53 protein-coding genes (1 of these 53 only partly in view) are annotated in these 56181 nt (G+C 71.6%); 23 read left to right on the top strand and 30 right to left on the bottom strand.

The window, feature by feature from the left end; translation table 11 throughout:
- From AC1DX8_RS11230 to AC1DX8_RS11220, 3 genes are all read right to left on the bottom strand, one after another.
- Nucleotides 1-2813: the 5' portion of a DNA polymerase III subunit alpha gene (locus AC1DX8_RS11230; protein WP_477630009.1), read on the bottom strand. Its footprint begins 1123 nt before the window's first position; only the first 2813 of its 3936 coding nucleotides appear in the window; its start codon is at nucleotides 2811-2813; its stop codon lies beyond the left edge, outside the window.
- Complete coding sequence (locus tag AC1DX8_RS11225) at nucleotides 2810-3283, bottom strand: SAV_6107 family HEPN domain-containing protein (RefSeq protein ID WP_477630008.1); 474 nt, start codon at nucleotides 3281-3283, stop codon at nucleotides 2810-2812. Before AC1DX8_RS11225 ends, AC1DX8_RS11230 begins: the two co-directional genes overlap by 4 nt.
- A 74-nt stretch (nucleotides 3284-3357) precedes the next feature.
- A complete protein-coding gene (locus AC1DX8_RS11220; RefSeq protein WP_477630007.1) occupies nucleotides 3358-3702 on the bottom strand; it encodes a DUF6504 family protein in 345 nt (114 codons plus the stop codon).
- Nucleotides 3703-4092: 390 nt separating this feature from the next.
- On the opposite strand from AC1DX8_RS11220, the gene AC1DX8_RS11215 reads away from it, so the two are divergent.
- Nucleotides 4093-4797: a YbaK/EbsC family protein gene (locus AC1DX8_RS11215; RefSeq protein ID WP_477630006.1), complete on the top strand. Its 705-nt coding sequence runs from the start codon at nucleotides 4093-4095 to the stop codon at nucleotides 4795-4797.
- A gap of 291 nt (nucleotides 4798-5088) precedes the next feature.
- A complete protein-coding gene (locus AC1DX8_RS11210; RefSeq protein WP_477630005.1) occupies nucleotides 5089-5895 on the top strand; it encodes an HAD-IIA family hydrolase in 807 nt (268 codons plus the stop codon).
- A gap of 75 nt (nucleotides 5896-5970) precedes the next feature.
- On the opposite strand, the gene AC1DX8_RS11205 is transcribed toward AC1DX8_RS11210, so the two are convergent.
- Entirely contained in the window at nucleotides 5971-6288 is a 318-nt protein-coding gene (locus AC1DX8_RS11205; RefSeq protein ID WP_477630004.1) for an ArsR/SmtB family transcription factor, read from the bottom strand.
- Between the two features lie 101 nt (nucleotides 6289-6389).
- On the opposite strand from AC1DX8_RS11205, the gene AC1DX8_RS11200 reads away from it, so the two are divergent.
- The gene (locus AC1DX8_RS11200) at nucleotides 6390-7721 is read left to right on the top strand and encodes an MFS transporter (RefSeq protein ID WP_477630003.1); all 1332 of its coding nucleotides are present in this window, start codon (nucleotides 6390-6392) and stop codon (nucleotides 7719-7721) included.
- A 343-nt stretch (nucleotides 7722-8064) separates the two neighbouring features.
- On the opposite strand, the gene metF is transcribed toward AC1DX8_RS11200, so the two are convergent.
- Nucleotides 8065-9000: a methylenetetrahydrofolate reductase [NAD(P)H] gene (gene metF, locus AC1DX8_RS11195; RefSeq protein WP_477630002.1), complete on the bottom strand. Its 936-nt coding sequence runs from the start codon at nucleotides 8998-9000 to the stop codon at nucleotides 8065-8067.
- A gap of 95 nt (nucleotides 9001-9095) precedes the next feature.
- On the opposite strand from metF, the gene AC1DX8_RS11190 reads away from it, so the two are divergent.
- Nucleotides 9096-10181: a polyprenyl synthetase family protein gene (locus tag AC1DX8_RS11190; protein WP_477630001.1), complete on the top strand. Its 1086-nt coding sequence runs from the start codon at nucleotides 9096-9098 to the stop codon at nucleotides 10179-10181.
- Nucleotides 10182-10211: 30 nt separating this feature from the next.
- Here the strand turns inward: AC1DX8_RS11190 and AC1DX8_RS11185 are convergent, their stop codons facing one another.
- Nucleotides 10212-10685, bottom strand: a complete 474-nt coding sequence (locus AC1DX8_RS11185; protein ID WP_477630000.1) for an Rv2175c family DNA-binding protein — start codon at nucleotides 10683-10685, stop codon at nucleotides 10212-10214.
- A 194-nt stretch (nucleotides 10686-10879) separates the two neighbouring features.
- Here AC1DX8_RS11185 and AC1DX8_RS11180 point away from each other — a divergent pair, with 194 nt between their 5' ends.
- The 3 genes from AC1DX8_RS11180 to AC1DX8_RS11170 all read left to right on the top strand — a co-directional run bounded on the left by AC1DX8_RS11180 (nucleotide 10880) and on the right by AC1DX8_RS11170 (nucleotide 15171).
- Entirely contained in the window at nucleotides 10880-12199 is a 1320-nt protein-coding gene (locus AC1DX8_RS11180; RefSeq protein ID WP_477629999.1) for a LysM peptidoglycan-binding domain-containing protein, read from the top strand.
- A gap of 90 nt (nucleotides 12200-12289) precedes the next feature.
- Nucleotides 12290-14257, top strand: a complete 1968-nt coding sequence (gene pknB, locus AC1DX8_RS11175; RefSeq protein WP_477629998.1) for a Stk1 family PASTA domain-containing Ser/Thr kinase — start codon at nucleotides 12290-12292, stop codon at nucleotides 14255-14257.
- Nucleotides 14254-15171, top strand: coding sequence for a DMT family transporter (locus AC1DX8_RS11170; protein ID WP_477630070.1), 918 nt, complete (start codon nucleotides 14254-14256; stop codon nucleotides 15169-15171). Before pknB ends, AC1DX8_RS11170 begins: the two co-directional genes overlap by 4 nt.
- Here AC1DX8_RS11170 and AC1DX8_RS11165 read toward each other — a convergent pair.
- The 5 genes from AC1DX8_RS11165 to AC1DX8_RS11145 form a co-directional block, all read right to left on the bottom strand.
- Entirely contained in the window at nucleotides 15159-16244 is a 1086-nt protein-coding gene (locus tag AC1DX8_RS11165) for a threonine aldolase family protein (RefSeq protein WP_477629997.1), read from the bottom strand. The two genes, AC1DX8_RS11170 and AC1DX8_RS11165, sit on opposite strands and share 13 nt — an antisense overlap.
- A gap of 4 nt (nucleotides 16245-16248) precedes the next feature.
- Complete coding sequence (locus AC1DX8_RS11160) at nucleotides 16249-17601, bottom strand: class II 3-deoxy-7-phosphoheptulonate synthase (protein ID WP_477629996.1); 1353 nt, start codon at nucleotides 17599-17601, stop codon at nucleotides 16249-16251.
- Nucleotides 17602-17714: 113 nt separating this feature from the next.
- Entirely contained in the window at nucleotides 17715-18416 is a 702-nt protein-coding gene (locus AC1DX8_RS11155) for a response regulator (RefSeq protein WP_477629995.1), read from the bottom strand.
- Entirely contained in the window at nucleotides 18413-19600 is a 1188-nt protein-coding gene (gene macS, locus AC1DX8_RS11150; RefSeq protein WP_477629994.1) for a MacS family sensor histidine kinase, read from the bottom strand. The genes AC1DX8_RS11155 and macS overlap by 4 nt, the downstream gene beginning before the upstream one ends.
- Nucleotides 19601-19613: 13 nt before the next feature.
- Nucleotides 19614-20549 carry a 1-acyl-sn-glycerol-3-phosphate acyltransferase gene (locus AC1DX8_RS11145; protein WP_477629993.1) on the bottom strand — a complete coding sequence of 312 codons (936 nt, stop codon included), beginning with the start codon at nucleotides 20547-20549 and terminating at the stop codon, nucleotides 19614-19616.
- Between the two features lie 315 nt (nucleotides 20550-20864).
- Between AC1DX8_RS11145 and AC1DX8_RS11140 the strand changes: the two genes are divergently transcribed.
- Together AC1DX8_RS11140 and AC1DX8_RS11135 are read left to right on the top strand one after the other, a co-directional pair.
- On the top strand, nucleotides 20865-21425 hold the full coding sequence (locus tag AC1DX8_RS11140) for a hypothetical protein (protein WP_477629992.1): 561 nt from the start codon (nucleotides 20865-20867) through the stop codon (nucleotides 21423-21425).
- Nucleotides 21426-21553: 128 nt separating this feature from the next.
- On the top strand, nucleotides 21554-22489 hold the full coding sequence (locus tag AC1DX8_RS11135; RefSeq protein ID WP_477629991.1) for a hypothetical protein: 936 nt from the start codon (nucleotides 21554-21556) through the stop codon (nucleotides 22487-22489).
- A 49-nt stretch (nucleotides 22490-22538) separates the two neighbouring features.
- Here AC1DX8_RS11135 and AC1DX8_RS11130 read toward each other — a convergent pair whose 3' ends face one another.
- Genes AC1DX8_RS11130 through AC1DX8_RS11105 form a run of 6 tightly spaced genes read right to left on the bottom strand, consistent with a single transcriptional unit; the run spans nucleotide 22539 to nucleotide 26849 of the window.
- Nucleotides 22539-23303: an endonuclease/exonuclease/phosphatase family protein gene (locus AC1DX8_RS11130; RefSeq protein ID WP_477630069.1), complete on the bottom strand. Its 765-nt coding sequence runs from the start codon at nucleotides 23301-23303 to the stop codon at nucleotides 22539-22541.
- Nucleotides 23304-23308: 5 nt separating this feature from the next.
- Complete coding sequence (locus AC1DX8_RS11125; protein ID WP_477629990.1) at nucleotides 23309-24301, bottom strand: ROK family glucokinase; 993 nt, start codon at nucleotides 24299-24301, stop codon at nucleotides 23309-23311.
- Nucleotides 24298-24759: a hypothetical protein gene (locus AC1DX8_RS11120; protein ID WP_477629989.1), complete on the bottom strand. Its 462-nt coding sequence runs from the start codon at nucleotides 24757-24759 to the stop codon at nucleotides 24298-24300. The genes AC1DX8_RS11125 and AC1DX8_RS11120 overlap by 4 nt, the downstream gene beginning before the upstream one ends.
- Nucleotides 24752-25963 carry an ArsA family ATPase gene (locus AC1DX8_RS11115; RefSeq protein WP_477629988.1) on the bottom strand — a complete coding sequence of 404 codons (1212 nt, stop codon included), beginning with the start codon at nucleotides 25961-25963 and terminating at the stop codon, nucleotides 24752-24754. Before AC1DX8_RS11115 ends, AC1DX8_RS11120 begins: the two co-directional genes overlap by 8 nt.
- Before the next feature lie 60 nt (nucleotides 25964-26023).
- Nucleotides 26024-26470 (bottom strand): SRPBCC family protein, encoded by a 447-nt coding sequence (locus tag AC1DX8_RS11110; protein ID WP_477629987.1) that lies wholly within the window; start codon nucleotides 26468-26470, stop codon nucleotides 26024-26026.
- A gap of 10 nt (nucleotides 26471-26480) precedes the next feature.
- Nucleotides 26481-26849, bottom strand: coding sequence for a hypothetical protein (locus AC1DX8_RS11105; RefSeq protein ID WP_477629986.1), 369 nt, complete (start codon nucleotides 26847-26849; stop codon nucleotides 26481-26483).
- 128 nt (nucleotides 26850-26977) lie between these two features.
- Between AC1DX8_RS11105 and AC1DX8_RS11100 the strand changes: the two genes are divergently transcribed.
- Both AC1DX8_RS11100 and AC1DX8_RS11095 read left to right on the top strand, forming a co-directional pair.
- The gene (locus AC1DX8_RS11100; RefSeq protein WP_477629985.1) at nucleotides 26978-28777 is read left to right on the top strand and encodes an AMP-dependent synthetase/ligase; all 1800 of its coding nucleotides are present in this window, start codon (nucleotides 26978-26980) and stop codon (nucleotides 28775-28777) included.
- Nucleotides 28778-28826: 49 nt separating this feature from the next.
- A complete protein-coding gene (locus tag AC1DX8_RS11095; RefSeq protein ID WP_477629984.1) occupies nucleotides 28827-30206 on the top strand; it encodes a glycosyltransferase family 87 protein in 1380 nt (459 codons plus the stop codon).
- 36 nt (nucleotides 30207-30242) lie between these two features.
- On the opposite strand, the gene AC1DX8_RS11090 is transcribed toward AC1DX8_RS11095, so the two are convergent.
- Both AC1DX8_RS11090 and AC1DX8_RS11085 read right to left on the bottom strand, forming a co-directional pair.
- A complete protein-coding gene (locus AC1DX8_RS11090; protein WP_477629983.1) occupies nucleotides 30243-31601 on the bottom strand; it encodes a hypothetical protein in 1359 nt (452 codons plus the stop codon).
- Between the two features lie 20 nt (nucleotides 31602-31621).
- Nucleotides 31622-31843 carry a hypothetical protein gene (locus tag AC1DX8_RS11085; RefSeq protein WP_477629982.1) on the bottom strand — a complete coding sequence of 74 codons (222 nt, stop codon included), beginning with the start codon at nucleotides 31841-31843 and terminating at the stop codon, nucleotides 31622-31624.
- Between the two features lie 373 nt (nucleotides 31844-32216).
- On the opposite strand from AC1DX8_RS11085, the gene AC1DX8_RS11080 reads away from it, so the two are divergent.
- Entirely contained in the window at nucleotides 32217-33950 is a 1734-nt protein-coding gene (locus AC1DX8_RS11080; RefSeq protein ID WP_477629981.1) for a DEDD exonuclease domain-containing protein, read from the top strand.
- 29 nt (nucleotides 33951-33979) lie between these two features.
- Here AC1DX8_RS11080 and AC1DX8_RS11075 read toward each other — a convergent pair whose 3' ends face one another.
- Nucleotides 33980-34507 (bottom strand): hypothetical protein, encoded by a 528-nt coding sequence (locus tag AC1DX8_RS11075; RefSeq protein ID WP_477629980.1) that lies wholly within the window; start codon nucleotides 34505-34507, stop codon nucleotides 33980-33982.
- A 100-nt stretch (nucleotides 34508-34607) separates the two neighbouring features.
- On the opposite strand from AC1DX8_RS11075, the gene AC1DX8_RS11070 reads away from it, so the two are divergent.
- From AC1DX8_RS11070 to AC1DX8_RS11060, 3 genes are all read left to right on the top strand, one after another.
- Complete coding sequence (locus tag AC1DX8_RS11070) at nucleotides 34608-34892, top strand: Lrp/AsnC family transcriptional regulator (RefSeq protein WP_056920752.1); 285 nt, start codon at nucleotides 34608-34610, stop codon at nucleotides 34890-34892.
- Nucleotides 34893-35024: 132 nt separating this feature from the next.
- On the top strand, nucleotides 35025-37574 hold the full coding sequence (locus AC1DX8_RS11065; protein WP_477629979.1) for an SCO7613 C-terminal domain-containing membrane protein: 2550 nt from the start codon (nucleotides 35025-35027) through the stop codon (nucleotides 37572-37574).
- A gap of 119 nt (nucleotides 37575-37693) precedes the next feature.
- Nucleotides 37694-39088: a pyridoxal phosphate-dependent decarboxylase family protein gene (locus tag AC1DX8_RS11060; protein WP_477629978.1), complete on the top strand. Its 1395-nt coding sequence runs from the start codon at nucleotides 37694-37696 to the stop codon at nucleotides 39086-39088.
- A gap of 67 nt (nucleotides 39089-39155) precedes the next feature.
- On the opposite strand, the gene trpD is transcribed toward AC1DX8_RS11060, so the two are convergent.
- Together trpD and AC1DX8_RS11050 are read right to left on the bottom strand one after the other, a co-directional pair.
- Nucleotides 39156-40253, bottom strand: a complete 1098-nt coding sequence (gene trpD / locus AC1DX8_RS11055; RefSeq protein ID WP_477629977.1) for an anthranilate phosphoribosyltransferase — start codon at nucleotides 40251-40253, stop codon at nucleotides 39156-39158.
- 4 nt (nucleotides 40254-40257) lie between these two features.
- Complete coding sequence (locus AC1DX8_RS11050) at nucleotides 40258-40722, bottom strand: response regulator (protein ID WP_477629976.1); 465 nt, start codon at nucleotides 40720-40722, stop codon at nucleotides 40258-40260.
- Nucleotides 40723-40836: 114 nt separating this feature from the next.
- Between AC1DX8_RS11050 and ctaE the strand changes: the two genes are divergently transcribed.
- The 5 genes from ctaE (at nucleotide 40837) to AC1DX8_RS11025 (ending at nucleotide 45821) form a co-directional block, all read left to right on the top strand.
- Nucleotides 40837-41484 (top strand): aa3-type cytochrome oxidase subunit III, encoded by a 648-nt coding sequence (ctaE, locus tag AC1DX8_RS11045; protein ID WP_477629975.1) that lies wholly within the window; start codon nucleotides 40837-40839, stop codon nucleotides 41482-41484.
- A gap of 73 nt (nucleotides 41485-41557) precedes the next feature.
- Nucleotides 41558-42343 (top strand): cytochrome bc1 complex diheme cytochrome c subunit, encoded by a 786-nt coding sequence (gene qcrC, locus AC1DX8_RS11040; protein ID WP_477629974.1) that lies wholly within the window; start codon nucleotides 41558-41560, stop codon nucleotides 42341-42343.
- Nucleotides 42344-42428: 85 nt separating this feature from the next.
- Nucleotides 42429-43520, top strand: a complete 1092-nt coding sequence (qcrA, locus tag AC1DX8_RS11035) for a cytochrome bc1 complex Rieske iron-sulfur subunit (protein WP_477629973.1) — start codon at nucleotides 42429-42431, stop codon at nucleotides 43518-43520.
- Complete coding sequence (gene qcrB, locus AC1DX8_RS11030; protein WP_477629972.1) at nucleotides 43517-45283, top strand: cytochrome bc1 complex cytochrome b subunit; 1767 nt, start codon at nucleotides 43517-43519, stop codon at nucleotides 45281-45283. The genes qcrA and qcrB overlap by 4 nt, the downstream gene beginning before the upstream one ends.
- A 196-nt stretch (nucleotides 45284-45479) precedes the next feature.
- Nucleotides 45480-45821 carry a metallopeptidase family protein gene (locus AC1DX8_RS11025; protein WP_477630068.1) on the top strand — a complete coding sequence of 114 codons (342 nt, stop codon included), beginning with the start codon at nucleotides 45480-45482 and terminating at the stop codon, nucleotides 45819-45821.
- 86 nt (nucleotides 45822-45907) lie between these two features.
- Here AC1DX8_RS11025 and AC1DX8_RS11020 read toward each other — a convergent pair whose 3' ends face one another.
- The 4 genes from AC1DX8_RS11020 to ctaC form a co-directional block, all read right to left on the bottom strand.
- The gene (locus AC1DX8_RS11020) at nucleotides 45908-47101 is read right to left on the bottom strand and encodes a L,D-transpeptidase (protein ID WP_477629971.1); all 1194 of its coding nucleotides are present in this window, start codon (nucleotides 47099-47101) and stop codon (nucleotides 45908-45910) included.
- A gap of 479 nt (nucleotides 47102-47580) precedes the next feature.
- A complete protein-coding gene (locus AC1DX8_RS11015; protein WP_477629970.1) occupies nucleotides 47581-47982 on the bottom strand; it encodes a cytochrome c oxidase subunit 4 in 402 nt (133 codons plus the stop codon).
- A 3-nt stretch (nucleotides 47983-47985) separates the two neighbouring features.
- Complete coding sequence (gene ctaD / locus AC1DX8_RS11010; protein ID WP_477629969.1) at nucleotides 47986-49779, bottom strand: aa3-type cytochrome oxidase subunit I; 1794 nt, start codon at nucleotides 49777-49779, stop codon at nucleotides 47986-47988.
- A complete protein-coding gene (ctaC, locus tag AC1DX8_RS11005) occupies nucleotides 49779-50708 on the bottom strand; it encodes an aa3-type cytochrome oxidase subunit II (protein ID WP_477629968.1) in 930 nt (309 codons plus the stop codon). The genes ctaD and ctaC overlap by 1 nt, the downstream gene beginning before the upstream one ends.
- A gap of 62 nt (nucleotides 50709-50770) precedes the next feature.
- Here ctaC and AC1DX8_RS11000 point away from each other — a divergent pair, with 62 nt between their 5' ends.
- Together AC1DX8_RS11000 and AC1DX8_RS10995 are read left to right on the top strand one after the other, a co-directional pair.
- Nucleotides 50771-51988 (top strand): aminotransferase class V-fold PLP-dependent enzyme, encoded by a 1218-nt coding sequence (locus AC1DX8_RS11000; RefSeq protein WP_477629967.1) that lies wholly within the window; start codon nucleotides 50771-50773, stop codon nucleotides 51986-51988.
- Nucleotides 51985-52245: a sulfurtransferase TusA family protein gene (locus AC1DX8_RS10995; protein ID WP_477629966.1), complete on the top strand. Its 261-nt coding sequence runs from the start codon at nucleotides 51985-51987 to the stop codon at nucleotides 52243-52245. The genes AC1DX8_RS11000 and AC1DX8_RS10995 overlap by 4 nt, the downstream gene beginning before the upstream one ends.
- Nucleotides 52246-52272: 27 nt before the next feature.
- Here the strand turns inward: AC1DX8_RS10995 and aat are convergent, their stop codons facing one another.
- Together aat and AC1DX8_RS10985 are read right to left on the bottom strand one after the other, a co-directional pair.
- Nucleotides 52273-52956, bottom strand: a complete 684-nt coding sequence (gene aat, locus AC1DX8_RS10990) for a leucyl/phenylalanyl-tRNA--protein transferase (RefSeq protein WP_477629965.1) — start codon at nucleotides 52954-52956, stop codon at nucleotides 52273-52275.
- Between the two features lie 14 nt (nucleotides 52957-52970).
- Complete coding sequence (locus AC1DX8_RS10985; RefSeq protein ID WP_477629964.1) at nucleotides 52971-53957, bottom strand: carbohydrate kinase family protein; 987 nt, start codon at nucleotides 53955-53957, stop codon at nucleotides 52971-52973.
- 101 nt (nucleotides 53958-54058) lie between these two features.
- On the opposite strand from AC1DX8_RS10985, the gene AC1DX8_RS10980 reads away from it, so the two are divergent.
- Nucleotides 54059-54784, top strand: coding sequence for a flavodoxin family protein (locus AC1DX8_RS10980; RefSeq protein WP_477629963.1), 726 nt, complete (start codon nucleotides 54059-54061; stop codon nucleotides 54782-54784).
- Nucleotides 54785-54890: 106 nt separating this feature from the next.
- Here the strand turns inward: AC1DX8_RS10980 and AC1DX8_RS10975 are convergent, their stop codons facing one another.
- Together AC1DX8_RS10975 and AC1DX8_RS10970 are read right to left on the bottom strand one after the other, a co-directional pair.
- Nucleotides 54891-55283 (bottom strand): HesB/IscA family protein, encoded by a 393-nt coding sequence (locus AC1DX8_RS10975; protein WP_056920736.1) that lies wholly within the window; start codon nucleotides 55281-55283, stop codon nucleotides 54891-54893.
- Between the two features lie 95 nt (nucleotides 55284-55378).
- On the bottom strand, nucleotides 55379-56181 hold an 803-nt coding region (locus tag AC1DX8_RS10970), incomplete at its 5' end, for a glycerate kinase (RefSeq protein WP_477629962.1).

Here is a 56181-nt window from a genome sequence, read left to right as displayed (position 1 = left end):
GCGTAGGGCTGGCCCGCGACGATGCGGGCCACCTCGGCGTCGTTGATGCCGCGCACGTCGGCCAGGGACAGCCGGATGCCGTAGCCGCTGGCATCGGGCAGGTCGGGGTGCGGTGGGGTGAAGGGGTCGCCGGGGTCGTCGTCCAGCCGCTCGATCCGATAGCTGCCGGTGGAGGCGTTGACGTCGAGGCCGAGGACCGCGATGCCCAGACTGCGTGCGTCGTCGAGGATGAGCCGCTTGGGGTACATGCCCGGGTCGTGGGTGAGCACCCCGGCGAGGAACGCAGCCGCGTGGTGGGTCTTGAGCCACGCCGAGTGGTAGGTGGGCAGCGCGAAGGCCGCGGCGTGCGCCTTGCAGAACCCGAACGACGCGAACGCCTTGAGCACCTCCCAGATCCGGTCGACGTCAGCCGGCGCATACCCTCGCGCCCGCGCCGCAGGCCGCCACCAGGCCTCGATCTCTCGCTGGCCCTTGGGCGTGCCGAGGGCACGGCGGACCTCGTCGGCCTGGGCCAGCGACACCCCGGTGGTCTCGGCGACGATCATCAGCACCTGTTCGTGGAAGACGACGACGCCCTCGGTCTCGCGCAGCGCCTCGATGAGCGTGGGGTGCAGGTAGCTGATCTCCTTCCACCCGTGCCGGGCCTCGAGGAACGGCGTGATCATGTCGGACTTCACCGGGCCGGGGCGGAACAGCGAGATGTCGATGACGAGGTCCTCGAACCGCTCCGGACCGAACTTGCCGATCAGCTCGCGTTGTCCCGGGCTCTCGATCTGGAAGCACCCGAGGGTGTGGCTGGTGCGGATCAGCCGGAAGGTCGCCTCGTCGTCGAGCGGCACCTGGGCCTGGTCGTCGAGGTCGACCTGCACCCCGTCGACCCGGGCGACCTCGGCCACGGCGTGCGCCATCGCCGACTGCATGCGGATGCCGAGGACATCGAGCTTGAGCAGCCCGAGCGTCTCGACGTCGTCCTTGTCGAACTGGCTCATCGGGAACCCCAGCCAGCTCGCCTCGACCGGGGTGCGGTCGAGCAGGCTGCCGTCGGACAGGATCACCCCGCACGGGTGCAGCGCGATGTGGCGGGGCAGTCCGTCGAGCCGCTCGACGAGGTCGAAGAGAGCTCGCAGTCGTGGGCTGTCCAGACCTCGGGCCCGCAGCTCGGGCAGCTCGGCGATGGCATTGCGCGCGTCGCGGGCCCGGATGTGCGGGAACGCCTTGGCGATCTCGTCGATCTCCACCGGTGGCAGCCCGAGGGCCGACCCGACGTCGCGGATGGCGTGGCGGACCTTGTAGGTGTCCATCATCGAGACGCAGGTGACCCGTTCACCGCCGAACCGGTCGAGGATCCGCTCGTAGACCTCGGTGCGCCGGGCCGACTCCACGTCGATGTCGATGTCGGGCAGCTCGGCCCGCAACGGTGAGCAGAACCGCTCCATCAGCAGGTGGTAGCGAACCGGGTCGACCCCGCTGATGCCGAGCAGGTAGTTGACCAGCGATCCGGCCCCGGAGCCGCGGGCGGCAACGCGAACCCCCATCTCCCGGATCAGGTCGACGACCTGGGCGACGGTGAGGAAGTAGGTCGGGTAGCCGAGCTCGGCGATCACCTTGAGCTCGTCGGTGAGCCGGTTCTCGATGGTCATCAGCTCGTGCTCGCTGGCGCCGGGGTAGCGCCAGGCCACCGCCGCGCGACACCGTTGCTCGAGCATGACCTGGGCGCTCATGCCCGGCTCCACCCCCAACCGCTCGGGCTCGGGCAGGTGGATCGAGCCGATGCCGAGGTCGTGGCGGGCGCTCTGGGCACACCCGAGACCGAGGGCCAGGGTGCGGTCGACCAGGGCGTCGGCACGCGCCCGGTCGCCACCGGCGACCTCGCGGGCGATGGCGTGCATCCTGTCGGTACTCGCGAGGTGGGCCGCGTCGGTGACCCGGTCGAGGTGTCGGGTGTCAAGGGCGACCAACCGCCGCGCGGCGTCGAGCACGTCGACGACCGCCGACTCCCCCGGGTCGACGTGGCGCACCGCGGCGGTGAGCACCGCAGGGATCCCCTGCTCGTCAGCGAGCCCGAGCAGGCGGCGGGCATGGCTGCGCGAGGCGGGTGTGCCCTCGGGTCCCCCGTGGCAGACCACCTCGATGACGAGCGCATCGGAGGGCAGCCGACGCCGCCAGGCAGTGAGCAGCTCGCGCGCCCGGTCGGTGCGTCGCGCGAGCAGCGCGCGACCCACGTCGGAGTCAGGACCGAGCAGCACCACGAGCGGGCTGGGCTCTCCCCTACCCGAGGGCCTCCCTGACGCTGCCCGGCCCGGCGGTGCCCCTCCCAGCTGTGCCCCTCCCGGCCCCCCGCACGCGCCGGCGAGCACCGCGACGGAGCTCACTGGCACCCCACGCTCCCCCCGCAGATGGGTCTGGGTGACCAACCGGCACAACGCCGCCCAGCCCACCCCGGCGGGTACCCCGGCTGCGCGCCCCCGAGCGAGGACGGTGACCCGCGGGTGGCGGGCATCGCGCTCGGCCCCACCGCGGACCGGTGTCCGCGGGAGGGTGGGAGGAGGTGTGGGGGTGGGTTGCGCCGCCGCCGCGCCGGGGTGTGCCGCATCCGGCCCCACGGCGAGATCGACGCCGAGGACGGGGGAGATGCCGGCCGCGGTGGCTGCCTGGACGAACCGGACCGCGCCGTAGAGACCGTCACGGTCGGTGAGGGCGAGGATCGGCTGGCGGTGCTGGGCGGCGCGCTCGACCAGGGCTTCGGGTGGTGCCGTGCCGTAGCGCATCGAGAACCCCGAGGCGACGTGCAGGTGGGCGAACTCGGTGCTCATGGCGCCGCCCGCGCGCCCGTGGTGGAGGGGACGTCGGCAGTCGTCGTGGCCAGGGCCGTGGGCACCAGCAGGTGGTCGTGGGGCGACATGGTCACCGGCAGTCCGAGGGTGTGACAGACGAGGTCGAGGAAGAGCTCGGACTGGCGCAGCACGTCATCGGCCTCCCGTGCGCTGTGACCGTGGTGGCGACGGGCTCCGACCACCTCGAAGAACCCCGCCCACTCGGAGAGCTCGGGCGCAACGGTGGGCAGCAGCTCCCACAGGCTGCGCGGACCCGACTGGCCCGTGGGTGGACGACTGGAGGTGCGGGTGGCGACCACGGCGGCGGCGGCCCGCAACGCCCCGAGCTGGGCCTGGTCGTAGCGCCGGGCGACCTCCTGGCTCTGGCAGGCCTCGAGCAGTGAGTGCCGCGCCCGGTCCAGCAGGTCGAGCGTGGCAGCGGCTCCCGTGGCTGTTCCCGGGCTTCGCATCGGACTGTCTCCCATCGCTTGGCGTCCCATGGCTTGGTGTCCCATCGCTTGGTGTCCCATCGCTTGGTGTCCCATCAGTCAGCGACCCTCAGCAGTCGCCACTGGCTCCCGTGCTCGGCGCACAGGTCGTAGACCCCCACCCCGCACAGGCGGCCGGCACTCGCCTCGACCCGCCACACCTGCCGCTCGCGGGCGTCGGTGAGCACGTCGCTGCCACCGTCACGCTCCCGGGCGTCCCGCCACCACGGGCGGCGTTCCTGCCAGCGGTCGAGCACGGTCCGGACGACATAGAGCCGGCCGCGCCAGACGAAGGCGTCGGGCCCGAGACCTCCCACCCCTCCCGGGCCGCCCAGACCGGGAGCCAGGTCGTCGCGAACCCCCTCACGGACCTCGATGGCCTCTTCGTAACGGCGAACCACGGGATGCTCCTTCACTGGTCTGGGGCGAGATCGGGCGATGAGTGGGCGGGCGATGGGTTGCGATGGGTGTACCTGGACGTGGAGAAAAAGGGCATGGCGCAGCCCCGTCGAGAGCAGGCGCGACGGCGCACTCAGGTGGTGCGCTCTGGCCCTGTGAGGGGCGGGGTCGAGGCGCCTGATCACAGGGCCAGAGCCGCCGTGCTCCGCAAGCGACCGCCTGTCACGGTGGAGCCGTCACCGGCGAAGCCGTGACCGAATGGATCGGTCGTCATGAACCACGAGTTCGAACAGGTGTTCGATGAGAAGAACCGTACACCCCGCCACGGACAGCCCGTCAACCCCTGCAGGACGAGTGGTGACAGCGACTCCCCACACCCCTAGTTTGGGGACATGACAGCCCCCGAGGGACCGGCATCGGCCCCCGACACGGCGGCGTCCGCCGACACGGCGCTCGCCACGGGCACCGTGCCGCCCGCCACCCACACCTCGCCTGCCGCCACGTCGCCGGCCACCGCGGCGCCCGCATCTCCCGCTGACCTGGCCACCTCGGACCGGGGCACCTCGGACCGGGCCACGTCGCCCCCCGACCTGACCGGGCCCCCCGACCTGACCGGGCACCCCGCCGTGCGGCGGGTGCTCGAGACGCTCGCCGTCCACCACGTCGTCCCGCAGGTCGTCAGCCTTCCCGACGCTGTCCGCACCGCCGCCGCCGCAGCCGCGGCGCTGGGCATCACCCCGGCCGAGATCGCCAACTCGCTGGTCTTCCGCGCCCACGCCCCCGACCAGAACATCAGCCCGGTGCTCATCCTCACCTCGGGGGCGCACAAGGTCGACCTGGTCAAGGTCGCCGAGCTGGTCGACGACATCGACCACCTCGACCGCGCCGACGCCGACTTCGTCCTGGCGACCACCGGGTTCACCATCGGCGGCGTGGCGCCCGTGGGCCACATCGCGCCGGTCCGCACCTTCGTCGACGTCTCCCTCAGCCGCTACCGCCACGTCTGGGCCGCCGCGGGCCACAGCCACACCGTCTTCCGCACCACCTACGAGGAGCTCCTGCGGGTCACCGGAGGACACGCGATCGAGGTGGCCTGAGCGACGGGCCCCCACCCCACCCAAGAAACCCCAACCCCGCCCGAGACCAGAGCGGGCCCGCGAGCCGCCTCACGGCATACCGCGGGCGCGGACCAGCCGCCCGCGCCCACGAACGACAGGTCCAGGCGGTCGTAGAGTCCTTGGCGCGTTCGACGTCCGCGACGGGGAGCAGTGCCGTGACTGCGCTCGTGGCCAATGACACGCACCTCCGTCAGGCAGTTCCAGCGCGCGCCTGGTCCGGCAGTTGGCGCCCCCACAAACCGCGCAGCACAAACTCGGCACAATGGGCGCATGACCACCCCGAAGCCCGTCGAGTGCTGGCTCACCGACATGGACGGCGTCCTCGTCCACGAGGAGAGCGTCATCCCCGGGGCGCCCGAGTTCATCGCGGCCCTGCAGGAGTCCGGGACGAGGTTCCTCGTCCTGACGAACAACTCGATCTTCACGCCGCGCGACCTGCGCGCCCGCCTGCTCGCCAGCGGCATCGACGTACCCGAGGAGTCGATCTGGACGTCGGCCCTCGCGACCGCGCAGTTCCTCGCCGACCAGCGGCCGGGCGGCAGCGCGTTCGTGGTCGGCGAGGCTGGCCTGACCACCGCGCTGCACGAGGTCGGCTACACGATGACCGAGCGCGACCCGGACTACGTGGTCCTCGGCGAGACCCGCACCTACTCCTTCGAGGCGATCACCAAGGCGATCCGGCTCATCGAGGCCGGCGCCCGCTTCATCGCCACCAACCCCGACGTCAGTGGACCCAGCCCCCACGGCCTGCTGCCCGCCACCGGCTCGGTCGCGGCCCTGATCAGCGCGGCCACCGGCCACCAGCCCTACTTCGTCGGCAAGCCGAACCCCCTGATGATGCGCAGCGCACTGAACCGGATCGACGCCCACTCCGAGTCCACCGTGATGATCGGCGACCGGATGGACACCGACGTCATCAGCGGGCTCGAAGCGGGACTGCGCACCGTCCTCGTGCTGACCGGGTCGACCCGCCCCGAACAGGTCGGCCGCTTCCCCTACCAGCCCACCCGCATCGTCGACTCCATCGCCGACGTCGTGCCCCTCGTCGCCGAGCTGCGCCCCTCGACCGAGGGCTGAGCGCGCGCCCAGACCGGAGGTATGCCGCGCGGCCGGATCAGTCGGCCGCGGCGCCACGGAGGGGCGGCAGGACGGTCAGCGGACCTGGCCGAGGACGCTGTCGAGCAGCCCCGGGAACGCCGCGTCGAGCTCCTCGCGACGCAGCGTCACCAGTCGCTCGCGCCCGCGGGGCTCGTTGCGGATGACCCCGGCCTCCCGCAGGACCTTCATCAGGTGGGACTTGGTCGACTTGGGCAGTGCCGGGTTGGTCGCACCGCACTGGGCCATCTCGAGCGGGCCGTCCGCGAGGTCGCGGACGATCTGGAGGCGGGCCGGGTCGCTCAGCGCGAAGAGCACGTCGGTGAGCGTCACGTCGGCGATGTCGGGGTGCGGGAGCACCTGGTTGGCGGGCATGGTTCGATAATACTCGAACCAATTCGGCGAGATCGGGAATGCCTCGACCGGTCTGACAGTTCGATAAATATCGAACCGTTGTTTCGTCCGAGAGGCCCGTCATGAGTGCGACCAGCAGCATCCCGACCGGCACCACCAGCTCCGCCAGCTCCCTCAGCCCGACCAGCCCGACCAGCCCGACTGGCACCACCAGCTCCCTCAGCACCTCCAGCTCGACCAGCCCGACCAGCGCGGCTCCCCGCGAGGTCGGAGGCCGCCTGCGGCTGCCGCACCGTCCCGCGTTCGTCCTGGCGCTCGCGACGGTCGTCGCGATGATGGTCGGCGCGAGCGCGCCGTCGCCGTTCTACCCCGTCCTGCAGGCCGAGCTCGGCTTCTCGGCCGGCACGATGACCACCATCTTCGGGGTGTACGCCCTGACGTTGCTCGCGACGCTCCTGGTGACGGGGTCGCTGTCGGACCACGTCGGCCGTCGCCCCGTCCTGGCGACCGGCTTCCTCGTCCTCGCGGCGAGCATGGTCGGGTTCTGGCACGCCGAGGGAGTGAGCACCCTGATGGCCTCTCGCGCCGTGCAGGGTGTGGCCGCGGGCCTGCTGATGTCGACCATGTCGGCCACGGTCGTCGACCTCGAGCCCCGCCACCGGCCCGGCCTGGCTGCCACCCTCAACAGCGTCACCCCGCTGTTCGGCCTGGCCGCGGGAGCCCTCGTCGCCGGGCTGGCGCTGGACGCCACGTCGCACGCGCTGCCGATGGTGTTCGCGACCCTCACCACCCTCTACGTGGTCATCGCCCTGGCGGTGCTGGCGCTGCCCGAGACCTCCCCGCGTCACGACGGATGGCGACGCTCGCTTCGGCCGCAGGTCGGCATCCCCGTGGCGGCGCGCCCGGCCTTCCGGCGCAGCGCCCCGGCGCTCTTCGCGGGCTGGGCCACCGGTGGCCTCTATCTCTCCCTCGGGGCGCCGATCGTCGGCCAGCTGCTCGGCGGGCGGAGCCACGTCCAGCAGGGCGCCGTCGTCGCGATCCTCACCGGCGTCGGGGCGCTCAGCTCCGCGCTCGGGCGACGGTTCTCCCCACGCCAGATCACGCTCTACGGCACCACGATGCTCGCCCTAGGCACGATCCTGACGCTGCTGGCGCTGCACGCCGAGTCGCTGGTGGGCTTCCTGGTCGCCGCCGTGATCGCGGGCTCCGGCTTCGGCACGTCGTTCCTCGGGATCATGCGCTCGATCACCCCGACCGTCGGTCCGGAGCAACGCGGCGAGCTGTTCTCCAGCGTGTTCGTCGTCAGCTACCTCGCCTTCGGCCTGCCGGCTGTTGCCGCCGGGTTCGCCGCTCCCCACCTGGGGCTGGAGCAGACCGCGACGATCTACGGGCTGGCCGTCGTCGTGCTCTCCGGCGCGGCGGCCCTCGCTCGGGCGTTCACCACCCGCGACTGAGCCTGCGCCCCTTGCGTCCGACTCCCGCCTCCACCGATTGACCTGAGGGACGGGACAGGAGCGACGGGACAGGAGCGACGGGACACGAGAGGCGGGACACGAGCCGGGCGCAGTCTCCCCTCATGGCTGCGTCACGGTTCGTGTCCCGCTGCCGCACTCCCCCGACTGCGACGGGGACCACCCTCCCGCGGCGGCACCGTCCGGGGCATCCGTACAGGTACTCAGGTCTCACGACCCGGGCCCCACGACCCTGGCGCCACGACCTTGGCCCAACGACCCGGCCCCACGACTCCAGCCCCGACGAACTCGGGTGTGGCAGCCTCGACCCTCCGGCCAGCTGCCGCTAACCGCGGCTCGCGGCCCGGGCGCCGAGGTCGAGGTTGCGGTAGACCTCGAGGGTCGCGGTGGAGCGGTTCATCGTGATGAAGTGCAGTCCCGGTGCGCCCTCGGAGAGCATCCGGTCGGCGATCTCGGTGGCGATCTGCACCCCCACCTCGCGGGTCGCCGCCGGGTCGTCGGACACCGCGTGCAGCCGCTGCACGACCTGCTGCGGCAGCGGGGTGCCCATCAGCTCGGACATCCGGGCCACCTGCTTGACGTTGGTCACGGGCATCAGCCCGGGCGTGATCGGCAGGTCACGGCGCGCGGCGACGGCATCGCGCAGGCGCAGGTAGCTGTCCGCGTCGAAGACCATCTGGGTGATCGCGAAGGTCGCTCCTGCGTCGGCCTTGCGGACCATGACGTCGACGTCGTGCTCGAAGCTCGGGGAGGCCGGGTGCACGTCGGGGAACGCCGCGACGCCGATGGTGAAGTCACCCAGGCTCCGCACCAGCTTCACGAGGTCGGTCGCGTGGTCGAGGCCTTCGGGGTGCGCGATCCACTCGCCACCGGGGTCGCCCGGCGGGTCACCCCGCAGGGCGAGGATGTTGTGGACGCCGCTCGCGGCATACAGCCCGACGACCTGGCGCAGCGCGGCCACCGAGGCACCCACACAGGTGAGGTGGGCCAACGGCGTCAGCGTGGTCTCGCGGGCGATCCGTTCGGTGACCCGCACGGTGCGGTCCTGGTTGGACCCTCCCGCGCCGTAGGTGACCGAGACGAAGTCGGGCCGCACCGACTCGAGCCGCCGGATCGCGTCCCAGAGGGCGGCCTCCCCCGCGTCGTCCTTGGGCGGGAAGAACTCGAAGCTGATCGAGGGGTGCTCGGCCGCGAGCATGCCGGGGATCGACCTCGGCCCCTGCCCAGGTCGGCCATCGTGCGCGGTCCGCCCCAAAGCCATGGCGGTGAGACTAGTCGAGCCACCACGCCGTAGGCTCGGGGACAGCACAGGATGAGACATCCTCCGACCGACAGCCGCCCGGGAGGGATCGCGTGGTGACCAACCCGCTCGACGCCGCCTCCCTGCGCGACCGCGTGCAGGCCAGCGTCGACGACGTCCTCGCCCACCAGGCCACCGTGCTCGCCGAGGTCGGACCGGACGCCCAGGAGCTGCTCGGAGCCGTCGCCCGACTGCTCACCGGGGGCAAGCGGCTGCGCGCGGCCTTCCTCTACTGGGGCTACCGCGCGACCGGACGGCCCGACTCCGACGCCCTCGTCCGCGTCGCCACCGCGATGGAGTTCTTCCAGGCGGCCGCGTTGATCCACGACGACGTCATGGACGACAGCGACACCCGACGAGGTATGCCGGCCGCGCACCGTTCGCTCGCCGCCCGCCACGCACGCGAGGCCTGGGCCGGCGACGCCGACCGGTTCGGGGTGGCCGGCGCGATCCTGGCCGGCAACCTGTGCCTCAACTGGACCGAGGAGCTCTACGCGACGTCGGGTCTGGAGCCCGCGCACCTCGAGCGCGGACGTGCGGTCTTCGACCGCATGCGCACCCAGCTCATGGGTGGGCAGTTCCTCGACGTCGTCGAGTCGGCGCGTTCCTGGGACGGCGTGCCGACGCGCGAGCGGGTCGAGCGCGCGGAGCACGTCATCCGATTCAAGAGCGCCAAGTACACCGTCGAGCACCCGCTCCTGATCGGCGCGACGGCGGGAGGCGCCTCCGAGGAGGACCTCGCCGCGCTGTCGCGCTACGGCCTCGACCTCGGCCACGCCTTCCAGCTGCGCGACGACCTGCTCGGCGTCTTCGGCGACCCGGCCGCCACCGGCAAGCCGGCCGGCGACGACCTGCGGGAGGGCAAGCGCACGGTGCTCGTCGCCCATGCCCTGGCCGGCGCGGACGACACCGGTCGCGAGCTCATCGAGTCACGGCTGGGCGACCCCGCCCTCGACGACGAGGTGGTGCAGCAGCTGCGCGAGGCGATCACGGCGGCCGGCGCCGTCGACGCGGTGGAGGCCGACATCGCCCGACTGGCAGGGTCGGCGCGGATGGCGCTGAAGTCGACCCGCGACCTGTCGCCCGAGGCGACCGGCGTGCTTGACCAGCTGATCGACAGCGCGACCAGTCGGGCCAACTGAGCGCAGCCGACCTCCTGGGCCGGACGAGGGCTAGAAGGCCTGCTCCATCGCGCGTCGCCGCACCTCGGTCTTGAACCCGGCGGCCAGGTTGTCGACCGGCGTGCCGGGGACCCGCAGGGTCGGGTCAGGGGTGAACAGCCAGCGCAGGATCTCATCGTCGTCGAGCCCGCCGTCGCCCAGCACCGTGAAGGTGCCACGCAGGTGCCGGAACACGTCCTCGTGGAGGAACTGCTCGGGCACGGCCACGACCCTGCGCTCGCCGATGCGCGCGCTCAGGAGCTCGCGGTCCTCGATCAGCCGGCGGACGGCCGACAGGGCGATCCCCATCCGTTCGGCCACATCGGGAACGGTCAGCCAGGAGCCGACGAGGGTTTCCAGGGACGGCTCGGTGCTGTCGGAAGGCTCGGTGCTACTGGAGGGCTCGGTGCTACTGGAGGGCTCGGTGCTGTCGGAAGGCTCAGTGCTGTCGGGAGGTGGGGTGGACGTCGCGGGCTGATCGGTCACGGGACAAGAGTGCCAGCAGGACCACGCAAAGCAAACCGCCGTGGCGGGCAAATTACATCGATGTAAGTCGATATAGCCGTGTCCGAATGGTGTACCTTTCACAATCGTCACAGTTGTCACACTGGCAACTCCTGCACCGAACGCTCCACCCGGTAGCCGCACCTCGTGGCTTCGTCGCCCGAAAGGCAGCCCTGATGTCTCCAGTGATCGCTCCCGCAGCGCTCCCTTCAGTCACCCTGCAGGCGCCGGTCGCCGTCGTCCAGAAGGCCAAGCCCGCCCCGCACGGATGGACCACCTACATCGTGCGCAGCGGTGACACGCTGGCGTCCATCGCCGACCGCACCGCCACGACCACCGGCGTGCTCGCAGCCCGCAACCACCTCAAGGGCGGGGGCAACCACCTGTCGGTCGGCCAGCGCCTCTCGGTGCCGAAGAGCGCGCACCAGGCGCGAGTCGAGGCGGCCCAGGCCCGGGCCGCTCGCGCGGCCCGCGCGGCAGCGATCAAGCGGGCCACCTACGTCGTGCGCTCCGGCGACACCCTCAGCCACATCGCGGTCCGCAAGGGCGTCTCGCTCGCGGCCCTGCTCAAGGCCAACCACCTGTCCCCCCACGCGGTCCTGCAGGTGGGCCAGCGGCTGCGCATCCCCGGCGCCGGCGCCGCGAGCGCCCGCCGTCCGGCCGCCGCGGCCGTGTCCACGACGACCTACCGGGTGCGCTCCGGCGACACCCTCGGAGCCATCGCCACCCGCACGAAGACGTCGCTCGCGACGATCTACTCGCTGAACCGGCTCAACGCCCGCAGCGTCATCCACCCCGGCCAGCTGCTCAGGGTGCGGGGCACCTCGCCCGCGGCGGCCCGCCGGGCCAGCACGGCGGCATACCGGGTCCGGGCCGGTGACACGCTCAGTGACATCGCCGCCAAGCACGGCACCACGCTGGCGGCGCTGCTGAAGACCAACCACCTCTCGGCCTCCTCGGTGATCCAGCCCGGTCAGCGGCTGCGGGTGCCCGCCAAGGCCGCGAGGAGCACCTCCAGCTCCACCACGTTCGCGGGGCGCACCTACCCCAGCGCGACCGTCAACGCGGCCAACCGCAACCGCGCCGCGCTGGCCCGGACGGCGGTGCCGAGCCGCAGCCAGACCAAGGCGATGATCATCGCGACGGCGCGGCGGCACGGGGTGGACCCCAAGCTCGCGCTGGCGATCGGGTGGCAGGAGTCCGGGTGGAACCAGCGGCAGGTCTCGGTCGCCAACGCCATCGGCGTCATGCAGGTGATCCCTTCCTCGGGCCAGTGGGCCTCCGACATGGCCGGGCGCCCGCTCAACCTGATGCGCACCCAGGACAACATCACCGCCGGGGTCGTCATCCTGCGTTCCCTCACCCGGTCGGCGGCGAACCTCGACCAGGCGATCGCCGGGTACTACCAAGGGCTCTACTCCGTGCAGCACCACGGGATGTACGCCGACACCAAGGTGTACGTGGCCAGCATCAAGGCGCACCGCGCCCGGATGTGAGGCGCCTCTGGTGACGCCCGATGTGAGCCCGGACACCACCCACGGACCCGCCTGCGCGAGATGACCAGCCAGACCTCCTACACTTTGCGGGTGTCTTCCGGTGTCACCGAGTCCTTGCTCGGTCGTGTGCTCGACGGGCGTTACCGCGTCCTGTCGCACATCGCCGACGGCGGAATGGCGTCCGTCTACCTGGCCCTCGACACCCGCCTCGACCGTGACGTGGCCCTCAAGATCCTGCGCCACGACCTCGCCCAGGACGACGCGTTCGTCAGCCGGTTCAAGCGGGAGGCGCGCTCGGCGGCCCGGCTCTCCCACCCCAACGTCGTGTCGGTCTTCGACCAGGGCGAGGACGACGGCCACATGTTCCTGGCCATGGAGTACGTCCCGGGTCAGACCCTGCGCGAGGTGATGAAGGCCGAGGGTCCACTCACCCCCCGGGCGACCCTCGACATCATGGGTCCGGTCCTGCAGGCGCTCGGCGCCGCGCACCGGGGCGGCATCATCCACCGCGACGTCAAGCCCGAGAACATCATCCTGCGCGAGGGCGACGGCACCGTGAAGGTCGCCGACTTCGGCCTCGCGCGCGCGGTCTCCAACCAGACCTCCCACTCCCAGACCGGCGTGCTGCTCGGCACCGTGGCCTACCTGTCCCCCGAACAGGTCGAACGCGGCATCGCCGATGCCCGCAGCGACGTCTACGCCGCCGGCCTGATCCTGTTCGAGATGCTGACCGGCACCAAGGCGTTCACCGGTGACACCCCGATCCACATCGCCTACCAGCACGTGCACGGGTCGATCCCCGCGCCGTCGTCGCGGGTGAGCTCGGTGCCGAGCGAGCTCGACGCGCTCGTGGCCCTGGCCACCTCGCGCGACCCCGACCAGCGGCCCCGCGACGCCGAGGACTTCCTCGCCGAGGTGCGCAAGTCCCGCGCGATGCTGACTCCGACCGAGCTCGACCGTCGGCCCGAGGGCCCCGCCGCCGTGGGTGGTGGCGCGAGCACCGTGGCGGTCGAGCGCACCAGCGCCCTCCCGGTGTCGAGCGAGCACGAGCCGCGCCACACCGGGCAGGCGTCTCGCCCGTTGCCGCCGGTGGCGCTGCCGATCGACCGCACCCCGACCACTCCCCCCGTGCTGCACGGCCGGGTCGTCGACACCTATGACGACGAAGACGAGCGACGCGGACCCTGGCGCTGGATCTGGGCTGCGCTCGCTGTCGCCGTCGTCGCCGGCGTGGCCGCCTGGTGGTTCCTGGCCGGACCGGGCTCCCCCACCGTGGTGCCCCAGACCACCAAGCTGACCTTCGCGCAGGCCCAGACGGCGTTGGAGCGCGCCCACCTCGGTGCCGAGGAGGTGGAGAGCTTCGACGAGTCGGTGCCCAAGGGCATCGTCATGTCCACCGACCCCGGCGCGGGCCAGGAGGTGCGCCGGGGCACCGACGTCAAGGTCACCGTGTCCAAGGGCCCGGAGCGGTATGCCGTGCCGAACGTGGTCGGCAAGTCCGCCGCCGAGGCGCGTGACCAGATCACCGCGGAGAAGCTCACCGTCGGGACCGCCAGGGAGGCCTTCGACGACAAGGTCGCGGCGGGTCTCGTCGTCAGCGTCGACCCCAAGGTCGGCACCCAGCTCAAGCGCGGCACCAAGGTTAACCTCGTCGTGTCCAAGGGTCGCCAGCCCATCCAGGTCACCGACTTCACCAACAAGCCCGCCAGCGAGGCGGTCGACGCGCTGTCGAAGGCCGGGCTCGAGGTCGACGCGACCGAGCAGGCCAACAGCGACACCGTGCCCAAGGGCAACGTCATCTCGCAGACGCCGGCCGGCGGCACGCTGTTCAAGGGTGACCCGGTCAAGCTGGTGGTCTCCAAGGGCCCGGTCCTGGTGAAGGTGCCTGACGTCACCGGCAAGCAGGCCGACGAGGCCGAGCAGATCCTGCGGGCCGCCGGCTTCGACGTGGCCCGACAGAACGCCCTCGGGGGCATCTTCGGCACCGTCCACCACACCAACCCGGCCGCCAACACCGAGGCACCCAAGGGCTCGCTCGTCACCATGGTGATCATCTGAGGACGTCCCCGTCGCGCCTCGCGACCCTGCTGCTCGTCTCGGTCACCGCGGTCTGGGGATCGACCTTCTTCCTCATCCACGACCTCGTCACCCACGTCCCGTCGGCCGACTTCCTGACGGTGCGGTTCGCGATCGCTGCGGTCGTCATGGCCGTGGTCTTCCGGCGCCAGACCCTCGCGCTGACGCGCCGGGAGGTCGTCATCGGGGTGGGCTTGGGCGTCCTGTACGGCCTCGCCCAGCTGCTCCAGACGATCGGGCTCGAGCACACCCCGGCGTCGGTGTCGGGCTTCGTGACGGGCACCTACGTCGTCCTGACGCCGGTCTTCGGCGCCCTGCTGCTGCGCGACCGGGTCAACCGGACCACGTGGGTCGCGGTGCTCCTCGCGACGGCGGGGCTCGCGGTGCTGTCCCTGCGCGGCCTCACCGTCGGCTACGGCGAGACCGTCACCCTCGCCTCGGCCGCCCTCTACGCACTGCACATCGTCGGGCTGGGTCGCTACTCGACCGCCGAGTCGGCCACGGGACTGGCCACGGTGCAGGCCTTCGTCATCGCGGCCGTCACCCTGGTGGCCGCCCTGCCCGGCGGGATCACCCTTCCGGCGACGGGCGGCCAGTGGACGTCCCTGCTCTACATGGCCCTGGTGGCGGGTGCGGTGGCCCTGTGGGCCCAGACGTGGGCGCAGTGCCACCTGCCCGCGACCCGCGCGGCCATCGTGATGACCATGGAGCCGGTCTTCGCCGCGTTCTTCGCGGTGCTGTTCGGCGGCGAGTCGCTCACCGGCCGGATGGTGCTGGGTGGGGCCATGGTGCTGGCCGCGATGTACGTGGTCGAGCTGCGCGGACGGCGGTCACGTGCGCCGGGGGCGACGGCGGCCGAGGACCGGCCCGCCGAGCTGCTGCATCACGACGTCTGAGGGCTCGATCCCGAGGGGCCACCCTCGAGCAACGGCACCAGCTCGGCGATGGCACGGTCAGTGCCCGCGTCGTCGACGTCGAGGTGCCAGACCAGGCGCACCGCCGTCGTGCTCACCGGATAGAGGCGTATGCCGCGTCGACCCGCCTCCTCGACGAACGCCGAGGGCGTCCACCCCGCTCCTGCCACGTCGAGGACGACGATGTTGGTCTGCACCCGCTGGGGGTCGATCGACCCCGGCACGGCGGACGCCGCGGCCTCCGCGAACCGACGAGCGCGGGCATGGTCGTCGGCGAGCCGCTCGACGTGGTGGTCGAGGGCGTGCAGCCCTGCCGCTGCGAGGATGCCGACCTGGCGCATCCCGCCACCGAAGCGCTTGCGCCAGATCCGGGCCTGCGCCATCAGGTCGCGCGACCCCGCGAGGACCGAGCCGACCGGGGCGCCGAGGCCCTTCGACAGGCAGACGCTCACGGTGTCGAACAGGCGACCGTAGGTCTCGAGGGGGACGCCGGTGGCGACGTGCGCGTTCCAGAGCCGGGCCCCGTCGAGGTGCATGGCGACGCCCCGGTCACGAGTGCCCGCACGCAGGGCCTCGATCTGGTCGAGCGGCTGGACCGTGCCACCACCGAAGTTGTGGGTGTTCTCGACGACGACCAGGCGGGTGTTGACCTGGTAGGTGCCGCCATCGGGGATCATCAGGGCCAGCGGCTGGGCGGCGTCGAGCAGCCCGTGCTCGGCCACCCAGGACCGCGAGGAAATGCCGGAAAGCACTGCGGCAGCGCCCATCTCGGCCCGCAGCACGTGCGCGAGGGAGTCGGCGACCAGCTCCTCGCCGTGACCGACGTGGAGCCGCAGGCAGAGCTGGTTGGCCATCGACCCGGTGGGCGCGAAGAGGGCGTCCTCGTGCCCGAGCAGCTCGGCGACCCGCTCCTCGAGGCGCCGCACGGTCGGATCCTCGCCGAAGACGTCGTCGCCGACCGGGGCGTCGGCCATGGCGCGCCGCATTGCCGCGGTGGGCTGGGTGAGGGTGTCGGAGAGCAGGTCGACGTGCACGGGAGGTGCGGAGAGCGGCATACGGTCAGTCCTTGGCCAGCATCTCGGCGACCAGGAACGCGAGCTCGAGGCTCTGCTGGTGGTTCAGGCGCGGGTCGCAGACCGTCTCGTAGCGCTTGGTGAGGTCGGCGTCGAGGATCTTCTCGGCGCCGCCGAGGCACTCGGTCACGTCGTTGCCGGTGAGCTCGACGTGGATGCCACCGGGGACAGTGCCGAGGCCCTGGTGCACCTCGAAGAAGCCGCGCACCTCCTCCACGACGTCGTCGAAGTCACGGGTCTTGTAGCCACTGGCGGACTCGAAGGTGTTGCCGTGCATGGGGTCGCAGATCCAGGTGACCTGCGCGCCGCTGCCGGTGATCTTGTCGACCAGGGTGGGCAGGGCGTCGCGCACCGTCTTCGCACCCATCCGGGTGATGAAGGTGAGGCGGCCCGGTTCGCGGTCGGGGTCGACCTTGTCGATGAGGCGCAGGATGTCGTCGACCTCGGCCTTGGCCGACAGCTTGATGCCGATCGGGTTGAGCACCTTGGAGACGAAGTCGACGTGGGCGCCGTCGATGTCTCGCGTGCGCTCCCCCACCCAGATGAAGTGGCCGCTGGTGTCGTAGAGCTCACCGGTGCGGCTGTCGACGCGGGTCAGTGGGCGCTCGTAGTCGAGCAGGAGCGCCTCGTGGGCGGAGAAGAACTCGGTGGTGCGCATGGCGTCGAAGTCGGCGCCACAGGCCTGCATGAACTTCATCGCCTTGTCGATGTCCTTGGCCAGCCGCTCGTAGCGGCTGTTCGCGGCGTTGGCGACGAAGCCCCGGTTCCAGTCGTGCACGTGGCGCAGGTCGGCGAAACCGCCCTGGGTGAAGGCGCGCACGAGGTTCAGGGTGGCCGTGCTCGCGTGGTAGGCCTTGACCAGCCGCTGCGGGTCGGGCGTGCGCGACTCCAGGGTGAACTCGAAGTCGTTGACCATGTCGCCGCGGTATGCCGGGAGGGTGACCCCCTCGCGCGTCTCGGCTCCGCTGCTGCGCGGCTTGGCGTACTGCCCGGCCATCCGGCCGACCTTGACCACCGGGACGGATGCGCCGTAGGTGAGGACCGCGGCCATCTGGAGGATCGTCTTGACGCGGTCGCGGATGTTGTCGGCGGTCGCCGAGGCGAAGGTCTCGGCGCAGTCGCCGCCCTGGAGCACGAACGCCTCGCCACGAGCAGCGGCGGCCATCCGCGACTTGAGGACGTCGCACTCCCCCGCGAACACCAGCGGCGGGTAGGACGCCAGCTCGGCGACAGCGGTGGAGAGTCGTGCGGCGTCGGGCCACTCCGGCTGCTGGGCGGCCGGGAGGGCAGCGCCGGCCGCGAGGCTGGCGAGGGCGTCGTGGTGCTGCGTGGTGCTCACCGGTCAAGGATAGGTGCGCGTCCCAGTCGGTGGGCGGGTGGCCCGGATCGCGGTCACCGCGAGCCCAGGTCGTCGCCTCCGGCGCACCGGACGACGTCGGGACCTGACCGCCCTCAGGCCTCGGGGGTGTCGAGCCCCTTGGCGATGGCGAACCGCACGAGCTCGATCCGGTTGTGCAGCTGGAGCTTGCCCAGGGTGTTCTGCACGTGGTTCTGCACGGTGCGGTGCGAGATGAACAGGTCGGACGCGATCTCCTTGTAGGACATGCCCGTGGCGACCAGCTTGAGCACCTCGGTCTCCCGCTCCGTCAGCTCGGGGATCGGGCGTGACGGGTCGGTCTGGGGCTGCGTCGACAGCTTGCGGAACTCCCCCAGCACCAGACCAGCCAGTCCGGGCGTGAACACGGCCTCGCCCCGAGCCGTGGCGCGGACCGCCTCGACGATCTGCTCGCGGGAGGCAGACTTCACGAGGTAGCCGGTCGCGCCGGCCTTGACCGCCTCGAGGACGTCCTGCTGCTCGCCCGAGGCCGACAGCACCAGCACCCGGGTCTGGAGCGACCCCAGCGCGGCGCACACCTCGTGGCCGCGCAGGCCGGGCAGGTTGAGGTCGAGCACCAACACGTCGGGCCTGGTCGCCTTGGTGCGGTTGACGGCCGAGGGTCCGTCGTCGGCCGTGGCCAGCACCGACATCCCCGCCTCTGCGAGGTCTCGTGCCACGGCGTCGCGCCACAACGGGTGGTCGTCGGCGACGACCACGCTGGGCTCCCGCGAGGTCTGCGTCCCCGGGTCACCGCCGGGCAGCTCCTGCTCGCTCATCGTGCTCCTCCGTCGTCCCGTCCGCCGTCCTTGGGGGCCCGCATCCGCACGGTCACCCCGGCCCCTTCACGTCCTGCGTACTCGGCCGTCCCACCCAGGTCGGCGAGCCGGCCCCGGATGCTCGACGACGCGCCCATCCTCCCGGCTGCGGCGGCCTCGTCGAGGCGACCCGCCGGCATACCGACGCCGTTGTCGCGCACCGTGAGGCCCACCGCGTCACCGTCGTCCTCCACGAGCACCCAGGCCTGGGCCTGCTCGCCCGCGTGCACGCGGACGTTGTCGAGGGCGGCGCCCACGGCGGCGACCAGCTCCCCTGCGACGCGCGGCGGCACGAGGACCGGGTCAGCCGGGGCGACTAGGTGCACCTGTCCACCGGCGTAGCGTCCGAGCAGCTGGCGCAGGTCGACGTCCCCCGACACGCTCGCCTCGGTGTCGGCGGGGGACGTCCCGCTGACGAGAGCCCGCAGCAGGCGTTCCTGGTCGGCGGCCATGCCACCGAGCTGTGCTGACTCGCCGCCGAGCTGGGCGCCGCGGCGGTTGATGAAGGCCAGGGTCTGCAGCACACCGTCGTGCACCGTGCGGGCCAGCCGCTCGCGCTCCCGGACGCGGGCCTCGAGGGCCAACGCCTCACGCAGCTTGGCGTGACCCTCGCGGGCCAGGTCGCAGGCGTAGCCGATCAGGGCCCCGATCAGGAGCAGCAGGACGATGTTGTTGATGGTGTTGGGTGTCGCCTTCCCCACCTCGACGACATCCACGATCCCGATGAAGACAGCGGCCGGGATGCCGCCCTTGCGGCCGAGCAGCACAGCGGCCGAGACCACGCCCGCGGCCGGCCAGAACGTCGGCAGGGTGCGGCTGCCTGCCTCGATCGCCGCGGCCGTGTCGACCAACCTCGTGGCGAGGATCGCACCGGCCGCCAGCAGGAGCTCGACGACGACCAGCCACAGCCGACGGCTGCGGTAGAAGACGAGGAAGACGGTCCAGACGCCCAGCACGGCCAGGACCACCCACGCCAGGGCTGGCCGTACGAGGTCGTGCGGGCGGTCCCACAGCGAGTACGCGGCATAGGCCAGCGCCAGCGGTCGGAAGACGTCGATGCCCTTCCAGAATGCCGACACCACCTCCGGCTGCGCGCCCGGCGCGGCGCCGTCGCGGCGCGCGGACAGGTTCAGGTGCCGCGGCACGGCGAAGGGACCCTCAGCTCGCCGCGCGGGCGCCGGGGGGCACCTCGTCAGAGGCAGCGACGTCGTCCGCCGTGCGCGGGTCAGCGCCGGCCTCGGCCCGCACGTCGTCGCGCTGGGTCAGCTCGTCGATGTCACCCACGGCGTCGTCGACGCTCGGACGGATCTTGCGGGACGACTCGTCGTCCTGCGCGTCGAGCGCCTCCTCGAGCTCCTTGGCGGCGGTGCCCGGCAGGGCGGCCTCCTGGAGCTCGCGAGCCTTGGTCTTGGCGGCGGCGACGATGCGGTCCTTCATCGACGTGGCGTACATGTCGACGTACTCCTGGTCGGACAGCAACATCAGCTCGTACATGATCTCGTCGGTGATCGACCGCAGGACGAAACGGTCGTCCTCCATGCCCTCGTAGCGCGAGAAGTCGAGCGGCTTGCCGATCTTGACGCCGATGCGGATGAGCTTGGGGATCTTGGTGCCGGTCGGCTGGGCCTTGTCGGTGCCGATCATGGCCACCGGGAGCACCTTCACCCCGCCCTCGAGCGCCATCCGCGCGACCCCGGTGCGGCCACGGTAGAGACGACCATCAGGGCTGCGGGTGCCCTCGGGGTAGATGCCGAGCAACTCACCGCGACGCAGCACCTTCAGGCCGGAGCGCAGGGCGGCCTCGCCGGCGCGGCCACCCGAGCGGTCGACGGGCAGCTGCCCGACGCCCCGGAAGAACGCCGCCGTGGCGCGACCCTTGAGACCCCGGCCGGTGAAGTAGTCGGACTTGGCCAGGAAGGTCATCCGGCGGGGGACGACCAAGGGCAGGAAGATCGAGTCGGAGAACGAGAGGTGGTTGCTCGCGAAGATGGCCGGGCCGTCGTCGGGAATGTTCTCCTCGCCCTCGACCCACGGGCGAAAGAGCAACTTGAGGATCGGGCCAAGAACGACCGTCTTGAGCACCCAGTAGAACACCAGCACACCTCCGAAGTGACGCCGTGAACTCTACGGTACCGAGGGCGTCCACGCGGCACCGTGCGAGAACGCGCGCATCGCCGGATCCCGCGGTCCGGGCCCTGCAGTGCGCGGCAACCTCGGGAGCCGTGCTGTCCGTGCTTCCCGGTATGCCGTCGCGACGCCGCCTTCTCCACGAGAGTGTCAGCGTGGCTACCCTCGACCACGACGCGCCACGTATCTTTGACTCGTCGGTGCAGTTCATCGAACGGCTGACCTGACCAGCGTCGGTCCACGCCGGCCGGCCAGTCGTCCGATCCAGACCAAGGGGCAAGCATGAGCGACCGCGACGTCGACGCCGAGTTCGCGGACATCATCGCGCGCTGGGACGAGGTCGAGTCGCTCCCCGACCGCCCGGACGGCCAGGCCGCTCCGGGCGGGACGACCGACCCCACCGGCTCCGACCCGGCGGGGTCCGGGGAGACCTCCGTCGGGCGCCCCCCGGGCGTCAACCCGCCGCTGCGGTCGAACACCAACCCGCCACCGACCCGCCCCTTCGTCGTGTGGCGCGGGGCAGAGATCCCCGAGGTCGAACCCGGCGAGGAGAGCCCTGACCCGGTGGAGCTGCGCGACCACGCGGACCTCGACGAGGACCACTTCGAGCCCGGTCCCACCGCTCCCCTGCCGCCCCAGGAGGACCTGCAGTTCTGGGGGATCATCGTCGGCCTCGTGGCCGGCCCGCTGCTGCTCCTCTGGCTCGTCCTCTTCCACACCGGCGCCAGCACGTGGTGGACCTTCTTCGCGCTCGGCCTGACCGTGATGGGCTTCGTGCTCCTGGTGATGCGGCAGCCGCAGACCCGCGACGAGGACGACCCCGACAACGGCGCCCGGGTCTGATCCACGCGGGTCCGGCGCCCCCTCCGTTCCCTTGGGGGCCGCTCCCATCCCGTCCGGCCTGAGCCGTTCGTACCGAATGGTCACGGTTCCGGCCCCCACCGGTCGGTGCCGGCGCTACCTTCTGCCGCATGGAGATCAAGCCGGTCAAGACCCAGGTGACCTGGATGCGCGCCCGCGACCTCGTGCCCCCGGAGTCGGTCACGCAGGGAGGACCGGTCACCGGTGTCACGGGCCCGGTCGTCGACATCCTCTTCCTCATGGTGGTGTCGCTGCTCGCTGCCGCCGGAGCGGTGTGGGCGCTGGCCCACCTGTCCATCCCCGGCTTCTTCATCATGGGGCTGTTCGCCGTCGTCCCCGGCTACGTCGGGTGGATCCGGTACCAACAGGCCTCGGCACCGGCCGTCTCGGTGGGCGCGGGTGGTGTGTGGCTGGCCGGCACCGACCGTCGGGCCGGCCAGGCGATCCCGTGGAGCAACGTCGAGGAGCTCGTCTTCTTCACCGCCGTCGAGCGCCGCGTGAGGGACACGCGGGTCAACCGACACCGTGCCCTCGGGGTGCGGCTCCGGACCCCCGACCTCCTCCCGCCCGAGGAGCGGGCGTTGCTGACCCGGATCGCGCAGTCGCTGCCGAAGCGTGGCGACCAGGTGATGACCTCGGTGGCGCAGTGGGAGGCCATGCCCTACCGGCAGATCGGCGCTGCCGGGCGACTCGAGCGGTCGTCCCTGGCCAAGGCCGTGGCCGGGTTCGCACCCTCGGTGCGCGTCGTCAACGGACCCCGGCTGAGCTACCTGACTCCGTGGGTGATCGGAGAGGCCGACACCCCGCCTCCCGCAGTGCTGCAGCCGTTCGTGAACGCGGGCGGCCTGTTCCCGGGTCTGCTGTCGGCCCTGAACGCCACGCCACGGCCAACCCCTCAGCCAGCGACGCCGCCGCAGCAGCAGGCGAACCCACCCGGGTGGCCGTCCTCCCCGCCCCCAGGCGCTGGCCCGGGGACGTACGGGCCTCGCGGTGCAGAGCCCGGCCACCCTCCCTCGGAGGCAATCCGCCCTGACCCCAGCCTCTGAGGGTCGAGTCGTCGGAGACGGCATCGCAGGGGTCCCGACGCCGCGCGGGTCAATCGGGCGGCGCCGTGTCGGCCGCGACCTCTTCGGCCTGCTCGACCGTGGACTCCTGCACGGCAGGACCCGTCTCGGTCTCGGCGGTCGGCACCACCTGCGGGTCGAGGTCGACGTCGACCCAGGTCGGCCGGTGGTCGCTGGCGGCCACGACGTCGGCCGCGTCGAGGGCGACCTCCCGGTGCGGAAGCACCCTGAGGTCGGGTGAGGCGAAGATGAAGTCGAGCACCGTGCGCGGGGCCCTGGCCGGGTAGGTCGGCACGGTGGGCGAGATGAGGCGCAGCGGCGACGCGAACAGCCGCCAGGCCTTGCCCGTCTCGCCCTCGTTGAGGTCACCGGCCAGCAGCACCGGTCCGCCACCCGCGACCGTCTGGAGGATCTGCCCTGCGTGCCGCTCGCGTTCGTCGGCGTCGAGGCTGAGGTGCACGGACGACACCACCAGCGGCTGGTGACCGGCGGGGCCGACCCGGATCACGGCATACCCGCGGGTGCGCTGCAGCGCCGCCACGCGCAGGCGGTAGTGGCGCGACTCGCTCACCTGCACCCGCAAGGAGGAGAAGATCGTCGTCCCGCCGCTGCCACGGTGGCGGCCGGACCAGAACATGCCGCACTCGGCCGCGAAGTCGGACACCCGCCACGTGGACAGCAGCCGCCGCGGCACCTCCTGGAGGCACAGCACGTCGGGATCGATGGTGCGGATGACGCGCGCTGCGGCATGCCGGTCGAGGGTGAAGTCCTTGAGGTTGTAGGACGCCACCCGCATCGTGCTCACGCGCCCTCGGCCGCTGACCGTTCCAGCGCGTCGCGGCGAGCCAGGTCAGCCGCGCCGATCAGCCCTGCCTCGTTGCCCAGAGCGGCGGCGACGATCCGCGCCTCGGGCCGGTAGCCGCGGCCCGTCAGGTGGCGTCGGAAGGTGGTGCGCGCCGGTTCGAGGAGCAGGTCGCCCGCGGCGCTGACCCCTCCGCCGATGACGAAGACCCCGGGGTCGAACGCCGCGGCCAGGTTGGCGATGCCGATGCCCAGCCACTGGCCGATCTCGCCGAGCAGCTCGGTCGCGGTGGCGTCTCCGTCGCGCGCGGCCTCGGTGATCATCGGACCGGTGAGCGTCGACGGGTCACCACCCACGAGGTTGAGCAGGTCGGTCGCCATCGGGCTGCCGGCAGTCATCATCGAGCGCGCCTCACGGACCAGGGCGTTGCCGGAGGCGTACTGCTCCCAGCAGCCCTTGTTGCCGCACTCGCAGCGCTGGCCCCCGGGGACCACCTGCATGTGGCCGAACTCCCCTGCGATCCCGAACCGGCCGCGCATGATCTGACCGTCCAGGATCATCGCGCCCCCGATGCCGGTGCCGAGGTTGACCATCACGACGTGCGAGTCTCCTTGCGCTGCACCGAACCTCCACTCGGCCCACGCCGCGGCGTTCGCGTCGTTGTCGACCGAGATCGGCACCGGCACCCGACGCTGCAGGTTGGCCTCGAGCGGCTCGTCCCGCCACGACAGGTGGGGCGCGAAGACCACGGTCGCGCGGTCGGCGGCGACGAACCCGGCCGCGCCGATGCCCACCGCCACGACGTCGTCACCGGCACCGTCGATCAGCTCGGCGACCACCTCGACGATGGTGTCCTCGACGACACTGGGGCTGGTGGACCGGTGCGGGGTGTCGCGGCGGGCCCGCGCCACCACGACGCCGTCAGGGTCGACCACTCCCCCGGCCACCTTGGTGCCACCGATGTCGATCCCGACCGACAGGCCGCCGCTCATGAGGTCGCGCTCCCCGGGGCGTCGTCGTCGTCCTCGTCCTCGTCCTCGTCCTCGACCACGATGTCCTGGACCCGTGCCGAGGGCGGCTGCGAGCGGGCAGCCGAGGACCCGGAGTCTGCTCGTCGCTGGCCGGCGATGTCCCTCAGGGTCGCGGCGAGCGCGCCGGCCAGGTCGGCCAACCGGTCGACGGTCTCGGGTCGCACCGAGCGCAACAGCCCGATGCCCTGGCACACCGGGCAGAGCTGGCAGGTCACCGCCTGCCCGACGCCGTTCTCCGCCCCGCACGACTCGCACCGCGGGGTGGTCGAGTCGGCAGCATCGCCGGGCGCGGCGGCCGGGTGCGCCGACCGCGCGGCATACCCGGTCTGGGCGCTGGACGCCCACCCACCCAGCGCGTCCAGGAGGCGGGCAGCCTCTTCCGCCACGGTGCCCACGGCAGGGCGTTCGTCGTCAGCCACGCGGCCAGACCTCCTCGTCGGGGACGAAGCGCACCCGCAGCAGTCCGTCGCGCACGGAGGCACCCTCGACCACGCATCGTTGCAGAGCCGACGGCAAGGTGAGCACCCGGCGGTGCTCACCCACCGTCACGACGAGCTCGTCGTCGCGACGCTGCAGGCCCAGGTCGGCGGCGTGCGCCAGCGGCAGGGGCAGGACGAGCAGGAAGCCTTCCTCGGTCCGCTCGACCGCCAGCCCGCGGTGGGTGACGGTGGCGAGGACGTCGGCCCCGCCCTCCTGGGCCTCGGCGAGGTCGGCCAGTGCGTCCGCGCCGATCGGCTCGGCCGGCAGGTAGGGGGTCACGACCACGGGCAGGCCCGCGAAGGACTCGCGGACCTCGACCAGCCCCTCCAGCTGCGCCGCGTTCCACGAGGCGCGCCACGCGTCGGGTTGCTGGCCGGCGTCGGAGGCGGCATCGGGGAAGACCCGGTTGACGACCACCGCGTCGACCACGAAACCGTAGAGCGACAGGGAGGTCCAGGTGCGCCGGGACTCGGCGATGACGACGCGCTCCGGCGTCAGCACCAGCCGCACGGAGGTCTGGTCGCCGGTGAGGATGCGGTGGACCTCGCGCATCTGTCGGTGCCACCCCGTCACCGCCTCGACCACCGCTGGGTCGGGCAGTGGCACCCCCGCCGCCGCAGCCGCCGCAGGACGCAGGGTGCGGATCAGCCCCCGCTGCGCGGGCAGCAGCCGTTCGAGGTGCCAGGCGAGGGCTTCGGGCAGCGCGAGCAGCCGCAACGTCTCGGCGGTCGGGGCACAGTCGACGACGACGAGGTCCCAGGGTCCCGACTCGACCTGCGAGCGCAGCTCGAGGAGCGCGGCGATCTCCTCGGCCCCCGGCAGGCGGGTCAGCTCCTCGGCGACGACGGGGTCGACCCCCACGGTGTCGAGGACGGCGAGCAGGTAGTCCTGCACCACCCGCCACGACTCACCCAGCAGGTGCGGCGGGCTGACCTGGAGCGCGGACAGGCCGGGCTCGACGTCCACGGGTGAGCCGCTGCTCGGCCCCCCGAGGCTGACCCCCAGTGCGTCGCCCAGCGAGTGGGCGGCGTCGGTCGACATCACGAGGGTCTTGACCCCGGCGCGAGCAGCGTGGACGGCGGTCGCGGCTGCGGTGGTGGTCTTGCCGACCCCACCTTTGCCGGTGAAGAGGATGACGCGCACGACTACCTGCGTCCCATGGCTGTGCAGCCCATGGTCATCAACGCTCCGCGGCGAGCCGCCTCAACCCTCCACCCGCTTCTTCAGCGACTTGAGCGCGGTGTCGATGATGACCTTCTCGGCCTTGCGCTTGAGCATCCCGAGCATGGGGATCTTGACGTCGACGGCGAGCCGGTAGGTGACGGTGGTGGCGTCCTTGCCCTTGGCGGCCAGCGTGTAGGAGCCGTTCATGGCCTTGAGCACGGTGGCCTCGACCAGGCTCCACGAGACGACGCCCGTGCCGTTGCGGGTGACGTCCCACTCGTAGTCGAGGGTGTAGGTGTCCTTGATCGCGCCCGCGTCGAGGGTGAACTGCACCTGGTCCGCCCAGCCGTCGCCCTCCTCGGTGAGGATGCTGACGGCCTTGACCTCGGTGGCCCACTCCGGGTAGCTCTCGAAGTCGGCGATGACGTCGAGGACTTCACCCGGCTTTGCGTCGATGTCGATGCTTGATTCGGTGCGGTCGGCCATGCGCCGAAGGCTACAACGCCGGGCCGCCCGCCGACGCACCACCTTCGAGGCGGTCCTTGAGCCCGTGCACTGCCCGCTTCCACCGCAGGGTATGCCGCGTGGCCACGTCGCGGGGCGCGCGCGGCCCGCGGTGGCCGCGCACGTAGTGATGCACGACGACACCGTCCCGGAACGGCTCGAGCCAGACCTCCATCTCGCCCACGACCTGTCCGGTCACGGCCCAGCGCACCCCCTTGACCCCGCGGTCGCGCGTCACGGTCGGGGCCAGGTGGGGCCAGACCTGGGCGACCCACGAGCCGTCGTCGAGGGCCTCGCGGACGACCTCGGGCGACACCCGGATGAAGGTCTCGTCGACGATGTCGATCCGCTGGTCGCGCACCCGACCAGTGTTCCGCACCTCCTGTCGCCGTGTGACGGAGCCTGCACGCGACGCACTCCCACCGCGCCCTTACCCGCGGGTAGGCTGTGGACCACCGAGGCACCGATGCCGTCGTCAAAGGAGACTCCGTGCAGGAACACGTCGCACCCCCACTCGTGCCGCCGACGACCGAGGGAAGCTTGGCCGACCTCCCTGGACGCAACGCCGCGTCGGACCCCACGCGCGTGGCGTTCTCCCGCAAGGAGGGCACCCGCTGGGTCGACGTGACCGCGGCCGAGTTCGACGACGACGTGCGGGCCGTGGCGAAGGGCCTGATCGCCTCGGGCATCGCCCCCGGCGACCGCGTGGCGATCATGTGCAAGACGCGTTACGAGTGGACCCTGGCCGACTTCGCGATCTGGACGGCTGGTGCCGTGACCGTCCCGATCTACGAGACCTCCTCCGCGGAGCAGGTGGCGTGGATCCTCACCGACTCCGGCGCCAAGGGCATCCTCATCGAGACGCCGGCCCACGAGGCGACGCTCGCCGAGGTGCGCGACCAGCTGCCCGGGCTCGAGCACGCCTGGCAGGTCGATGCAGGGGCCATCGCCGAGCTGAAGAGCGCCGGGGCGGGCGTGAGCGACGCCGACCTCGAGGCCGCCAAGGGCTCGCTCGACCGCTCGAGCATCGCCACGATCATCTACACGTCGGGCACGACCGGCCGCCCCAAGGGCGTGCAGCTCACCCACGACAACTTCCTGGCGCTCTCCGAGAACGCCATCACCAAGCTCACGTCGGTCGTCAAGGCCGACGGCGCCTCGACGCTGCTCTTCCTGCCGCTGGCCCACGTCTTCGCCCGGTTCATCCAGGTCCTCTGCGTGACGGGCGAGGCCAAGATGGGCCACAGTGCCGACATCAAGAACCTCCTCGCCGACTTCGCCGAGTTCAAGCCGACGTTCATCCTCTCGGTGCCCCGCGTCTTCGAGAAGATCTACAACTCGGCCGAGGCCAAGGCGACCGCCGAGGGCAAGGGCAAGATCTTCGCCACCGCCGCCGACACGGCCATCGCCTGGTCCTCCGCGCAGGACACCGGTGGCGCGGGCCTGGGCCTCAAGGTGCGCCACGGCGTCTTCGACAAGCTGGTCTACTCCAAGCTGCGGGCGGCCATGGGTGGCCAGGTCATGTACGCGGTGTCCGGTGGCGCTCCCCTGGGCACCCGCCTGGGTCACTTCTTCCGGGGGATCGGTGTCACCGTGCTGGAGGGCTACGGCCTGACCGAGACGACCGCCCCGGCGACGGTCAACGTCCCTGACCGCGTCAAGATCGGCACCGTGGGCGCCCCGCTGCCCGGCGTCGGCATCCGGATCGCCGACGACGGCGAGATCCTCATCCAGGGCAACAACGTCTTCGCGGCGTACCACAACAACGCGGAGGCCACCTCGGGTGCCGTGCTCGACGGCTGGTTCCACACCGGCGACCTCGGCGAGCTCGACGAGGACGGCTACCTCAAGATCACCGGCCGCAAGAAGGAGCTGCTCGTCACCGCCGGAGGCAAGAACGTCGCCCCCGCTGCGCTCGAGGACCGGCTCCGCGCGCACCCGCTGATCTCCCAGTGCATCGTCGTCGGCGACCAGAAGCCCTTCATCGGCGCCCTGCTGACCCTCGACGAGGAGATGTACCCGGGCTGGGCCAAGAACAACGGCATCGACGGCGTCACGTTCGAGCAGGCGCGCACCAACGAGACCGTCCTGGCCGAGCTCCAGAAGGCTGTCGACGACGCCAACAAGTCGGTGTCCAAGGCCGAGTCGATCCGCAAGTTCGCGGTGCTCCCGGGCGACTTCACGGAGGAGAACGGCTACCTCACGCCCAGCCTCAAGCTCAAGCGGAACATCGTCATGAAGGACTTCCACGACGAGGTCGAGGCGCTCTACTCCGGCGCCAAGGAGTGACGCACTGACCTGTGGCGGCCAACTCGGCACGGCCCCGTAGGGTCTAGCCATGCGTGCTGCCACCGGACCCGCCACCCGGTCCCTGGTGGCATCGGTCGCCTTCCCGCTGGCCTGGCTGGTCTTCTTCACCGCGCTGCAGTGGAGCGTGGTGCGATACCGCATCCCGATCGTGGCGGCCCTCACGGCAGCCACGGTGGCGTTGGCTCTGTGGCAGTGGGCCGGCTGGCGGGTCGTCCTCCACCGTCCGGCCGTCGTCGTGATGCTGGCCGGCTCGGCGCTCGCGACGCTCGCCGTGCCGCTGTTCAGCTACCTCGCCCCGACCGGCCTGGCCATCGCGACCACGCTGCTCGTCGTGGTGCCGCTGGCCTGCGCGCTCCTGCTGGGGGCCACCGCCGCGCGCGCGTCGGCTGCTGCCGGCGTCGTGGCCGTGACCGGGTATGCCGCGTGCGCGGCCGTGGCGGTCATCTCCTCACCGCGACCGCGCATCGACGTCTGGGTGACGCTGCAGCAGGCTGCCGACGGCCTGGCGCGCGGCGAGAACTTCTACGCGATGAACTGGACCGGCTCCCCCGGCATCCAGGACGCGTTCACCTACCTGCCCTGGACCGCCGTCCTCCTGGCGCCCGGGCGCTGGCTGTTCGGTGACGTGCGCTGGGCGCTGGCCTTCTGGACGCTCGTCGCCGTGGCCGGGGTCTGGCTGCTGGCGCGCGGTGCAGCCGCGCGGCATACCGGAGGCAGGTGGGTCTGGACCGCCGCGGCGGTCACGGCTCTGCTCGTCCTCGCCCCGGGCACGCTCACCCAGCTCGACCAGGCCTGGACCGAGCCGCTCCTGCTCGCCGGACTGGTGTGGTGGGCGGTGCTGGTGCAGCGCGACCGGGCCTGGTGGGCGATCGTGCCCCTGGCCCTCGCCTGCGCGAGCAAGCAGCACCTGGCGCTCCTGCTGCCGGTGGTGATGCTGTGGCGGCCGTTCGGGTGGCGCCGGGCCGTGGCGACGGGCGCGTTGACCGGGGCGCTCATCGCGCCGTGGTTCCTCGCGAGCCCCCCAGACTTCGTCCACGACACGATCAGCCTGCTGGTGGGCTTCCACCCGATCAAGTTCGCCAACACGCTCTACCTGTTGGCGCTCAACACCTTCGGCGTGACGCTGCCGTTCGCGGTGACGGGCGTGGCAGTGCTCGGCACGCTCGCCGCCGTCTGCTGGACCGTCTGGCGCCGGCAGCCGTCCTTGGCCGACCTCCTGCGCTGGCTGGCCCTGGTGCTCCTGGTGGCGAACCTCGTCAACAAGCAGGCCTTCTACAACCAGTTCTGGCTCGTCGGGTCGCTCATCGTGGTCTCGCTCGCCGTCGCCACTCCTCGTCCCACCACCGACTCCGCACCCGGTGGTGCGCCCGCCCCACCGGACGAGCGTCCCACGACCGCTCCAGTCTGAGCAGATGAGCCGGGACCACGTCCCGCCAGGGATCGCTCATCGACCGGCCAGGCCATTCAGGTAGGCGAGCCACTCCTTGGTGAACGCGGCCTGGGTCGTGTGCAGCACGCTCACGAAGGCTGCGGCAGCGGCCGCGTCGGGGTCCTGGGCCGGGCCGGACGACCCTGCCGGAGTGGTCGCGACCGTGGCGTAGAAGCGGACGAGCGCCTTCCCGCCGTACCGGTCGACGATGCGGTTCACCGCCAGCCACGCGGCGTTGTAGCTGGGGGCGATGGTGGTCCGGGACGGGTCGAAGTCGCCGGGGGTCGGGAGTGCCCGGGGACCGGTGCCGGCGCGCACCTTCGCCAGCAGGGCCGCGGCGACCTGTCGTCGGGTCGCCCCGACGTCGTGGTACCCGACGTAGTCGGCCATCCCCTCCGACAGCCAGAGCGGGACCGGTCGGTCGGTCGTGGCCCGGATGGCGACGTGGGTGGCCTCGTGGGTCACGACGACCTGCTGTCCTCGCCGCTCCAACGTGGCGAAGGCCCCCGGGTTGACCACGACCCGGTCGGCACCGGCCCGCCCCTGTGCGTCGAAGGGGCCGTCCGTCACGGCGGCAACCTGGGCCACCGAGCCCTTGTCCTGACCGACCTGCTCGGCCATCTGTGCCGCGGTGCCGGGGACCACGAGGACCAGGCGACTGGTCCACGGGACGGTCCAGACGGCGTCGACCCGCTGCACCGCGAGGTTGCCGAGCGCGAGGTAGGGGCGCAGTCGACTCGCGGGTCCGGTCCCCATCACCAAGGTCGTGGTGCTGCGCACGACCGTGAAGCCGGGCAGGTCCCAGGGCTGCACCTGGGTGCCCCCGTCGGTGTCGTCGACCAGCCGCCAGGTCGAGCCGCGACGCACGACGGTGAAGTAGGACTCGAACTCCCGGGAGGAGGTGTCGTAACCCGCCAGGCTGTAGCGCCCGGTCACCCGGGAGACCCACGCTTGCGGACCGAGCTGGGCCACCCGTTCGGCACCGAGCGCTGGCGCGGGCTCCGGGGTGCCGTAGGTGAAGGTGGCCAGGGGGAGGGTGGCCAGCGCGTCGTACTGGGCGAGCTGACGCAGCCCGAACCCCGATCCTGGGTCGTCGAGGGTGGCTGCGAAGGCCGCTCGGTCGTGGTCGCGCACGGCCGTGGCACGGGCGGCCAGCAGCGCGCTCAGGGCGTCCTCGCGGGCGGTCGAAGGGTCGGGGGCGTTCTGCTGGGAGGAGGACTGCGTCGCTGGCGACGGCTGCGAGGACGCTCGTCCGGACCCCCCGGACCCGGCACCGGAGCACCCCGCCAGCAGCCCGGCGACCAGGGTCGCCGAGGCGACCGCCGCGACACGGGCGCGCAGACCGCCGCGTCGTCGAGAACCGGGCCGGGTCATCCGGCCATCGTAGGGACGGCTCAGCCGACGGCGCGGACGTGGGCGGCCCACGGTTCGCGACGCGCGCTCGCCGATGCGGCCTCGTGGGCGCTGACCAGCCCTGCATCGGCGAACCGCGCCACAGCGGACCGCTCGACGGCGTCGAGGGGCAGCTCGGCGCCCTGGGGCACGAGCATGGCCGTCACCATGCAGTCGGCACAGTGCAGGTCGCGCACGGGGCAGCTCTGGCAGTCGATGATCATCGCGATCACCTCGCTCTCTGTCGGCGGTTCAGTCGGTCGTCCTGCGGGTGGTGCATCGGTGTGTCCTGGCGGTGGTTCCAGGAGTGGTTCTGCGGGTCGTTCTGCGGGTCGTTCTGCGGGTCGTTCTGCGGGTCGTTCTGCGGGTCGTTCCGGGAGTGGTTCCGGGGGTGGTGCCGTGGACTGCCGGGGACCTCGTCATCGGGGCGCGATCTCCACTGACCACGACGCTAGGCGAGGGCACTGACAACGCCAGCGACCCGGCATACCCAGGGCGTCGGCGCAGCCCCTCGACGAGGCGGCCGGGCGACGGAACCCACTGCGGCGCAGGCGCGCCTGCCACGGGCTGTCACACCACCGGCCTACCGTCGGGTCCATGCAGACGGCCGGCGACCAGATGGTGCAGGGCACCTTCGACGACCTGGGCACCCCCTTGGCCGAGGTCACCTTCGTCGTCGTCGACCTCGAGACCACCGGTGGCAGCCCGGCCGACTCGGCCATCACCGAGATCGGCGCGGTCAAGGTCCGTGGCGGCGAGGTGCTCGGCGAGTTCCAGACCCTCGTCAACCCCCACCTGCCGATCCCGGCCTTCATCCAGTCGCTGACCGGCATCACCACCGCCATGGTCGCCGACGCCCCGCGCATCGAGGCCGCGCTCCCCGCGTTCCTCGAGTTCGCCCGCGGCGCCGTGCTGGTCGCCCACAACGCCGGGTTCGACATCGGCTTCCTCAAGATGGCAGCCCGCGACCAGGGCATCGAGTGGCCGCGGCACACGGTGCTCGACACCGTGCACCTGGCCCGTCAGCTCGTCACCCGCGACGAGGCCCGCAACCACAAGCTCTCCACGCTCGCCGCCCTGTTCGGGGCCGCCACCACCCCCGACCACCGCGCCCTGCACGACGCCCAGGCGACCGTCGACGTGCTCCACGCCCTGATCGGCCGGGTGGGCAGCCTCGGGGTGCACACCCTCGAGGAGCTCGCGAGCTACACCTCGCGGGTCAGCCCCGCCCAGCGCCGCAAGCGCTGGCTGGCCGACGGGCTGCCCGACCAGCCGGGGGTCTACCTCTTCAAGGACGGCGGGGGTCGGGTCCTCTACGTCGGCACCTCGATCAACATCCGCACCAGGGTCCGCAGCTACTTCACCGCGTCGGAGCAACGCACCCGGATGGCCGAGATGGTGCGGCTGGCAGAGTCGGTCACCCCGGTCGTCTGCGCCACCACCCTCGAGGCCGAGGTGCGCGAGCTGCGCCTCATCGCCGAGCACAAACCCCGCTACAACCGGCGGTCCAAGACCCCCGAGCGGGCCACCTGGGTCAAGCTGACCGTCGAGGCGTTCCCGCGGCTCTCCATCGTCCGCGAGGTCCGGGCCGACGGCGCGCGCTACATCGGGCCGTTCGGCAGCCGCAGCTCGGCCGAGGCGGCCGTGGCGGCGGTCCACGAGGTCATCCCCCTGCGCCAGTGCGTCCAGCGCCTGTCGCCAGCCCGTCCGGTGGGGTCCTGCGTCCTTGCTGACATGGGTCGCTGCGGTGCACCGTGCACCGGCGCCCAGAGCGTCGAGGAGTATGCCGCGGTCGTGGACGACGCCGTGCACGCCCTGGCGGGCGACTCCCGTGAAGTGGTGACCGCGCTCCGCACGCGGATGGGGTCGTTGGCCGACCAGGAGCGGTTCGAGGACGCCGGCACGTTGCGCGACCGGATGCTCGCCCTGGTCCGCGGCATGGCGCGGGCCCAGCGCATCGCCCCCTTGGCGGCAAGCCGCGAGATCGTGGCTGCCCGCTCGGCCACGGCCGGTGGCTGGGAGGTCATCGTGGTCCGGCACGGCCGCCTCGCTGCCAGCACCGTGTCGCCCCGCGGGGCTGACCCGATGCCCTACGTCGACGCGGTCCGCACCAGCGCCGAAGTGGTCCTCCCGGCGCCGTGGCCCTCGCCGGCGGCCATCCCCGAGGAGACCGAGAAGATCCTGCGCTGGCTGGAGTCACCGGGGGTGCGGATCGTCCACCTCGATGGTGAGTGGACCTGCCCGGTCGGCGGGGCCGGTGGTGCACGGGCCGAGCTGGAGCCGCAGGTGGTGGCCCGTCACGCGGTGGCGGGCTTCGTCGCGGCCTCCTGACGCGCCATCCGCGGGCGGTGTCGTCCAGGTCAGCGCTCGGCGGTGCGCAGGGGCGCCGCGACGGCCACGGCCAGGTCGACCGCCAGGAGCAGGATCACGACGCCGGCGGCGAACCGCTGCGCCCCGAGACCCGCGAGCCGGTAGTGCTCGGGACCCACACACAGGACGTGCCCTCGGGACACCAGCGGATAGGGACACCCCGGTCTCGCCGCCGCGGGTGTCCCGCCAGGGGCCAGCCGCAGCCCCGACCACGCCGCCAGCAGCCCTGCCAGCGCAGTCAGGGCCAGCACCGCGCCACGCGCCGAGGCGAAGGCCTTGGCCACCAAGGGGACCAGGGCACCCCGGCGGGCGCCACCGGTCGCTCGCAGTCTGACTGCCACACCCACCTGACCCGCGAGGAGGAGCAGCGTCGTGGGCACGACCAGCAGCGGGCCGGCGGGCAGCGCCTGCGGCCGGGCGAAGGTCCAGGCCACGACGGCCGCAGAGCCCAGCAGTCCCACCCCGAGCGCAAGGGGCAGCCCGCGTGGACGCCGTCGCTGTCCCGCCAGTGTCGCCACCAACCCCATCCCGCCATGATGGGGCAAGAGTGGCGGCAACCCGCCCGGTTTGGGCCAAGACCGCCGGTGCAACCCGGGAGGGCGCCGATACAGTGGGCTCGTGATCTCCGCCATCGTGCTCATCAACGCCAAGGTCGACCGCATCCCCGAGGTGGCCCAGGCCATCGCCGAGCTGGAGGGCGTCTCCGAGGTCTACTCGGTGGCCGGCGACGCCGACCTCATCGCGATGATCCGGGTCCGCGAGCACGAGCAGCTCAACGACGTGATCGCCGACCGCCTCAACAAGGTGGAGGGCGTGACGGGCACCAACACCCACATCGCGTTCCGCACCTACTCCACGCACGACCTCGAGGCCGCCTTCAGCCTCGGCCTCGACGGCGACTGACCCGTCGCCCACGGGCTCACCACGTCCTCGGCCGGACGGTCGATCTGAGTAGCAACGCGCATCCGCGACACCCCTTCTGACCTGCAGACTCGTCCCACCGAGCGCTGCTGCGCCTGCCCCTCAGGAGGACCGATGTCGCCCATCCCCTGCCCCGCCTGCAGTCGTTTCCTGCCGGAGTCACCGACGTCGTGCCCGGGCTGCCACCTCCCCCTCACCGGACCGAACGCCCTGCGCCTCTGGCAGGTCGACCAGCACCTGGCGACCTTGCAGCGCGAGCGCACGGCGCTGATCGCGGCGTTGCGCGCGCAGGCCCCCACCGCCCCGGGCCCTCTCCCGCCCACCGATCCGGGCCCGGCCGCCGAGAGGGCAGCAGGTCCCCTCCCGGTGGCGCCCGCACTGTCTGGGCAGACCCCACCGGACGGCCCGCCCACGGGCACCCACCGACCGGCCACCGCCCGCCGCACGTGGACGACGCAGCAGACCCTGCTGGCGATCGGGGTCCTCCTGGTGCTGGTGGCCGGGTCGATCGCGCTGGCGATCGCGTGGTTCGTCATCGGCATCGTCGGCCAGATGCTGGTCATGGGTGGCTTCACCGTCGCCGCGACGGTGGCCTCGCTGCTGCTGTCTCGACGCCGCCTGCCGAGCAGCGCCGAGGCGTTGGCGCTCGTGTCGGGTGGCCTGCTCCTGCTCGACGTGACCGCTGCGCGCCGTCTCGGGCTGGCCGGCCTCGACTCGCTCGACGGACGCGCCTACGCCGCCGTCACCGGGATGCTCGCTGCCATCGTGCTTGCCGCGCTGCACCGCAGCGACCGCAGGGTCGCGGGGTTCGCGCTGCTCTCGCTGACCGCCGCGTCGCTCGGCTGGGCAGGTGTCGTGGCCTTCGCGGATGGCGCCGGCGCGGTGGCGGCACTCGCGCTGCTGGGTGCGGTGCTGTTCGGGATCCTGCACCTGGTGGTGCCGGCGTCCTTCGGCCTGACCCGCCGCGCGGCCACCGGTCCGGCGGCCGCGTGGACGGCCTTCTCAGCCGCCGCCGCGGCCGCTGGCGCCGTGGGTGCCGGAGTGACGGCGCTGTCGGCGCCCACCGTCCTGGGGGCCGACGCCCCGGTCGTCCACGGGCTCACCACCGACGGTCTGGTCAGCGTGGCGCTGCTCGTGACCGTGTCCGTGGCGGGGGCGTTCACGGTGCGCCGGGTCGTCGCGACCCGCGCCACCCGCCTCGGCAGCCGGGCTGCCGTCCGCACGGACTGGACCGCACGCCCATTGAGCGGCGACTGGCGAGCGCTCGGGGTGGTGGCCGTCGTCGCGACGGTGGCCGGACCCACCGCCGTGCTCGGCCTGGCCCTGCAGCTCGGCGCGTTCTGGTCGGCCGTCCTCGCCGTCCTCGCAGCAGTGGTCGGCACCGGCCTGGTGGTCGCCCGCCCACGGACGACCTCGGTCGGGACCGGGTGGGTCGAGGCCCAGGCTGGCGCGGCGCTGGGCGTGCTCGTGTTCGTCTGCGCCATCGAGGCGTCCCGGCCAGCGACGACCATCGCCCTCACCGCGGCGGCGCTGGTGGCCGCGACGGCGGCAGTGCACCGACCGACCTGGCGGTCTGCTGCCAGCGCCGTAGCTGCAGTCGCCACCGTCGGGGCCTGCGCCCTCGCGGGCTCGATGTTCTCCGACACCGCCGCGGTGCTCGCGACGGCAGCCGCCGGTGGTGCCTGCGTCGCGCTGGCGCTGGCCCGCCGGCTCGCACCCGAGGAGCTGCCCCTCGCCGTCGTCGGCCACGTCACCGTGGTCGGAGCCCTGGCCGCGGCGCTCGAGGCGGGCCTGGGTGATGGCGTCGTGATCGCGGTCCTCCTAGTCATCGCCCTCGCGGAGGCCGCCGCCGCCGTCCTGCGCCTGCCCCTGCGCGCCGTGGCCAGCGGCACGACCTCCGCCGCCTGCGTGTGGGCCCTGTGGCTGGGTGGTGGGTTGATCGGCCCCCGGACCCAGTGGGTCCTGGTCGTGGCGGCAGCCTTGGCGCTGGCCGCCCTGGCCCACTGGCGGCGGTACCGGCCCGAGGAGGTCGTCCTCGGCGGTGCGTCGGTGCTCGTCGCCGCCACAGCCGTCACAGTGGCGGTCGACCGGGCCTGGCCGCACGCCGCCTGCGTGACCGCCGCGGCATACGGGCTCGTGGCTGTCGCGTATGCCGCCCTGCCGCACCGGCGTGCCGTGGTCTCCGTCGGGGTGACCGCCCTGACGGCGGCGGTGTGGGTGGAGCTCTGGGATGCCGACGTGACCACCCTGGAGGCGTGGACCCTGCCGTTGGCAGCGTTGCTGCTGGCCGCCGGGCTCTGGTCGCACGGCGAGCTCCGCGACCGCTCATGGCTCACCGCCGGACCGGGTCTGGCTGTGGCCCTCGTGCCGTCCACGCTGCTCTCCGTGGCCGATGACGGGCTCGCCCGCCCGCTCCTCACGGTCACCGCAGCCGTCGCCGTGCTGGTCGTCGGGGCGCTGCGCCGCTGGCAGGCCCTCGTGGTGCTGGGGGCGGTCGCCGCCGCCGTCGTCACCCTCTCCCAGCTGCTCCCGTATGCGGTGCTCCTGCCCCGCTACCTCACCCTCGGGTCGCTCGGGGTGCTCCTGCTGGCCGTCGGCGCACGGTACGAACAACGCCGGGCCGACGCCCGGCAGGCCGTGAGCTGGTTGGCCTCCATGTCCTGACCCTTTCCTCCCCACTTCTGGCCACCGGTGCGGCAGCCGCGCACCGAAACGGGACCAACCCGCGCGATGGATGGCCAGAAGTGGGGAAGCTTCGGGGGCGGGCGGCGTACCTTCTCGTCATGGACGACCTCACCACCTTGTTCGACCGGGCTGCCCACGTGGCAGCCGACCACCGCGCGGCGCTCGTGCAGGGAGCTGTCCCGGCCAAGGTCTCCGCAGCCGCCCTCCGCGACTCCGTCGACCACCACCTGCGCAGCCGACCCACCCCGGCCAGCGAAGTTCTCGAGGAGCTGGTCGACTCCTTCGGCCCGGGTCTCGTGGGCACTCCGGGACCGCGCTTCTTCGGGTTCGTCATCGGGGGTGCGCTGCCTGCCGCGAGCGCGGCCGACATGGTCGCGGTCGGCTGGGACCAGTGCGCCTTCAACGCGACCCTCTCCCCCGCCGCGGCGGTGGCCGAGGACCTCGCCGGGGGGTGGCTGAAGGACCTGCTCGGCCTGCCCGTCGACGCCACGGTCGGGTTCGTGACCGGGGCGCAGGGGGCCAACACCGTCAGCCTCGCGACCGCCCGACACCACGTCCTCGCCACAGTGGGCTGGGACGTCGAGCGGGACGGCCTCCTCGGCGCTCCCCGCGTGCGGGTGGTGGCGAGTGTGGAACGCCACGCCACGATCGACCGGGCGCTGCGACTGATCGGGTTCGGGACGGCGGTCGTGGAGGGGGTGGCGACCGACGCCAACGGAGCCATCGACGTGGCAGACCTGGCGGCCGTGCTGGCCCGGTCCGAGCCGGGGCCGACGATCGTGTGCCTCCAGTCCGGCAACGTGAACACCGGAGCGTGCGACGACCTGCGGGCCGCCTGCGCCGTCGCCCGCAGGCACGGCGCCTGGGTGCACGTCGATGGCGCGTTCGGCCTCTGGGCCGGCGCGAGCCCTGCCCGGGCGCACCTGGTCGACGGGGTGGAGCTCGCGGACTCGTGGTCGTGCGACGGGCACAAGTGGCTCAACGTGCCCTACGACTGCGGCTTCGCGATCTGCGCCCACGAGCAGGTTCACGCGGGGTCGCTGTCCTACACCGCGGCATACCTCACCGGTCAAGGTGGTCCAACCCCTTCGCTCGGCGACCTGGTGCCCGAATCCTCAAGGAGGGCAAGGGGTTTCGCCGTATGGGCGGCGCTGCGCGAGTTGGGACGGGACGGGATGGCCGACCTCGTCGAGCGTTGCTGCACGCTGGCCCAGCGGTTCGCCGACGGGCTCGAGGCCGGTGGTGCAGAGATCGTCAACGACGTCGTGCTGAACCAGGTGCTCGTCGGCTTCGGCAGCGACGAGCACACCGACCGGGTCGTGGAAGGGGTGCAACGCGAAGGGACCTGCTGGCTCGGCGCCACGACCTGGCGCGGACGCCGGCTGATGCGGGTCTCGGTCTCGAACTGGTCGACGACCGAGCAGGACGTCGACCGCTCCGTGGCCGCGATCCTGCGGGTCGCCGCGCAGGAGGCGCAGAACCCGGGTCGCTGACCGGCACCGTGGGTCGGCACCGTGGGTCGGCGTCCGGGGGTCGGCGTCCGGGGGTCGGCGGGAAGCGTCAGGCAGACGCCGGGCGCTGCGTCGCGGCCGCCCACTGCTCGAGCCGCGCGGCAGCTGCACCCGAGTCGAGGGCCTCCTCCGCGCGGTCCATGCCCACGCGAACGCAGGCCGCGAACGCGGCGTCCGTGGCGTCGTGCCCGGCCGGCTCCGCGCCACCCGGGAGGTCCCGACCGGCCAGCGCCAGCGCCATCCCCGCGTTGAGCACGACCGCGTCGCGCACCGCACCGCGCTGGCCGGCGAAGAGGTCGCGCGCGACCTGGGCGTTGTGGGCGGCGTCGGCGCCACGCAGCGACTCGACGGGCTGCCGCTCGAGCCCGACGTCGCGGGGGTCGAGGACCCGCTGGGTGAGGGCTCCGTCGCGCACCCACCACACGCTCGAGGTCGTGCTGAGGGTGAGCTCGTCGAGCCCGTCGTCGCCGCGGAAGACCACCGCGTCGGTGCCGCGTCCGGCGAAGACACCGGCGATCAGCGGAGCCATCCGCGGGTCGGCGACCCCCACTGCGGCGTAGGTCGGCCGGGCCGGGTTGGTCAACGGCCCGAGGACGTTGAAGGCCGTGCCGACGCCCAGCCCGCTCCGGGCGGCGGCGGCATGCCGCATGGCGGGGTGGAACGCCTGCGCGAAGCAGAAGGTGATGCCGGCCTCGGCTGCCACCTCGGCGACCTGCGCCGGGGTGAGCGTGAGGTTGACGCCGAGGGCCTCGAGCACATCGGCTGACCCGGACGCGGAGGAGGCGGCCCGGTTGCCGTGCTTGACCACCTTCACGCCGCTGGCCGCGATGACGACCGAGGCCATCGTGGAGATGTTGACCGTGTTGGACCGGTCGGCGCCGGTTCCGACGATGTCGAGGCTCGGCCCCGGCACGTCGATCTGGTTGGCGTGCGCGAGCATGACGTCGGCCAGGCCACGCAGCTCCTCGACCGTCTCACCCTTGGACCGCAGCGCGACGAGGAAGCCGGCCACCTGGATCGGGGAGGCGTCGCCGGCCATGATCTCGTTCATCGCCCAGGCGGCCTGGTCGGTGCTCAGGTGCTCACGCGCCATGAGCAGCGTGAGCAGGTCCGGCCAGGTGTGACCGGCCGGCTCGCGTGCGGTCACCGGCTCAGGAGGCGCTGGGACGCCCGCCGCGACCCAGCTCGGCCACGGCCGAGGCCAGCGCGATCGGGTCGAGCGGGTGGGGGACGGCCAGGTCGGCGAGCGACCACGTGGCCAGCCAGCCGTCCTGCGGGCGACCGGTCAGCACGAGGACCGGCGGGCAGCCGAAGATCTCGCTCTTCAGCTGGCGGCAGAGGCCGAGCCCTCCCATCGGGGCAGCCTCGCCGTCGAGGATGAGGACGTCGAAGGAGCCGTTCTCGACGGCCTCGATCACGGCCGCCGCCGTCGCGCACTCCCGCCAGGAGGTGACCTCCACGTCACGGGCCGGGCGACGGCCGACCGTGACTCGGACGGAGTCCCGCGTGGTCCTGTCGTCGCTGTACAGGAGCACCGAGATCTGGTGGGTCCGAGACCCTGCTTGGGACCCCGACGAGGTCGGGACGTCGGCGGCGGTCGCGTGCGAAGCGGTCATGCCGCTGATGCTACCGGTGCGGCGATTCGGCACGGTCACGCACCCATCGGGGGGTCGACGGTGTGCCGCGCTGGGAATGTGGCTAATCTGGCGCACGTGGCGACCGCATCCCCAGTGACCTCTGAACCCGCTCGCTCGGCCGGCAGCATCCCCGGCCACGGGCCCGTGTCCCGACCCAACATGGTGTCGGTCGGCACCATCGTCTGGCTCTCCAGCGAGCTGATGTTCTTCGCGGGGCTCTTCGCGATGTACTTCACGATCCGCTCGGTCGAGCCGAAGCTGTGGGACAAGTCGACGGACGTGCTCAACGTCCCGTTCGCCACCGTCAATACGATCATCCTCGTGATCTCGTCGGTGTGGTGCCAGCTCGGTGTCCACGCGGCAGAGCACGGCAAGCCGCACCGCGGTGACGCCAGCGTCCTGTCGCTCAAGAGCTGGGGCATGCGCGAGTGGTACGTCCTGACCTACATCTTCGGCGCGATCTTCGTGTCGGGCCAGGTGCTCGAGTACTCCGAGCTCGTGCACGAGAACATCACCCTCTCGTCCAGCGCGTACGGCTCGGTCTTCTACCTCACCACCGGGTTCCACGCGATGCACGTGACCGGTGGCCTGCTCGCGTTCCTGCTCATCATCGGACGCACCTTCACGACGCGTCACTACAGCCACGCGCAGGCCGCGGGCGCGGTGGTGACGTCGTACTACTGGCACTTCGTCGACGTGGTGTGGATCGCGCTGTTCGCGACGATCTACCTGCTGAAGTGACCAGCCCCATGGCCCACCCACCGCTGCAGCCCATCCATCCAGCCCTGCCCACCTCCGTCGACAGGACCGCACCGTGAACGCCTTGGCCGCCCGCCGCCGACACCCGGCCGCGATCGCCCTGCTCCTGCTCCTGGGCCTGATCCTGACCGGGGTCGCCTACTCGGCCTTCGCGCCCAAGCAGGCCGACGCCGCCACCGCCGCGGCCAGCTCGGTCGAGCAGGGCAAGAAGCTCTTCCTCGCCAACTGCGCGACGTGCCACGGCCTGCAGGCCCAGGGCACCAAGGCCGGCCCCGCCCTCCCGGGTGTCGGCGCCGCCGCCGTGGACTTCCAGATGGGCACCGGGCGCATGCCGATGGCCGCCCCGAACGTCCAGGCCCCCCGCAACAGCGAGGTCCGGTTCTCCCAGGACGAGATCTCCGCCGTGGCCGCCTACGTCGCGTCGCTGGCTCCCGGCCCGGCCGTGCCCGACGCGGAGTACACCAGCGGCAAGGGTGGCGACGTCGCCCTCGGCGCCGAGCTCTTCCGCGTCAACTGCGCCATGTGCCACAACTTCGCCGGCTCCGGCGGTGCGCTGACGAGGGGCAAGTACGCCCCCTCCCTGCGCAACGTCGAGGGCAAGCACATCTACGAGGCCATGGTGTCCGGGCCCCAGTCGATGCCCGTCTTCAGCGACGACAACATCTCCCCCGACGCCAAGAACGACATCGTCGCCTACCTCCACGCCGTCGACAAGCAGGAAAACGTCGGGGGTATGGCGCTGGGCAACCTCGGGCCGGTGTCCGAGGGGCTGTTCGTCTGGATCTTCGGGCTCGGCATCATGGTGGGCTTCGCCGTCTGGCTCGGCAGGAAGGCTGCGTGATGGGTACGTCACCATCGCTGGCCACAGCCGCTCCCACCAGCGACACTGGATCTGACCACCGCGACTCGACAGGATCGACGACACGATGAGCGAACACGACACGCCGCAGGGCGAGGTCGTCGGCACCGGCGACGGCTACGGCGCCACCGCGGTCCGCCTCGACCAGGGCCACGTCGAGGGCACCGGCGGCCTGCCGGCCCGGTTCGAGAACCCCGGCCTCCCGCCGCACGTCGCCCGCATGGCCGACCTCGACGAGAAGGCCGCCAAGCGCGCCGAGAAGCAGGTTGCGGCGCTGTTCGGGCTCTCGAGCCTGGCGACCGTGCTGTTCGTCGTCGCCTTCTTCGCGATCGACCGCGACCAGTCCGGCTTCATCCCCGGCATCGGCAACGCCAGCATCTACAACGTCGCCCTCGGCGTGACGATGGCGCTGGCCCTGCTCGGCTGCGGGGTCGGCGCGGTGCACTGGGCCAAGACCCTCATGCCCGACACCGAGATGGTCGAGGAGCGCCACCCCCAGCGCGCCAAGGACGAGGACCGCCAGCGGGTCGTCACCAACCTCATGGAGGGCGGCGAGAAGTCCCAGCTCGGGCGTCGCCCCCTCATCAAGTTCTCGCTCGCCGGCGCGCTCGCACTGCCGCCGATCGCGATCCTGCTCCCCCTCATCGGCGGGCTCGGTCCGCTCCCGAAGGACCAGCTGTCCACGACGATGTGGAAGAAGGGCGACCGGCTGGTCCGCGACCCCGAGCGCACGCCGATCCGCGCCGACCAGGTCACCATCGGCTCGGTCTTCCACGTGCTCCCCGAGTCCATCAAGGACTCCGAGCACGTCCTGGAGGACAAGGCCAAGGCGGCCGTACTGCTGATGCGCCTCAACCCCGACGACATCAAGCCCCAGAAGGAGCGCGACTGGGGTCACGAGGGCATCGTCGCCTACTCCAAGATCTGCACCCACGTGGGTTGCCCCGTGGGTCTCTACGAGCAGCAGACACACCACCTGCTGTGTCCCTGCCACCAGTCGACGTTCGACGTGACGCAGGACTGCAAGGTCATCTTCGGGCCGGCGCACCGCCCCTTGCCGCAGCTGAAGATCACCGTCGATTCCGAGGGTTACCTGGTGGCCGACGCCCCGTTCCGTGAGGCTGTCGGCCCGAGTTTCTGGGAGCGTGGTTCCGCATGAGCAGCAACGGACGCACCGGGTCAGCCGACCCCATCGCTCGCCTGCGCAAGGACGACGTCGAGTCGGAGGCGCCCACCGCCCCCGGCCTGAAGGCCGTCGGTGGAGTTGCCGGCTGGCTCGACGACCGCACCGGTGCGGCCAAGCCGGTCGGCTACCTCATGAAGAAGGTCTTCCCCGACCACTGGTCCTTCATGCTCGGCGAAGTCGCCATGTACTCGATGATCATCTGCCTGCTGTCGGGCACGTTCCTCACGTTCTGGTTCGTCCCGAGCGCCGGCCAGGTCGTCTACGACGGTTCCTACCTGCCGCTGCGTGGCATCACCATGTCCGAGGCGTTCCGCTCCACGGTGGACATCTCCTTCGACATCCGTGGTGGCCTGCTCATCCGCCAGATCCACCACTGGGCCGCGCTGATGTTCATCGTCGCGCTCTCGGTGCACATGCTGCGGGTCTTCTTCACGGGCGCCTTCCGCAAGCCGCGCGAGATCAACTGGGTGATCGGCTGCATCCTGTCGATGCTGGCCCTGATCGAGGGCTTCGCCGGCTACTCCCTGCCTGACGACCTGCTGTCGGGCACCGGCCTGCGCGCCGCCGAGGGCTTCATGCGCTCGGTGCCCGTGCTCGGGTCCTACATGTCGTTCGCGCTCTTCGACGGACCGTTCCCCGGCGAGGCGATCATCCCCCGCCTGTTCTCGGTCCACGTCCTGCTGCTCCCGGCGATCCTGGTCGGCCTGTTCACCGCGCACATCGGGCTGGTCTTCGTGCACAAGCACACCCAGTTCCCCGGGCCGGGCCGCACCAACGACAACGTCGTCGGCTTCCCGGTCATGCCGGTCTACGCCGCCAAGGCCGGTGGCTTCTTCTTCATCGTCTTCGGTGTCATCTCCCTCATCTCGGGCCTGGTGACCATCAACCCGATCTGGGCCTACGGACCCTACGACCCGTCCCCGGTCACCGCCGGCTCCCAGCCTGACTGGTACATGGGCTTCGCCGACGGCGCGCTGCGGCTGCTGCCCGGTTGGCTGGAGTTCACCGCCTTCGGGTTCACCTTCTCGTTCAACGTCATGATCGGCGCCATCCTCCTGATCCCCGTGATGTACGGGCTGATGGCCATCTACCCGTTCCTCGAGAAGTGGGCCACCGGCGACGACCGCGAGCACCACCTGCTCGACCGGCCGCGCAACAACCCCACCCGCACCGGTCTGGGCATGGCGGGGCTGACGGCCTACGGCGTGCTCATGTTCGCCGCCGGCAACGACCTGATGGCGATCAAGCTGCACCTGTCGATCAACGACATCACGCACATCCTGCGGGCGGCCTTCTTCATCGCTCCCCCGATCGCCTTCTGGGTGACCAAGCGGATCTGCCTGTCGCTGCAGCGCAAGGACCGCGACCTGGTGCTGCACGGTCGCGAGACCGGGCGCATCATCCGCACCATCGACGGGAAGTTCTTCGAGCAGCACGAGCCGCTCGACGAGTTCACCCGCTGGAACCTCGTCCAGCACGACCCCCACGAGGTGCTCACCCTCGAGGCGGCGACCGACGAGCACGGGGTGGCCTCCCCCACCGCGCGCAAGGACAAGGTCCGCTCGGCGCTGTCGCGGTTCTACTTCACCGACACGATCAACCCGGTGACCCCGGCCGAGCTCGCCGCCGCCCACCACGACGGCCACGAGCACGAGTCCATCGGTGAGATCGCCGCCGCCGACGAGTCCCGCCCCGCCCTCGAGAGCGCCCGCAGGGAGCCTCCCAAGCGCCCCTGAGGCAACGCAGCAGCCCCGCGGGCGCCCCGAAGCGCCCCGCGGGCCGTGCATGGGGCTCGCTGAGCCCCCATGACGACGTATGCCGCCGTCCGCTCACCCCCCGCGTCGAGCGCGGGTCGCGAGCGGGCGGCATACGTCGTCCACAGCGGCACACCGCGCGTCGGCGCAGGCATGGCAGGCTTGCGCCGTGGTCGAGATGGATGCGGTGGAGTTCGAGGAGGCGGTCGGTGACGCCCTCGATGCCGTGCCGCAGGAGCTGATGAACCTGCTCGACAACGTCGTCTTCTTCGTCGAGGACGAGCCACCCGCGGACGACCCGGACCTCCTGGGCATCTACGACGGCACTCCCCTCACCGAGCGCGGCGACGCCTGGGCGGGCGCCCTTCCCGACCGGATCACCATCTTCCGTGGCCCGCTCAGCCGGATGTGCGAGGACCGCGAGGACCTGCTCGACGAGATCGCGGTGACGGTGGTGCACGAGATCGCCCACCACTTCGGGATCGACGACGCCCGACTGCACGACCTCGGCTGGGGCTGACCCCCCGCCAGGAGTGGGCTCCACGCAGCGGTGCCGTGCCCCGGTCACGGGACACGGCACCGGTGGTGCTGGCCAGGCCGGCCAGGTCAGGCGAGGGCGCTCTGCGCCTTCCAGCCGGCGAAGGTGTACTGCCAGACTCCGATGCCCTCGGCGGGCTGGAACACCCGCGAGGAGCCGGTGAACTTCACGATGTCGCCCGCCTTGGACTGGGCATACATCCAGGCCGCGTTGGCCGGTGACATGTTGACGCAGCCATGGCTGACGTTGGCGGTGCCTTGGGAGCCGACCGACCAGGGAGCCGAGTGGAGGTACTCACCGGTCCAGGTGACGCGCATGGCCGACTGCGTGGTGATCTTGTAGTAGCCGGGCTGACCCTTCTTGATCCCGATGGACGTGGAGTCCATCACGACGGTGCCCTCCTTGCGGATGATCACCTTGATGCCCGACCGGGTCTCGGTCTGGGGCCCGGGTCGACCGGCGCTGATCGGGATCGTCTTGAGCACCGCGCCGTTGCGGGTGACGGTCATGATGTGGCGTTTGATGTCGACGGTGGAGATCATCGCGGAACCCACCGTGAAGCTCGCGCTGTCGTCGTTGGCGATCCACTTGCCCTCGCCGGTCTGGACACCCGTCAGCGGTGCGCTGACGGTGACCTTGGTACCGGGCTGCCAGTAGGTCGCGGGACGCCACATGAGCTGGCGGTTGTCGAGCCAACCCCAGGCGCCGTCCTGCTTGGGCGAGGTGGTGACCTTGACCCGCTTCTCGACCTCGGCGCGCAGCGCCCGGGTGGTCACCGGGGAGTCGAACTGGATGCTCGCCGGCATACCCACGCCCACGGTCTCCCCGGAGTTGAGGATGCCGTAGGTCGCGGTGACCTTGGGCGTGAGGGTCTGGAAGGTGGAGGTGGTGGTGCTCGGGGTGCCGTCCTCGCCGGTGGCGGTCGCGCTCACCGTGTAGGAGGCGCTGGGCGCGAGCCGACCGCTCGAGGTCCAGGTGCCGTCGCTGGCGAGCTCGCCGGGCACCGTGCGGCCCTTGGCGTCGGTCACCGTGACGGCACCGATCGTGCCGGATGTGGCCGCGACGACCACCGGCTCGGTGGGCAGGACATCCGTGGCGCCCTCGGCCGGGGTGATGGTCAGCTCGGCCGGCGTGGCTGTCGCCGATGACGAGGACGACGTGGAGGAGGAGCTGGAGCCGGCGACGTTGTCGGTCGCCGGGCTGTTGACGCTGCCGGAGCAGCCGCCCAACAACGCCAGCGCTGCGACCACGGTCGCGGCCACGGCAAGTCGTGCCCCTCGAGTCCTACCCACCACGTGTACTCCTGTGCTCTGCGCCGTCGTGGCGCCCTGTGCCTGAACTGAAGCGTGTCGCGTCCTCGGCCTCGACCGATGGAACCGCCCGACGATGGCCGTCACCCCGACAGACGCCGGACAGGCCTGAATGGTTGGCTATGCAACTGTGTCTGGCCGGGCGATCACGTTTCCGCGCCAGGCCCCCTGAGCCCGAGCCCCTGAAAAGAACCCGACGGCCCGCCCCTGCGCGGACCGAGGTCCAGTCTACCTGCTCGACGGCGATGCCCCTGACGCGACGCAAACCAGCGCATCCGGTCCCGTCCCGCAGCGAGAGCACGCCACCGGCCGGATCCGGCTGCACTCGGCCCCCGGACGAGGACGGCGAGGCCGACGTCACCCGGGCCGGGACGCGAAACGGCCGGGCGTGTCCTCGAGGGTCACGCCCGGCCGCCGAGCCAGGACCGTGCTCAGACGGCGTGCGGGCCCTTGAAGTACTCGAAGGTCCAGCCCACCAGGGCGACCACACCGAAGGCAGCCCCGATGATGAACAGCCACCACCCGACGGCCAGGCCGAGGAAGCAGAGCGCCGCTGCGCCGGCGAGGGGCAGGGGCCACCAGGAGTGCGGGCTGAAGAAGCCGTACTCACCCTCCTGCTCGGAGATCTCGCCACCCGGGTTGTCCTCAGGGCGCTCGGGCAGCCGTCGCGCCGTCGCCCAGAGGTAGAACGCGATCATCGCGCCCAAACCGGCGGAGAGGAACAGCCCGGCGGGGCCGACCGGCTCCCTCCAGTGCGTGGCGAGGCCGTAGGCGAGGCCGACGGGGGCGAAGAAGGCAGCCAGGATGACGAAGAGCTTGTACTCGATCTTCACGGGTCAGTCACGCTCCTCGTGGTACCGCGGGTGCTTGTCGTGGTCGTACTCACCCGTGACGTGCTCTTCGCCCGTGCGGGTCTCGGCCATGATCCGGGTGAGGGTGTCGGGGTCGGCGTGCACGCCCGAGAGCGGGGCCGCCTCGGGGTGGTGCAGGTCGAAGGCCGGACGCTCGGACCGGATCCGCGGGATGGTGTCGAAGTTGTGCCGCGGCGGCGGGCACGAGGTGGCCCACTCCAGCGACGCGCCGTAGCCCCACGGGTCGTCGGTCTCGACCAGCGGCGCGGTGCGCCAGGTCTTCCAGACGTTGTAGAGGAACGGGAGCGTGGAGGCACCCAGCAGGAACGCCCCGAAGGTGGATACCTGGTTCATCCAGGTGAAGCCGTCCTCCGGCAGGTAGTCGGCGTAGCGACGCGGCATACCGTCCACGCCGAGCACGTGCTGGATGAGGAAGGTCGTGTGGAAGCCGATGAAGAGCATCCAGAAGTGGATCTTGCCCAGGGTCTCGTCGAGCATCCGGCCGGTGAACTTGGGCCACCAGAAGTAGAAGCCCGCGAACATCGCGAAGACCACGGTGCCGAACACCACGTAGTGGAAGTGCGCCACCACGAAGTAACTGTCGGACAGGTGGAAGTCGAGGGCCGGGCTGGACAGGATGATGCCGGTCAGGCCACCGAACAGGAAGGTGACGAGGAAGCCGATCGCCCAGAGCATCGGCGTCTCGAAGGACAGCTTGCCGCCCCACATCGTGCCGATCCAGTTGAAGAACTTCACGCCCGTCGGCACGGCGATGAGCATCGTCATGACCGCGAAGAACGGCAGGAGGACCTGGCCGGTCGCGTACATGTGGTGGGCCCAGACGGTGACCGACAGGGCCGCGATGCCGATGGTCGCGAAGACCAGCGTCTTGTAGCCGAAGATCGGCTTGCGCGAGAACACCGGGAGGATCTCGGAGATGATCCCGAAGAACGGCAGCGCGATGATGTAGACCTCGGGGTGGCCGAAGAACCAGAACAGGTGCTGCCACAGCATCGGACCGCCGTTGTCGGGGTCGAAGACGTGGGCCCCGAACTTGCGGTCGGCACCCAGGGCCAGCAGGGCGGAGGCCAGCACCGGGAACGCCATCAGCACGAGCAGGCTGGTGATGAGGATCGTCCAGGTGAAGATCGGCATCCGGAACATCGTCATGCCGGGGGCGCGCATGCAGATGATCGTGGTGATGAAGTTGACCGCACCGAGGATGGTGCCGAAGCCACCGAGCGCCAGGCCGAAGACCCACAGGTCACCGCCGAGGCCGGGGCTGTTGGAGGCGTCGGACAGCGGCGAGTAGGCGAACCAGCCGAACGAGGCCGCACCCGACGGGGTGAGGAAGCCGGCGGAGGCGATCAGGCCACCGAAGAGGTACAGCCAGTAGGCGAACATGTTGAGCCGCGGGAAGGCGACGTCAGGGGCGCCGATCTGGATCGGCATGAGCGCGTTCGCGAACCCGGCGAACAAGGGGGTGGCGAAGAGCAGCAGCATGATCGTGCCGTGCATGGTGAACAGCTGGTTGAACTGGTCGGGGTTGTCCACGACCTGCAGTCCCGGCTTGAACAGCTCGGCACGGATCAGGAGCGCGAGCACGCCACCGAACATGAAGAAGATGAACGAGGTGATGAAGTAGAGGTTGCCGATGACCTTGTGGTCGGTGGTCGAGGCCCACTTCACGACCGTCTGGCCCTTGGTGAGCCGACGGGTCGCGGTGGCCCCGGTGGACCGGTAGTAGGTCCCGGCCGTCGACTCGGTTGCCGCTGCCATCAGTTGCTCCCTGCGCTCGGGATGAGGTGCTGGTCCTCGTTCATGACCTTCTCGGGGTTGAGGGTGTTGTCGAGCTGACCGTTGTTGCCCTGGGCCTTGAGGTCGGCGATGTGGGCGTCGTAGGTCTGCTGGTCGACGACCTTGACGTTGAAGAGCATCTGCGAGTGGTAGGCGCCGCACAGCTCGGCGCACTTGCCCTTGAAGTCACCGGTCTCGGTCGGGAAGACCTGGAACTTGTTGACCCGGCCCGGGATCATGTCGAGCTTCTGCAGGAACGCCGGCACCCAGAAGGAGTGGATGACGTCGCGCGAGGTCAGCACGAACTCGGTGCGCTTGTTCACCGGCAGGTAGAGGGTCGGGAGGTTCTTCTCGGCGCCCGGCTCCCCCGTGAGCTCGGCCTGGGTGCCGCTCTCGTAGGTCTGCTCGTTGACGTAGTTGAAGTCCCAGCTCCACTTCTTGCCCACCACGTTGACGACGACGTCAGGGTGCTTCGAGGTGTCGAGCAGGGCGGCCTCGTCACGCGCGGTGTAGTAGAAGAGCACGGCGATCATGAAGACCGGGACGATCGTGTAGAGGATCTCCATCGGCACGTTGTAGCGCAGCTGCACCGGGAGGGTGGTGTCGTCCTTCTTGCGGCGGTAGGCCACCACGCACCAGCCGATCAGGCCCCAGACGATGACCCCGACGATGAGGGCAGCGATCCAGGCGCCGTTCCAGAGGGAGGTGACGCGTTCACCCCCCTGGGTCACGGCGCGGGGCAGGAAGCCGTCCTGGACGCGCCCGGCGCAGCCGGAGAGGGCGAGGGCGACGAGCGACAGCCCGAGAGCCGTGGTCGTTCTCCTCTGAGCAGTCCGCCGCCGCTGTGGGCGCGGCGCAGAGACGTCGTGCTGACGCAACGGTGCACCTTCTTCGAGACAGTGATGGGCCATCGCGCCAAACCCTACTCCAGCCGGTGCGTCCCGTCCGGTCAGGGTGGGGCTAACGTCGAGGTGTGGCGAACCCCTCCCCGGACGACGCTCCTGACAGCGATTTCGGCCCCCGCCTCGAGCGCGCCGTCCTCGACGCAGCGCCCGGTGCCGTGCACCCCCGAGCGAGGGAGACGCTGCTCGCCGCGGTCGAGGCCGGATGGGCCGACCCGCGACGGCTGCACCGCGAGGGTCGAACCGCCCGGCGGCTGCTCGACCAGGCCCGCGAGGTGCTCGCAGCAGGCCTGGCGGTCAGCCCGTCCGAGGTCGCCTTCGCGCCCGACGGACCCAGTGCGGTGCGCTGGATGACCGAGGGACTCCGGTATGCCGCGAGGCGTCGCGGCGCCCGCGTGGTCGCCTCGGCCGTCGAGCACTCCGCCGTCCTCGTGCCCGGTCGCCACGCAGCCGACGCCGCGCAGGACCCGACCGCGTTCGAGGCCGTGGCCGTCGACCGCGCCGGGAGGGTCGACCTCGATGCGTGGTCGCGCGCCGTGGCCGCCGCGGGGACGGTGGCCGCCCTCCTCCAGCACGCCAACGGCGAGGTGGGCACGATCCAGCCCCTCGACCGGGCGCACGAGGCCTGCCGGTCGGCCGGTGTGCCCCTGGGGGTCGATGCCCAGTCGTCGCTCGGGAGGACCTCCTCCCCCAGCTCCTACGACGTCCTGGCCGGCGACGCCACGTCCTGGGGCGGCCCGGGCGGCCTGGGGCTCGTGGTGGTCCCTGAACGCACGCGCTGGCTGTTGCCCGGTCCCGCCGACCCCGACGTCGCCCTGAGCGGACCCAGCCGGCACACCCCGTGGGTGCCCCTTGCCCTGGCCGCCGCCGAGGCGTGGCAGCAGACGGCCGCCGAGGCGGAGCGGGAGCGCGCCGAGGCCTTCGCCCTGGTCGACCGCATCCGTCGCGCCGCCGCGACGGTCGCGGACGTCGACGTCGTGGGCGACCCCGTGGGACGGCTCCCCCACGTGGTGACCTTCTCGGCCCTCTACGCGGATGGTGAGGCGCTGGTGCGGGAGTTCGACCGCAGGGGCTTCGCCGTGGGGTCAGGCTCCGCGTGCACGGCCAGCACGCTCGAACCGAGCCACGTCCTGGCTGCCATGGGAGCCCTGACCCACGGGAACGTGCGCGTCACCCTCCCCTTCGCCGCCGTGGCGCCGGACCGTGCTGCGCAGGTGGACGCCTTCTGCGCCGTGATCGGCGAGGTCGTCGAGTCGGTGCGGACCGAGCTGGGGGCCCGCCGCCTGTGAGCAGAGCGCCGGCCCACGCCCAGTCGGGAGGCGATCCCGTCGTCGTCGACGCGCGCGGCCAGCGCTGTCCGCTACCGGTGATCTCCCTCGCGCGGGTTGCCCGCGACTCCCCGGTCGGCACCGTCGTCGAGGTGTGGGCCACCGACCCCGCGGCCCGGGCCGACATCCCCGCGTGGTGCCGGATGCGGCAGCACGAGTACCTCGGTGAGGTCGCGACGGACGGTGCGCACGCGGCATACCGGGTGCGCCTGGGCTGAGGCCAGCCGGCGGTGAGCCGCGACGCCTCAGGCGGAGAACGTCGGCGGTTCGAGCTGGATCGCCTGGCCCAGGCGCTCGAGGTAGTCGCGGCGGGACACCGTCACGACCCCGAGGCTGCGCAGGTGGTCGGTCGCCCACTGCACGTCGATCAGGCGGCGGGGGTCACCGTCGGCGAAGACGTAACCCGCGGTGGCGACGACCGCGGCCTTGGACGCGTCGGTGACCCGGTGGAACATCGACTCCCCGGCGAACAGGCCACCGACGTTGAGGCCGTAGAGGCCCCCCACGAGGTGGCCGTCCTGCCACGTCTCGATGCTGTGCGCCCACCCCAGGGCGTGCAGCTCGGTGTAGGCGTCGATGATCTCGTCGGTGATCCACCGGCCGTCACGACCGGGGTCGGCGCACGCCTCGACCACCTCGCGGAAGACCGTGTCGACACGCATCTCGAAGTGCCGCAACGACTTCCGGAGCGAACGGCTGGCGTGGACTCCGCCCGGGAGCAGCACCCCGCGCGGGTCCGGCGACCACCACCCGAGCGGACGGGCACCGAGCTCCCCCAACCCCATCGGGAAGACGCCACTGCGGTAGGCCTCGATGAGCGTGCCGGCCCGCAGGTCTCCCCCGACGGCGACCATGTCCTCGCCGTCGTCCACCTCGCTGAGGTCGAAGACCCAGCTGGTGGGCAGGGGTTCGACCGGCTCGGTCGTCACCGGTGCACCTGGTCCTAGGGCGCGATGCAGGTGATGTGGGGCTCGATCGCGTCGGCCGAGCTCTGCCCGTACGCGTCGGCGAGCCGCTGGAGAAAGCTCGCCTTGCCCAGGGTGTACTCCTGCGTGCCCACCGTCTCGATGACGTAGGTGGCCAGCATCGAGCCGAGCTGGGCGGAGTGCTCCAGCCCGAGGTCTGCCGCGAGACCGGTGAGGAACCCGGCACGGAAGGCGTCACCCACCCCCGTGGGGTCGGCCCGCCGCACCTCCCGGGCCACCGAGACCTCGATCGTCTCCTCGCCCTTGCGCTCGATGGAGACGCCGTCCTTGCCGCGCGTGATCACCCTGGTCTGCACGCGGTCGGCGATCTCGTCGGCTCCCCAGCCGGTCTTCTGCTCGGTCAGCGCTGCCTCGTACTCGTTGGTGAGCAGGAGGTCGGCGCCGTCGATGAGCTGGCGGATGGTCTCGCCGTCGGCGAAGGCGAGCTGCTGGCTCGGGTCGGCAGCGAACGGTATGCCGCGCGAGCGGCACTCGCGCGTGTGGCGCAGCATCGCCTCCGGGTCGTTCGCACCGATCAGCACGAGGTCGAGCCCACCCACGCGCTGCGCGATGGGGTCGAGCTCGATGGCCCGCGCCTCACTCATCGCCCCGGCGTAGAAGGTGGCGATCTGGGCCATGTCCTCGTCGGTCGTGCAGACGAAGCGGGCCGTGTGCTTCGACTCGGAGACGTGGACCGAGTGGCAGTCGACCCCGTGCCGCTCGAGCCAGCTGCGGTAGTCGGCGAAGTCCTCACCCACCGCCCCGACGAGGATCGGTCGCTGGCCCAGGTTGGCCATGCCGAACGCGATGTTCGCGGCCACCCCGCCCCGACGGACCTCGAGGTCGTCCGCGAGGAACGACAGCGAGACCTTGTCGAGCTGCTCCACGACGAGGCTGTCGCGGAACCTGCCCTTGAAGGTCATCAGGTGGTCGGTGGCGATGGAACCGGTGATGGCTATCTGCACCTGCGAAAACCTACCTGCTGCGTCGGGCCGCAGCGCGCGCAGCACGGTGCATCCGCCGAATGACCATTGCCTCGACCGACCACAGGGGGCACAGTCGGGCCATGACCGAACCCGACCTGGGCGCCTTCGACTTCACCGGCCTGCGCGCCACCTTCGTGAACTGCACCCTCAAGCGCTCCCCCGAGCCCAGCAACACCCAGGCCCTCGTCGACCTCAGCGCGGCCATCATGCGCAAGCACGGGGTGGACGTCGAGCTGGTCCGGGCGGTCGACCACGACCTGGCCACGGGTGTCTACCTCGACATGACCGAGCACGGCTGGGAGCGCGACGAGTGGCCCACGCTGTTCGCCCGGATCATCGACTCCGACATCCTCGTGATCGCCGGGCCGATCTGGCTCGGCGACAACTCGAGCATCACCAAGCAGGTCATCGAGCGGCTCTACGCGGGCTCGTCGATGACGAACGCGGCCGGTCAGTACATCTACTACGGCAAGGTCGGCGGCGCCATCATCACCGGCAACGAGGACGGCATCAAGCACTGCTCGTCCAACATCCTCTACAGCCTGCAGCACATCGGGTACGCGATCCCTCCGGGGGCCGACGCCGGATGGATCGGCGAGGCGGGACCGGGCCCCTCCTACCTGGACCCGGGCAGCGGAGGACCGGAGAACGAGTTCACCCAGCGCAACACGACGTTCATGACGTGGAACCTCATGCACCTGGCGGCCCTGCTCAAGGCCGCCGGAGGCTTCCCCGTCGGAGGCAACCAGCGCACCGAGTGGGACGCCGGCGCGCGGTTCGACTACCCCAACCCGGAGTACCGATAGCCGCGCAGACCCACCCGCAGGTCTCGCACCCAAAGGGAACGAGGCCTGCAGGAAAGTCCTGCAAGCCTCGTTCCAATGCGGTGGGTCCCCTGCTGCGTGGCGCGGCTCAGCTGAAGGAGTCGCCGCAGGCGCAGGAGCTGCCGGCGTTCGGGTTGTCGATGGTGAAGCCCTGCTTCTCGATCGTGTCGGCGAAGTCGATGCTCGCGTTCTCGAGGTAGGGGGCGCTCATCCGGTCGACGACGACCTCGACACCGTCGAAGTCGCGCACGAGGTCACCGTCGAGGGTGCGCTCGTCGAAGTAGAGCTGGTAGATGAGGCCGGAGCAGCCGCCGGGCTGGACTCCGACGCGCAGGCGCAGGTCGTCGCGACCCTCCTGCTCGAGCAGGGACTTGACCTTGGCGGCCGCGACATCAGTGAGGAGCACGCCGTGCGTGGCCTCGGCGGGCGCCTCGGTGGCGTCGACGGTGGTCGCCGCAGCGGTCTGGTCCTGAACACTCATGATGATGCGTCCTTCATGTCGGTGGAGGTCGGCCACCTGTGCCAACCCACGGTTCGCGCGAAATGTTCCCCGCGCCCCACCACTGTACGTCGTGCTCAGGCGGGAGGGGACCAGGTGGCCGCCACCCGGGCGGTTCGCGCCGCCAGCGTGCCCACCGGATCGGTCATCGCGGCCTCGACCTGGGCGGGTGTGTCGGCCACCGCATAGCTCCCTGACAACCCCAGGGTCATGGCCTCCCGCCGCCCGACGAGGGCCTGCCCGGCGATGACGACGCTCGGCGTGGCCGTCTCGAGCGCCAGGCCGGCGACCCCTGCCACGACCTTGCCCTGGAGGCTCTGCCAGTCGAAGCACCCCTCCCCCGTGACCACCAGGTCGGCCGCCCGGAGGAGGTCGCGCAGGCCGACGACCTCGAGGACCTCCCCGACCCCGCTGACCCGGGTGCCACCGAGCAGCAGCAGGGCGTAGCCGAGCCCGCCGGCCGCACCGGCGCCGGGGGTCTTGTCGAGCCGTCTGGGCCCGCCGGTCAGCAGCTCGGTCTGCTCGGGAACGGTGCGGCGCACGACCTCGACGAACCGTCCGAGAGCCCCCTCCAGCGCCTGGGCCACCTCCGGCGATGCGCCCTTCTGCGGGCTGAACACGGCACTGGCGCCCTGGAGCCCGAGCAGCGGCGACTCGACGTCGGTCGCGAGGACGAGCTCGACGTCGCGGAAGCGTGCGCGCGCCTCGGCCAGGCCCGGCAGGGCGCCGTCCGAGATCTCTGCCAGGGCCAGGCCGCCGCGTGCCAGCTCGTGTGCCTCGCCGGCGCCGAGGGCTGCGAGCAGCCCGGCGCCGGCGTCGTTGGTGCTGCTGCCCCCGAGCCCCACGACGATGCGGTCCACCCGCTCGGCGAGGGCTGCCT

It is taken from the genome of Pedococcus sp. P2_A3 (genome assembly GCF_056405035.1).
Note: the sequence above shows the minus strand (reverse complement) of the source record. Positions and strands in the feature narration are given on the sequence as shown.

What these genes read in the sequence shown, in the direction of transcription:
- AC1DX8_RS11225 (WP_477630008.1), bottom strand. Translation starts at nt 3,283, where the DNA reads ATGCGAAGCCCGGGAACAGCCACGGGAGCCGCTGCCACGCTCGACCTG.
- AC1DX8_RS11215 (WP_477630006.1), top strand. Translation starts at nt 4,093, where the DNA reads ATGACAGCCCCCGAGGGACCGGCATCGGCCCCCGACACGGCGGCGTCC.
- AC1DX8_RS11210 (WP_477630005.1), top strand. Translation starts at nt 5,089, where the DNA reads ATGACCACCCCGAAGCCCGTCGAGTGCTGGCTCACCGACATGGACGGC.
- AC1DX8_RS11205 (WP_477630004.1), bottom strand. Translation starts at nt 6,288, where the DNA reads ATGCCCGCCAACCAGGTGCTCCCGCACCCCGACATCGCCGACGTGACG.
- AC1DX8_RS11200 (WP_477630003.1), top strand. Translation starts at nt 6,390, where the DNA reads ATGAGTGCGACCAGCAGCATCCCGACCGGCACCACCAGCTCCGCCAGC.
- metF (WP_477630002.1), bottom strand. Translation starts at nt 9,000, where the DNA reads ATGGCTTTGGGGCGGACCGCGCACGATGGCCGACCTGGGCAGGGGCCG.
- AC1DX8_RS11180 (WP_477629999.1), top strand. Translation starts at nt 10,880, where the DNA reads ATGTCTCCAGTGATCGCTCCCGCAGCGCTCCCTTCAGTCACCCTGCAG.
- AC1DX8_RS11165 (WP_477629997.1), bottom strand. Translation starts at nt 16,244, where the DNA reads ATGCCGCTCTCCGCACCTCCCGTGCACGTCGACCTGCTCTCCGACACC.
- AC1DX8_RS11155 (WP_477629995.1), bottom strand. Translation starts at nt 18,416, where the DNA reads ATGAGCGAGCAGGAGCTGCCCGGCGGTGACCCGGGGACGCAGACCTCG.
- AC1DX8_RS11140 (WP_477629992.1), top strand. Translation starts at nt 20,865, where the DNA reads ATGAGCGACCGCGACGTCGACGCCGAGTTCGCGGACATCATCGCGCGC.
- AC1DX8_RS11135 (WP_477629991.1), top strand. Translation starts at nt 21,554, where the DNA reads ATGGAGATCAAGCCGGTCAAGACCCAGGTGACCTGGATGCGCGCCCGC.
- AC1DX8_RS11130 (WP_477630069.1), bottom strand. Translation starts at nt 23,303, where the DNA reads ATGCGGGTGGCGTCCTACAACCTCAAGGACTTCACCCTCGACCGGCAT.
- AC1DX8_RS11125 (WP_477629990.1), bottom strand. Translation starts at nt 24,301, where the DNA reads ATGAGCGGCGGCCTGTCGGTCGGGATCGACATCGGTGGCACCAAGGTG.
- AC1DX8_RS11110 (WP_477629987.1), bottom strand. Translation starts at nt 26,470, where the DNA reads ATGGCCGACCGCACCGAATCAAGCATCGACATCGACGCAAAGCCGGGT.
- AC1DX8_RS11095 (WP_477629984.1), top strand. Translation starts at nt 28,827, where the DNA reads ATGCGTGCTGCCACCGGACCCGCCACCCGGTCCCTGGTGGCATCGGTC.
- AC1DX8_RS11090 (WP_477629983.1), bottom strand. Translation starts at nt 31,601, where the DNA reads ATGACCCGGCCCGGTTCTCGACGACGCGGCGGTCTGCGCGCCCGTGTC.
- AC1DX8_RS11085 (WP_477629982.1), bottom strand. Translation starts at nt 31,843, where the DNA reads ATGATCATCGACTGCCAGAGCTGCCCCGTGCGCGACCTGCACTGTGCC.
- AC1DX8_RS11080 (WP_477629981.1), top strand. Translation starts at nt 32,217, where the DNA reads ATGCAGACGGCCGGCGACCAGATGGTGCAGGGCACCTTCGACGACCTG.
- AC1DX8_RS11065 (WP_477629979.1), top strand. Translation starts at nt 35,025, where the DNA reads ATGTCGCCCATCCCCTGCCCCGCCTGCAGTCGTTTCCTGCCGGAGTCA.
- AC1DX8_RS11060 (WP_477629978.1), top strand. Translation starts at nt 37,694, where the DNA reads ATGGACGACCTCACCACCTTGTTCGACCGGGCTGCCCACGTGGCAGCC.
- AC1DX8_RS11050 (WP_477629976.1), bottom strand. Translation starts at nt 40,722, where the DNA reads ATGACCGCTTCGCACGCGACCGCCGCCGACGTCCCGACCTCGTCGGGG.
- qcrA (WP_477629973.1), top strand. Translation starts at nt 42,429, where the DNA reads ATGAGCGAACACGACACGCCGCAGGGCGAGGTCGTCGGCACCGGCGAC.
- qcrB (WP_477629972.1), top strand. Translation starts at nt 43,517, where the DNA reads ATGAGCAGCAACGGACGCACCGGGTCAGCCGACCCCATCGCTCGCCTG.
- AC1DX8_RS11025 (WP_477630068.1), top strand. Translation starts at nt 45,480, where the DNA reads ATGGATGCGGTGGAGTTCGAGGAGGCGGTCGGTGACGCCCTCGATGCC.
- ctaD (WP_477629969.1), bottom strand. Translation starts at nt 49,779, where the DNA reads ATGGCAGCGGCAACCGAGTCGACGGCCGGGACCTACTACCGGTCCACC.
- ctaC (WP_477629968.1), bottom strand. Translation starts at nt 50,708, where the DNA reads ATGGCCCATCACTGTCTCGAAGAAGGTGCACCGTTGCGTCAGCACGAC.
- AC1DX8_RS10980 (WP_477629963.1), top strand. Translation starts at nt 54,059, where the DNA reads ATGACCGAACCCGACCTGGGCGCCTTCGACTTCACCGGCCTGCGCGCC.
- AC1DX8_RS10975 (WP_056920736.1), bottom strand. Translation starts at nt 55,283, where the DNA reads ATGAGTGTTCAGGACCAGACCGCTGCGGCGACCACCGTCGACGCCACC.